We start from the raw sequence: 56814 nt of genomic DNA, 5'->3' as shown, positions 1-56814 counted from the left end.
CGGCCGGTGTGGCCTCCAGCCAGTGGCGCTCCCGCTGGAAGGCGTACGTGGGCAGGTCGACGGCGGGGTGCACGGCGGCGCCGGGGTAGAGGGCCCGCCAGTCGAGTTCGGCGCCGTTGACGTGTGCTTCGGCGAAGGACGCGGCGAGGCGGGTCGCGCCGCCCTCGTCGCGGCGCAGCGAACCGAGGGCGGCCGCCGTGTCCTCGCGGCCGGTCTCCTCGATGGCAGCCTGCACGGGGACGGTCAGCACGGGGTGCGGGCTCATCTCCAGGAACAGGTCGTGGCCTTCGGCGAGGAGCCCGTGGACGGCCTGCTTGAAGAGGACCGTCCGGCGCAGGTTGCGGTACCAGTAGGCCCCGTCCATCGGGGAGCCGTCGTCCAGCCAGTCGCCGGTGAGCGTCGAGTACACCGGCACGTCGGGCGTCCTGGGCGCGACGGGGGCCAGAACCCTCTCCAGGTGTTCCTCGACGGCCTCGACCTGCACGGAGTGAGAGGCGTAGTCCACGGGGATGGTGCGGGCCCGGATGTCCTGGGCGGCGCACTGCGCCACGAGTTCCTCCAGGGCCGTCGTCTCACCCGAGACCACCACGTGGGACGGTCCGTTGACGGCGGCCACGGAGATGCGGTCGCCCCACGCGGTGAGCAGCTCCCGCACGCGTTCCTCGGCCAGGGGTACGGACACCATGCCGCCCCTGCCGGAGAGTTCCAGGATGGCCTGGCTGCGCAGCGCCACGACCCACGCCGCGTCCTCGAGGGACAGGGCGCCCGCCACGCACGCGGCGGCTATCTCGCCCTGGCTGTGCCCGACGACCGCGGCGGGCTCGACCCCTGCCGCACGCCACACGGCGGCGAGGGACACCATCACCGCGAAGAGGACCGGCTGGACCACGTCGACGCGGTCGAAGTTGTCGCCGGACAGTTCCTCGAACAGGTCCCAGTCCACGAACGGTCCGAGCGCGTCGGCGCACTCCTCCATGCTCGCGGCGAACACCGGTGAGGAGTCGAGGAGTTCCACGGCCATCCCGGCCCACTGCGAACCCTGCCCGGGGAAGACGAACACGGGGCGTGCGGCATCCGCGCCGGCCGCCGTACCCGCGTCCGACCGGCCCACGATCACGCCGGGACCCGTCACGCCCTCCCGGGCGAGGTGGGCGAGTCCGTCGAGGAGTTCGGCACGGTCCTGTCCGACCACGACACCCCGGTGCTCGAACCGCGACCGCGCCACGGCCAGGGACCAGCCGAACTCTGCGGCGCCCGTCCCGGGCTCGGAAAGCAGCCGTTCGTGCAGCCGGGCAGCCTGGCCGCGCAGCGCCTCCGGGGTCCGGCCCGACAGCGCGAGCGGCACCACGCCCGGCACCACCTGCGGGGGCCCGGCGGGCACGTCGTCCACCGTCGGAACGTCGAGCGGCGCCTGCTCGATGATCACGTGCGCGTTGGTCCCGCTCATGCCGAACGAGGACACACCGGCCCGGCGGGGCGCCCCGTCCTGCCGCTGTGGCCAGGCGCGCGCCTCGGTCAGCAGCTCGACGGCCCCGGCGGACCAGTCGACGTGCGAGCTGGGCTCGTCGACGTGCAGCGTCTTGGGCAGGATGCCCTCGCGCATCGCCATGACCATCTTGATGACTCCGGCGACACCGGCGGCGGCCTGCGTGTGGCCGACGTTCGACTTCAGCGACCCGAGCCACAGCGGGTCCTGGCCCTCCGGCCGGTCCTTGCCGTAGGTGGCGAGCAGCGCCTGCGCCTCGATCGGGTCGCCCAAGGTGGTACCCGTACCGTGGGCCTCGACCGCGTCCACGTCACCGGCCGTGAGCCCCGCACTTGCCAGAGCTGTGCGGATCACGCGCCGCTGCGAGGGACCGTTGGGCGCCGTGAGGCCGTTGCTCGCACCGTCCTGGTTCACCGCGGAACCCCGTACGACCGCGAGGACCTGGTGGCCGTTACGGCGCGCGTCCGACAGCCGCTCGAGGACCAGAATGCCGACGCCCTCGCCCCATGCCGTGCCGTCCGCGGCCTCGGCGAAGGGCTTGCAGCGGCCGTCGGGGGCCAGGCCGCGCTGGCGGCTGAAGGCCAGGAACGAACCGGGCGAGGCCATGACGACGACGCCTCCGGCCAGGGCGAGCGCGCACTCGCCCTGGCGCAGTGCCTGTACCGCGAGGTGCAGGGCGACCAGGGAGGACGAGCAGGCCGTGTCGACGGTCATGGCGGGGCCCTGCAGGCCGAGGGTGTAGGCGATGCGGCCCGACGCGACGCTGGCGGCGGTACCGGTGACGAGGTAGCCCTCCATGCCGTCGGCGGCGTCGCCCAGGCGCGGCCCGTACTCCTGGGTCTCGGCGCCGACGAAGACGCCGGTGCCGGAGTCGCGCAGTGAGTCGGGCGTGATGCCCGCGCGCTCGAGTGCCTCCCAGGACGATTCGAGGAGGAGCCGCTGCTGCGGGTCCATGGCGAGGGCCTCGCGCGGTGAGAGGCCGAAGAAGGCTGCGTCGAAGTCGGTCGCCTCGTGCAGGAATCCGCCCTCGCGGACGTAGCTGGTGCCGGGACGGTCGGCGTCGGGGGCGTAGAGGGCGTCGAGGTCCCAGCCACGCTCGGTGGGGAAGCCGCTGATGGCGTCGGTGCCTTCGGCGACCAACTGCCAGAGCCCTTCGGGGGTTTCGACTCCGCCCGGCAGTCGGCAGCTCATCGCGACGATGGCGATCGGCTCGTCGTCGTCGCGGCGCGCCGTCACGAGGGGGGTGCTGTCGTCGGCGCTGTCGAAGAGTTCGGCGCGCAGGTGACGGGCGAGCGCGTCGGCGCTGGGGTAGTCGAAGACGACGGTGACGGGCAGGGAGAGGCCGGTGGCCTGCTTGAGGCGGCGGTGGAGCTCCACCGCCGTCAGGGAGTCGAGGCCGAGGTCGAGGAAAGGACGTGTCATGTCCGGTGCGGGGCGCGGCGCTTCGCCGCCGTCGGTGCCACCCGCGCCGAGCACCGCTGCGACCTGCTCGCCCACCAGTTCGCGGAGCCGACGCCGCTGTTCCGCCTCGGGCTTGTCCTTGAGGGCCGCGTACAAGGGGGCTGCGAATTCCGCGAAGTCGCTCAATGTTCCACTCCGTAGCACCGGCCGAATCATGGCTCACCGATAATGCGCCGACAACGCCCCGAAAAGGCATTGGGCAAACTTGTCCAGAATACGTTCGCAGGCTAACAGGGCTGCTTTTGCTTCCGTACCCCTAGAAGTCCCCTATGCAACCCGAAGGGCCTTCAGAGATAGGGGTTCTGCCTGGCCAGGCCCACCTCTAGGGTGAGGATCGTGGAAAATGCTGTCCGGGTTGAAGACCTAGTGAAACAGTACTCGTCGAATTCGAGGCGCGTAGTCGATGGACTGAACTTTGAAGTGCGCCGGGGCGAGGTGTTCGGCCTGCTCGGCCCCAATGGCGCCGGAAAGAGCACGACGGTGGGCATGATGACCACACGCGTGCGGCCGACTTCGGGCAGCGTCCTGATCGACGGCGTGGACGTCGTGGCGGAGCCCCGGCGGGCGAAGCGTGTTCTTGCCGTCGTGCCGCAGCGCAACAATCTCGACCGGTCCCTGACGGTCCGGCAGAACCTGCTGTTCCATGCGACGTATCACGGGGTGCCGCGGGCCGAGCGGCGGCAGCGCGCCGACGATCTGCTCGACCAGATGGGTCTCACCTCGTACCGGAAGTCGAAGGTCGACGACATGTCGGGCGGCCAGGTGCAGCGGGTGATGATCGCGCGCGCCCTGATCCACCGGCCGAGCGTGCTCTTCCTCGACGAGCCCGCCACCGGGCTCGACCCGCAGGCACGGCTCTTCGTGCACGAGCGGGTCGCCCAACTCACCGAGCAGGGCGTGACGGTCGTCCTCACCACGCACGACATGGACGAGGCAGCGAAGCTCTGCGACCGCGTCGGGATCGTCGACCAGGGCACCATGCTGGCGCTCGACACGCCTGACGGACTCGGCGCACTGCTGCCCGCACACTCCACGCTTTCGGTGACGGTGCGGGCCCCCGACGGCCCCGACCAGGTGATCAAGCTGCTCACGGAGCTGGCGGGGGTACGGCAGGTAGACGAAGTGGACACCCAGGCGCAGTCGGCGCCCGGTGACGCCTGCGAGCTGCGGATCTACACGGATTCGGAGCCGGTCGAGGCGCTGCCGCGGGCGCTCGCGGCGCTGACAGGGCGGGGCTACCGGGTGACCGACGTGGGCATCGGGCGGGTTTCCCTGGAAGACGTTTTCCTTCATCTCACCGGAAAGAACCTGCGATGAGTGCGACGACCGCGGCGCCCGCGAAGAGCGCGCCGACTCCGCCGGCCCACGGGCAGCTGCATACGTTTCGCGCCATCATATGGCGGGACATCTTCGTGGCCCTGCGGCAGTTCCCCACCTTTATCGGCCAGGCCATCATCCAGCCGTTCTTCACGCTTTTCGTCTTCGGCGTGCTCCTGAGCGACGCGGGTTATGTGGACGGCGACTACAGCGCGGTACTGCTGCCTGGCGTGCTGGCCCTGAACGGTTTTCTGGGCGGCATGCAGAACACGGCGCTTCCGCTGGTCGTCGACTTCTCGTACACACGGGAGATCGAGGACCGGCTGCTCTCGCCGATCTCGCTGCGCCTTGTCGCCGTCGAGAAGATCATCTTCGGCGGCCTGTACGGCTTTGTGGCGTCGCTGATGATGACGCCGGTCGGCATGGTGCTGCTCGATCTGTCCTGGCCGGTCAGCCGTACGGTGCCCGCGCTCGGCATCGCTCTGCTCGGCGCCATAGCCGGGGCGTCGATCGGGCTCTGCCTGGGCACGTCGGTCTCCAGCGACAAGGTGGACGTCATGTTCACGCTGGTCCTGATGCCGCTGCTGTTCACGGGGTCGACACAGTTCCCGTTGAGCGCCCTCGACGAGGTCCGCTGGTTCCAGGTGATCTGCGGCGCCAATCCGCTCTCGTACGCCAGTGAGGGCATGCGCGCGGTCACGTCGCCGCACGTGGAGCACATCCCGCTGCCCATCACCCTGGTGGTGCTCGTCGGTGCGATCTCGCTCTTCGCCACGCTTGGCATACGGGGCTTCCTGCGGCGTGCGCAGACCTGACCGGCCTGGCCGGACCGCTACAGATCACAACGCACGGCAGGGGCCCCGGAGTCCAACTCCGGGGCCCCTGCCGTGCGCGTGCTCGTCTCAGTCGTCGGGCAGATCGATCGGGGCGAGCGCGGAGAACAGGTCGCCGGGCCCCGGGTTGCCCGGCCGGGTGGCGCCGCCGAGATGGCGCACGACGCCCCACACGGCGTTGAGCCCCGTCGTCACGGCGCCCTCGGCGAAGCCCGCCGTCCAGGAGACGTCGTCACCGGCGAGGAAGAACCCCTTTTGCGCCGCGGGGAGTTGGTCCTGCATGAAGTGGGTGAACAGGCGTCGCTGGTAGCGGTAGTGGCCGGGCAGGTTCGCCTTGAAGGCACCCATGAAGTGGGGCTCGGTCTCCCAGGTGACGGTGCGCGGGGGCGCGATGATGCGGGAGCGGATGTCGACGTCGGGGTAGATGTCCGCGAGAGCCTCCAGGACGCTGTCGAGGCGCTCCTCCGCGCTGAGCGGCGCCATCTTCAGGGAGTCGTCGTTCCAGGTGTACGAGAGGCACATGACGCCGGGGCGGTCCGGCCCCTCATCGAAGAGGTAGACGCCGCGGGGCAGCCGGTCGGTGAGGGTGGTGCTCATGATCTCGCGGCCGGTCTCCGGGTCGCGTTCGCGCCAGAACGGCCGGTCGACGAGGACGAACAGCTTGGATGAGCCCATGTAGTGGCTGCGCTCCACGGCCGTCCACGTGGGCTGTGGGAGGAGCCCGCGGTCACAGCGGACGTTGGTGACGAGGGTCCGCTTCTGGGGCGTGAAGACGGCCGCCGGGTAGGTGTGCGAGGCGCCGCTCTCGTCGTGGACGGTGATGCCGCGCGCGGTGCGCGTGATGCGCCGGGCCGCGCCCCGGGGCCCGCCGCGGTGCAGGGACTCCAGGGTGGTGCCCGCGGGCCAGTGGGCGAGGTCGTCGGGCGCCGACGACCAGAGGCGCAGCGGGAGTTGCTGGGAACCACCGACGACGAGCCGGTGGTCGTTCTCGGCGCCGGTGTAGACGACGCGCAGGATCTCCAGCATGGAGTTGGGGAAATCGGTGTCCCAACCGCCCGCGCCGAAGCCGACCTGGCCGAAGATCTCCCGGTGCCTGAACGAATCGAAAGCCGGCGACGAGGCGACGAAGGCGTAGAAGGACTGGTCGTCGAGGCGGCGCACCAGGGGGTTCCAGATGGCCTTGATGGCTTCGGTGTCACGGCGCCTGATCGCATCGTCCATCGCGAAGAACTCGGCATCCTCCTGCAATGCCTTGTCCCATGTAGTGCCTACTTCTTGATATATATCCGGCAATTCAGCTGCATGGCGCGCGTAATGCCGGTCGTTGCCGAGTGCCACGACGGTGCTGCCGCTGGCCGCGGTGAGCGGGTTGGGGAATGGACGGGTCCGCAGGCCCGTCAGGTCGAGATAGTGCTGAAGTGCGGCCGCCGAAGCGGGGAACCGCATGGCACCGAGTTCGGCCACCGCATCCGGGCGGCTATCAAAACCGGCCGATCGCATTCGGCCACCCATGTGACCCGCCTCGTAGACTACGGGGCGCATTCCGAGCCGCATGAGCTCATACGCGGCAACAAGGCCGGACAATCCCGCGCCGATGACCGCGACCGGCGTACCGAACTCGCCCACCGGAATTTGTCCGAGACCCTCCGGGCTCGCCAGCCATTCGTCGTACGCGAAGGGGAAGTCCGGGCCGAGCATGGTGATGGATTCTGTTGTTCCGGCGTGCAATGTGCCGTTGAGGGCAACCAACGGAAACTCCTCTGTCCGTGGTGGGGCCGGCCCGGCGATACGTTCTCGGACGGCCGCGAGGGCCGGGCTCCGGCAGCAGCGGGAGGGGGTCCGCGATCGGTGCGGCCCGCACCCCACCAGGGACCGGCGGGCCCGCGAACCGCTTCCGACGCACGGCACGTCCGAAGGTGCACTGTGATTATCCCGGGATGTGCGGGTCAGCGGTAAACCCCTGAGCACCCCCTTGCGTCTCCTAGATTTGCAGGGGTAACACCGCCGCCCCCAGGCGGCCATCGGACATAAAGACATGGGAACATGAGCGGCACAAGGCGGCGACACGCCATAGATACATGAAGGCTTGCATCCGCGAGTTCAGAAGAGTCAGTTTGCAGATACAACCCGCAGCCTGGTCCCGAACGTTGATCTGCGAGGCCCCGAACTCACGACAACAGCAAAGACGTACGAGGAACCAAATGGTGTTCGGGGCGCAGTGACTACTTTAGTAGTGTGAACTTGCTCCTGAAGACCGTACGAAATCCAGGCGAAACCTTGAAATAATCCGTTGTGTCCACACGCTTGCCCGGCACGGAGCCTACGTGCGCCGAACTACGAACCGTTCGCTTCGAGAGGGAGATTTCATGCATCCAGGGCCGGACAGGCGAAAGTTTCCCGTGCATGACCACCGCCCCGGCGGCATGCTCGGTCGAAACCGGCCGGAACGGTTGGCCCTGGAGGTACGACACACGGCAGACGGCGCGGCGGACACGGCGGGCGAGCAGGGCTGCGAGCTCCGGGTCCCCCGGCACACCTGCGTGGCCGCCGTCTCGGACGACATCGCCGCGGACCGGTTCCTGACCGGTCTGCTCGCCGAGAGCAGACCGGGCCTTTCCGTCTCGGTGTACGGCGTGGACGCGCACGACGAACCGGAGGCCGTCGAACGGCTCGTCGGCCTCGCCCCCTCGACGATACCCAGACCCGACCTCCCGGTGCACGACGCTCTGGTGGAGTCCGGGACGGAGAAGGGTCTGTCCCCGGAGCGGGCCGAGCAGCGCACCTCGGAACTGGCGGACGCCCTCGACCTGCACGCCGTCCGGAACACCCCGTGTAGGGGACTCTCCCCCGGCCTGCTCTCCCGCGTGTCACTCGGCTGTGCCCTGTTACACACTCCGCCGCTGCTGCTTCTCGTCCAGCCACTCGACGACGTGGATGTCGCCTCGGAGAAGATCATCTGCCGTGTGCTCGACCAATACACGGCGTCGACCGGGGCCGTGGTGTTCTCCACCCGCTCCGCCGAGATCGCGCGACGCGTTGCCGACCGGCTGCTTCACGTCGGCGGCGTTGACACACACCGCTGTGAGGGGGACACGGACTGCTGACTCCGCCCTCCGGGCAACGCTGCCCGGAGGAGCCGACGGCTACGCCTCGACCCGAGCCCCCGTCAGCACGCGGTGTCCGCGAGCAGGTAGTGCGGTAGATCCTTGCGGCGGGTGACATTCAGCTTCCGGTAGACCCGGGTCAGATGCTGCTCGACGGTACTCACCGTGATGAAGAGCTTCCGCGCGATCTCACGGTTGCTGTGCCCGAACGACGCCAGCGTCGCCACGCGCCGCTCCGCGTCGGTCAGTTCGTCGGGGGCAGCGCCCTCGACCTCCGCAGGCCGTTCGGTGGTCGCGGTCACCTCGCTGTCGCTGTAGGGCACGACACGCGCGCAGAGTGCCTCCGCCCGCGCACCCTTGGCGATGCGCCAGGCGCGCCGCGCCATCATCCGCGCCTGTCCCAGCTCGCCCAGGGCGTGGTGCGAGCGGCTCAACGCGCCCAGCACCCGCACCAGTTCGTGCCGGTCCTCGCAGGACTCCAGCTCCTCCACCGCCTCGCGCAGCAGATGATGGTGGCGCGGCCCGCCGGCCTCGGCAAGTACGCGCAGGGACAGGGCCCTGGTGCGGGACTGCCCGGGACCGCACTTGGCCAGCTGTTCCTTGGCGAGCCGCTCGGCCTCGGCGCCGCCGCCGGTGCGCAGGTGGACCTCCGCGGCCGCGGACCGCCACGGCACGAACGCCGGCTGGTCGATGCCGTAGCGGGTCATGAGCTCCCCGCACAGCAGAAAGTCGTCGAGCGCCGGGTGGCTGCGCCCCATCGCCGCGTACAACTGACCGCGCGCATACAGCAGTTCGATGCCGTAGCGGGTCTCGTGGTGCCGGTCGGGGACGTACTGATCGAGGTGGGCCATGGCCTCCTCGTACTGCCCCATCACGGTGTGCGCGGAGACGAGGGTGGCCAGCGGAGAGCCGATGGCAACGCCCCAACTGCCGGGCGTCATCCACGACAGGGCGTTCTCCGCATAGCGGACGGCCTCCTCGGTACTGCCCTGCCGCAGCGCGATCTGAGCCCGGGTAGCGGACAGCGGCGCCTGCCACCCGGGGCCGCCGAGCTTGGTGGCATCGCGCAGCAGCGCGTCACACCAGTGTGCGGCCCGTTCAAGGCGGTCGGAGTAGATCAGCACGGAGAGCGAGGAGGTCAGCGCGTCCAGGGTGCACTCACCGAGACGGGCACCCTGCAGGACGGCCTCGGCGAGGTCGGTGACATGCGGCTCGCAGCCACGGCTCAGGGTCAGGTGCAGGGCCGCGCCCGCCTTGTGCGCGGGATCACCACCGCGGGCGCTCATGCCGTCCGCTGCGCCTTGTGCGGGCATCCAGTTGTCGGGGGCGAGCCGTTCGCTCAGCCCGGGGTAGGTGGCGCGTACGGAGCCGGTCATCAGGTAGAGCGCGGCGACGGACGTACCCTCGTAGGCGCCCTGGCACTTGCGGGCGACCTCCACGGCTTCCTCGAACCTGCCCTGCCACAGCAGCCCGGAGAGCAGCACGGGAACGGCCTGTTCGCCGAGCCAGCCCTCGTCGAAGGCCGAGCGCAGCGCGCGCAAGTGGGCCCCGAGGGTGGCCGGGCGCAACCGCCATACGAGGCGCGTCAGTTCGGCGAGCATCTCGCCGCGCCGCGCCCCTTCGTGGCAGGCCTCCTCGGCGAGCTGAAGGCAGTCGATGGCGAAGGAGGCGTCCTCGTCGCGCCGGGCGCGGGTGGCCGTGTCCCACAGCACGTCGAGGGACTCCGCGTCCCCGGCTTCGCCGGCGGCCACGAGGTGTCGGGCGACGACGGGTGGTTCGGCGCCGAGGTGGCGCAGGAGTTCGGCGGCCCTGCGGTGCAGGGCAAGGCGCTCCACGGCAGCCATGTCGTCGAGAACGGCGGTGCGCGCCACGTCGTGCCGGAAGGATCCTGCGCCGATGAGCCCGGCCGACTCAAGTTCGCGCAGGGCCGACGATACGGCATCCGGGCTGCGTCGGAGCAGGTCTGCGAGGAGACCGGGGGTCGCGTCGTCACCGAGGACCGCGAGGCCCCGGGCGACGGCCGGCAGCTCGGGCTCGCCGCGGTGGAGGCAGCTGAGCACGGACTGCCGGTAGGCGGCGCCGACGACGGGCCCCGCGGGCGCGGGATGGGGGTCGCCGGTGGTCACGGCGTCTTCTATGAGGTCGTGTATCAGAGCCCGTATGAGCAGCGGGCTGCCGCCGCTGACGCGGTGCACGGCCGGGGCGAGGCGGCGGGCAGCTGCCTCGTCGACGTGCTGGTGCAGCAGGTCGACGGTGGCCCGCTCGCCGAGCGGCGTCAGGCGCAGCTGGGTGAGGCGGGGGTGGCGCAGGAGTTCGGCGCCGAACAGCGGCCGGGCGGGATGCGGTCCGGTGCGCAGGGCGAGCACGATCGTCAGGGGCTTCGCGCGCAGCTCGCGCATCGCGTACTGCAGGCACTGCAGGGAGGGGATGTCGGCGTACTGGACGTCGTCCACGAGAACGGCGAGCGGGCCGCCTCCGGCCGGGCCGAGCAGGGCACCGCTCAGCGACCTCATGACCTGGGCCCGTACGTGTTCCTCCCGCTCGGAGTCGGGGTCGCGCAGCATCGCGGTGAACCGCGCGTCATCGAGGAGCTGTTCCGCACAGGCCGCCGCCGCGCCCCGCGCCGGGTCGGTCGTGTCCATCTGTGCGTCGCCGAGCAGGAGTTGGCCGAGTACCGCCATGGGAGTGCGGCGTTCCGTCCTTAGGCCGGTGGCCTTGAGAACCGTGACGCCCCGTGCCTCAGCCAGCTCGGCGACCCCGTTGAGGAGCTCGCTCTTGCCGGTGGCCACCGCGCCTCTCACCACCACCACATGGGAGGACCGCTCTGCACTTTTTGTCAGTATCTCCCCAATGACAGCGAATTCATCAACTCGCTCGACCAGACTCATAGCGTGGTTTCCTCCCCGTTAGGAAATTAGCTCACTCTGCATCGGCCCGCTTTTAGATACAGCGCCCATCCAGCGACCATCCGAGCCGTTTTGCAAGATACCAGGGCAGATCCAAACGCCTCCCCTCCGCTCTCGGCCGTCGCTCCAGAATCAACTCAACTATGACTCAATCTTGGCGACAAGGTAGCCCCGAAAGAAGCGTGGTCACCCCCTCAAATCCACGGGGACTCGCAACGTTCAGCCCTCCCCACTCCGGCCGTGAATGTGATAGATGGACCTCCGCTACCCCGGCCGTATGTTGAATTTGTAATTCCATTTGTGAGGATGCCAGAAAGTGAACTGGTCACCGCGTGCCGCACGCCCGCTCACCTGAGGCGATCCGGACACCGCGGAGCCAGGCACGCGTCCGCCGACGCCTTCGCGATCTTCATCTGCCTCCCCGGCGAGACCCGACTTACACCTCACGGTCCGGCCGATGGCGGGTAAGCACCCCCTCCTTCGACCCGTCCGCACAGATTCCATTAAGACGAACCCCTCACCGGAACCGGTCACGAAGGCGCCTACTACTCATCGAATTGAAGTCAATGTGACGGGCCGTTATCCACTCGCAGAACAAGCTGTTTGCATGACCAAGATCACGACGCTGCGCTATGAACGCGTCAATGCGATGCAGCGACTCTGGGCTGCAAACTCCGCCCACCTGACCCACCTTGTGAGATGCGCCATATTGTTACGGCACGGTTTCGTGCGGCCGACGCGTTAAACCAAACACATGTTCACATTCATCGACTGCTCGCCAGAACGGCCGGATCCCGCCCCTCCGGATCCGGAAAGCAGCGACCGCGGCGCGCTAAGGGGACGGATAGGGGTGGAGACCACACCCCGTCGCGGCTAGCGTCTCGACGTCTCCGCACCGCAGCCGGCTCCCGGCCCGGCTGCCGGACTCCCCTTACAAGTTGCCCCGTTCCCGTGCAAGCAGGCATGCAAGCAGACAGGTGGCGAGAATGAGCGAGCCGCGATGAGCACCTCCCCCACCGGCGCCGAGGAAGCCGGAGCCGACGGCGAGATCCTCGCCGACGGTCAGCCGGCCGACGGTCCCGTGCGCACCTCCGTGACGGTGATCGTGCCGACCTTCAACGAGGCCGAGAACGTCGGGGAACTGCTCGACCGGCTCGCCGCCGGCCTGCCCCCGCACCTGGACTGCACGGCCGTCTTCGTCGACGACAGCACCGACGACACCCCGGCAGCGATCGAGCGGGCCGCCCTCACCTGCCCGTTCCCTGTCTCGGTCATCCATCGCAGCGTGCCCGTGGGCGGCCTGAGCGGTGCCGTCGTCGAGGGCCTCAAGGCCGCCACGTCCAGCTGGATCGTCGTCATGGACGCCGATCTGCAACACCCCCCGTCGCTCGTTCCCGAGCTCATCGAGACCGGCCGCCGCACGGACGCGGAACTCGTCGTCGCCAGCCGGTACGCGGGCGGCGGCAGCCACGCCGGACTCTCCGGCCGCTACCGGGTGGCGGTCTCGCGCACCTCGACGCTGGTCACCAAGGGCCTCTTCCCCTCCGCCCTCAAGGGCATCAGCGACCCCATGAGCGGCTTCTTCGCGATCCGCCGCAGCACGGTCCACGCCCAAGCCGGGATCCTCAAGCCCCTCGGCTACAAGATCCTCCTCGAACTGGCCATCCGCTGCCGCCCGCGCACCGTCGCCGAGGTGCCGTTCTCCTTCCAGGAGCGGTACGCGGGCGAGTCCAAGTCGACCGTGCGCGAGGGCCTCAGATTCCTCGCGCACCTGGTGTCCCTGCGCACCGCGACCCCGGCCGCACGCATGGTCACGTTCGGCCTGATCGGCCTGACCGGTTTCCTGCCGAACCTGTGCGGCCTCGCCCTGCTGACAGCGCTCGGCCTGCACTACATGGCGGCGGAGGTGGTGGCCAACCAGTTCGGGGTGCTGTGGAACTTCGTCCTCATCGACCTGCTGCTCTTCCGCAACCGCCGCGAACACCGCCACTGGGCGGACCGCCTGGGCCGGTTCGCGCTGCTCGCCAACGCCGACCTGGTGCTGCGCATCCCCCTGATCGCCCTGCTCGTGCACCGCGCCGACATGGCGGTCCTGCCCGCCACCGCGCTCGCCCTCCTGCTCACGTTCGTCGTCCGCTTCATCGCCACGGAGCTGCTCGTCTATCTGCCCCGGCGCGACGGCAGGGCCCGCACCCGGCCCGCCTCCGAATCGGACGGGCAGAAGCCGGAGCAGGAAAAGCCGGAACAGGAAAAGGAAGAAGAGCGGGAGGGCACGCCATGACCTCCCGCACCGCGGCGCCGCTGCTGGCCCGCATCGTCCCGGACGACGTCGTCATCGAGGAGTCCCGCACCGATCCCGACGGCATCGTGCTGCACCCCGACGAGCAAGCCCTCATCGCGCAGTCCGTTCCCGCGAGGTGCCGCGAGTTCACCACAGGCCGCCACTGCGCGCACCGCGCCCTGGAGCGCCTGGGGCGGCCGACTCCCGCGATCCTCTCCGATCCGAAGGGCAGCCCTCGCTGGCCCGCGGCCGTCGTCGGCAGCATCACGCACTGCGCGGGATATCGCGCCGCCGCCGTGGCCGGCACCACCCGGGTCCGCTCGCTCGGCATCGACGCCACCCCGAACGAACCGCTCCCCGAAGGGGTCTTGGAGGCGATCAGCCTGTCGGCCGAACGTCGCCGCGTCCAGGAACATCTCACCGCGCACCCCTCTGTCCGCTGGGACCGCGTCCTGTTCAGCGCCAAGGAGAGCATCTACAAGACCTGGTACCCCCTCGTCCGCCGTTCCCTCGGCTTCGAGGAGGCGGATGTGGACTTCCGGCCGGACACCGATTTCCGACCGGGCCCGGACGCGGCGGGCGAAGGGTCTTTCACGGCCCGGATTCTGCCTCCCGTACGAGAACTCGGCTTCCCCAAGGACCTGTCGGGCCGCTACGCCGTCAGGGACGGCCTCGTACTGACCGCGATCACACTCCGCCCATGAATCAGGGCATGGGCGGGGCCGGCCGACCGCATGGATCGGAATAGGGCCCGATCGCCGATTCCGAAAGTTCCCAAGAAGCAAACCACAAGCTGCTCGGCGATCACTTCATCGGCACGGATCAAGCCTTCCTCCCGGAACGGGCTCCCAGTCAAGGCATTCTCCGGAGTAGAGAGAAGTCTGGCACCCAGGACTCTCTCCATTCCTGGGGCGAACGGGGAGGGAACCCGCGCGAACCTCTCTCGGTACGAAGGGGTCACCCCTCAACGAGGGTTACAGATGAATGACCGCTCATTGGACAGCACTTCATCGAGCGGCCCGCGCCGCACGCAGCGCCCACCGTCGAAAAGTGCGGCATCCTCGGTGAGCGCCCGCACCGCGGGCATATCGTGGCTGATGAACAGCAGGGCGGTTCCGGCCGGGGCGAGAAGACCAGGAAGTGCGTCGAGCACCCGCTCCCGGGAAACGGTGTCCAGTGCCGACGTCACCTCGTCGCATATCAGAAGTGCCGGACGTGCCGTCAGGGCTCGCACCAGCGCACAGCGCTGAAGCTGGCCGCCAGAGAGCCGGGACGGGGTGCGGCGCAGGAGTGATGCGTCAAGGCCCAGCCTTTCGGCGGTCTCCCACGCCTCGGTCGTCGCTTCCTCGCGGCGCAGACCGCGCAGAAGCCGTGCGGTGTCCGCCAGTTGCTCGATGAGCGGACGGCGTTCCTCGAAGGAACTGGCGCTGTCCTGGTGCACGTACTGGACGACGCGGCGCTGTGCGGTCGTGCGGCGGTCGACGCGGCCAGGGAGCGATCGGCCGTCGACGCTCGTCTCGCCCTGGGTCGGCGTCGTCAGTCCGGCAAGGACGCGGGCGAAGGTCGTCTTGCCCGAGCCGGAGGGCCCGAGCAGTGCGGTCCTGCTGCCGGGCGGGAACGTCATCGACACCGGCCCGGCGAGAGGATCGGCTGATCTGCGGCGTACGACGATCCCCCTGGCCACGACTCCGGCCGGGCCCGGCCGGGCCGCGGCGGTCGTGCTGGGAGCGGTCTTCTCGCCCGACCCGGTGCGATGTTCCGCGGCGAGCAGTTCCCGGGTGGCCGGATGGGGGACGGTGGTCGGCTCTGCGGCTGATGGCCCGGGGCCTGGTACGGGGCTGCCGGTGCCGAGGATGCCCGTCGTCGGTCCGTTGTCCACGGCCCGGCCGTGCTCGAGGACGATGACCCTCTCTGCCGTCCTGCGCACCATCGGCAGGTCGTGGCTAAGCAGCAGTACGCCGACGCCGTCGTCCGCGAGACGGCGGACCGTCCGGCCCAGGGCGTGTGCGAGCGCCGGATCCAGGCCGCTCGTCGGTTCGTCGAGTACGAGCAGCCGCGCCCCCGTCACCAGAGCGGAGGCGAGCGCCAGGCGCTGCTGTTGGCCCCCGGAGAGCTGGTGCGGGAAGCGGCGGCGGACCGCGTCCCACTCCAGTCCGGCCAAGACCAGTGCCCGGCGTGCGGCGGCCTTTTGCGCGGTCCGTCCCGGCTGCCCCAGGGCCGCCAGCTCCGTCAGCGCGCCGCCGACCCGGCGGACCGGATCCAGTACCGATTCCGGATGCTGCGGCAGATGGGCCGCACGGCCCGCCCGGGCCGCGGGACGTCCGTCCGGCGCGAGGGCCATGAGATCGGTCCCGGCAAGCAGGACACGTCCGGCAAGCCGCACGCCGCCGCGTGAGGCGCCGAGTGCCGCAAGACCGAGTGTGGTCTTGCCGCTGCCCGACGGGCCGACGACAGCGACCACGGTGCCTGCCGAAACGGTCACTTCGACCCGGTCCAGGAGCGGGCGCGCGCTCCCGTCGGCATGGGCGGAGATCTCCGGGATCTCCAAGAGCGGCAGGTCGGTGGAACCGGTCACGGTCTTCTTCTCCTCCGGGCGAGGGCGCGGTCCACGAGCAGGTTTCCGCCGACGCACAGGGCCGTCAGCAGCCCTGCGGGTACGAGGACGGCGGCGGGCTGGGTGAACAGCGCGTCGCTGTTGCGCTCGATGAGCACGGCCCAGTCCGGCGAGGAAGCGGGCAGTCCAAGACCGAGGAAGTTGGCGGACGCCAGCAGGTACAGCACGACGGAGAACCTGCCGCCCGCATCAGTGGCCAGCGGAGCAGCCAACTCCCGCGCCAGATGCCGGAGATGGATGTACGCCCAGCCGTGCCCCTGCATCCGCAGCGCCTCGACGACCGTGCGGGAACCCGGCGCGAGCGCGGCGCCGCGTACCAGGCGCGCGACGGCGGGGACTTGAAGCATCCCGGCGACCGTCACCAGCCAGAACCACTCCCGGTGTCCCGTCGCGGCCAGGGTCATGAGGACCAGCAGGCCGGGGAAGGCGAGCAGCAGGTCCAGGGCACGCATCACCGTCTCGTCGAGACCACGCCGCGGCCCCGCGGCCAGCAGACCCAGCGGAACCCCGACGGCCGTACCGACCAGAAGCGCGGCCAGGGCGCTGCCCACCACCGAGGCACCTCCCTCCAACACGAGCGCGAGCACATCGCGTCCAAGGACGTCCGTGCCGAGCAGGTGCCCCGCGCCGGGCGGCTGTGACGGCAGCGCGCTCTCGTCCGGCGACGTCTCCCCCGCCACCGACGGACCCAGCAGGGCCGCGAGCACCGGCACGCCCAGCAGAGCGAAGGCGATCCACGGCATGCGCCCTCGTACCGCTCCTGTCGAACGGCACTTCTCCGGCGGCATCACGCCGTCACCTCCCGTCGCGGTGCGAGCCGGTGTGCGGCCAGATCGGCGACGAGGTTCACGGCGACGGCGGTGCCCGCGAACAGGAGCGCGTACGTCTGCACTTGGGGCAGGTCCCGGTTCTGCACCGCCTCGACGAAGCCACTGCCGAGTCCGCGGAATCCGAACACCGCCTCCACGAGCACGGCGCCGCCGAGCAGCCCCTCCACGCACCGGGCGTACTGCTGCGCGGCGGGGCCCAGAGCGTTGGGCAGCACGTGGCGCAGCACCACCGTGCGTTCCCGCATGCCGAGCAGCCGTAGATGCTCGGCGACTGGCCCATGCCGCTCGGCCGCTACGCCGACGCGGATCTGGCGTGCCAGATCGCACAAGTGCCGGGCCGTCAGTACGGTGACGGGAAGCACGAGGACATTCGGCTCCGCCAGCAACGCGGCCGTGTCCATGCCGACGGCGGTGGCGGGCAGCAGTCCGGCCGCCAGGGACACCGATGCGACGAGCAGCAGCCCGAGCACGAACTCCGGGACGGCGTGCAGCAGCACGGCGGCCGCGTTCAGCGTGCGGTCGGTGCGGCTGCCCTCACGCAACCCGGACAGGGTGCCGAGCAGCGGCGCCACCACGGTGACGAGGAGCAACGCGGGTACACCAAGGAGCAGCGTCACACCCGTGCGGCGCGCGATGTCGTCGCCCACCGGCAGCCCGGTGGTCAGGGAATTTCCGAGGTCGCCGGTGAGCAGCCGCCCGAGCCAGTGCCAGAAGCGGGTCCAGGCCGACTCGTCGAGGCCCAACTGCTGCCGTAGCGCTGCCACTTGTTCGGGGGTGCCGAGTTCACCGCGGAGCACGTCGGCGGTGTCGCCGGGTAGGAGTGATCCGACGGCGAACACAGCCACCAGTACGAACAGGCATTGGACCAGCGCCAGGAGCGAACGCCGGAGAATGTAGGCGCGCACCTCAGCCGATGCGGACCCGGTCGAAGCGGGCCCAGTCGTGAGAGTTCGGCGGTGCCGCACGCAGGCCGCGGACGGAACGGTCGATGGCATCGGTGGCATCCGAGAACGCCCACACCAGCAGTCCGGATTCGTCGCGGGCGATCTTCTGGGCGCGGGCCAGCAGGCTCAGCCGGTCCCGCTCGTCGCGGGTGGTCCGGGCTCGCTCAAGGAGCGCGTCGAACTTCTTCGAGGCGTACTGCGTCTGGTTGCGGGCCGCTCCACCACGCACCCGCTGCTGCAGGAAGTCGGAGACGGGCAGCGTGGAGGTGGTGTTGAAGGCGGCGACGCCCTCCGTCTTGATCTCCGAGAAGTAGGTGCTGGAAGCCCGGGTGTTGGCCGTCAGCTTCAGTCCGACCTCGCGCAGTTGCCGCGCCATCAGATCCGCGGCAGGCTCCCACGCGGCGTCGACGGAACTCGTCTCCACCGTGATGTGCAGACCCTCGGCACCGGCCTCCTTCACCAGTGCGCGCGCCTCGTCGACATCCCGTGCACGCTGCTCGATGCCGTCCGGATAGCCGCGCAGGCCCATCCCGAACAGGTCGTCGCCGATCTCACCGTGCCCGGACAGCGCGATACGCACCAGCGCCGCCCGGTCGATGCCGAGCTGCACGGCCCGTACCAGGCGCGGATCGTTGAACGGCTCACGGCCGGTACGCAGGAGGAGTTGCTGCGCGGTCGCCCGCTCGGCCGTCAGCAACCGGGTCGAGCTCTCCTTCTTGAGCCGTTCCACGGAGGACCCGGCCATGTCGGCGGCGTAGTGCACCTGTCCGGACAGCAGCGCGTTGAGCCGCGCCGACTCGTCGTTCGCCGGGACGATCTCCAGCTCGGCGATGTGCGGAGCACCGTCCCAGTGATCGGCCCAGCGCCGGTAGCGGGCGATGCCGCCGGGAGTGAACGACACATGAGTGAAGGGGCCGGAGCCGACGGGCTTGCGGAAATCCTCCGTCCCGTCGGGGATGATCTCGGTGCCGGGCCCTGCCAGGACGGTGGGGAACTCGAAGTTCGGCGCCTTCAGTTTGATGACCACGGACCGTTCGCCGTCGGCCTTGCTCGCGGCGAAGTCGATCGAGGAGAGCAGTACTTGCGAGGGCGAGCCGGTGTCGGGGTCGGCAGCGCGGCGGTAGCTGTAGAGGACGTCTTTCGCGGTGACGGGCTTCCCGTCGTGGAATTCCGCCGCGCGCAGACGGATGCGCCACCGGGTGCCGGAGGCGTCGCTCTCCCATGACTCCGCGAGCCGCGGCCGGACGGACATGTCGTCCGCGTACGTACCGAGCGTGTCGTAGAGGGCCTTGGCGCGGGCCTGGTCGACGAAGTTCGGGGCGACGTGGGGGTCGAGGGTTTCCTGGGAGCCGCCCGACGTGAAGGCGGCGCGGAACCGGTCGCTCCCTCCCCCGTCCTTCCCGTCCCCGCCACAGCCGGAGAGCAGGCCGGTGGCGGTGAGGGCCAGGGCGCCTCCGGCGGCCAGCACCCCTCTTCTGCCGGGTTCCGGGCGCTGCTTCGGCTCCGTCCGGGCATACGTGATCACAGTCGATCCTCTCCGGGGTGTCCTCGCCCCTGCTATCAGATCGGCGACGGATCAGTCTCCTGACTCCCGGATCGTCGCTCGCCTCCGCCTTCCCGTCCGCGTGCGCGAACAGTGGCGTGCGGGAGGATCGCTCCCCGGTCACAGTGGCGGGACCGCGCCGGATTCACACCGGCTTCCTGGTTCCCGTCGCCTCGTGTGCTCATTGTGGCCTACGAGTTGTCGTCTACGAGGTGACGGGTGCGGGCAGGGCGGTAAGGGTGAGCGGTGAGGGTGAGCGGTGACTTCAAGCAGCCCGCACCGAGGGCCTCGGCAGCGGTGTGAGGGACGCGTGCTCCAGGGGTGCGGACGGGTCGATCGACACGTCGAGCGGGGCGGGTTGGGCGCCGGAGCGGACCAACAGGTCACCGACGGCGGCGATCATGGCTCCGTTGTCGGTGCAGAGCGTCATCGGCGGCACCCGCAGCTCGATGCCCGCGGCCTGGCAGCGCTGCTCGGCCAGGCCCCGCACACGGGAGTTCGCGGCCACCCCGCCGACCACGATCAGTGTCTTCACGTCGTGGTCGCGGCACGCCCGCACGGCCTTGCGGGTGAGGACGTCGGCGACAGCTTCCTGCAAGGCGGCCGCCCCATCGGCGACCGACAGCTCCGCGCCGCGCTGCCGGTGCTGCTCCACCCAGCGTGCGGCGGCCGTCTTCAGTCCGGAGAAGGAGAACGCGTACGGGTCGTCCCCGGCCCGGGTCAGTGGGCGCGGGAAGGTGACCGCCCCAGGGTCGCCGTCACGCGCGGCGCGGTCGATGGCGGGCCCGCCCGGATAGGGCAGCCCGAGGATGCGGGCGACCTTGTCGAAGCATTCGCCGGCCGCGTCGTCGAGCGTGTCGCCCAGGTGCAGGATCGGCTCGCGCACCAGGTCCGGCACCAGGAGCAGGGACGTGTGGCCGCCGGAAACGATCAGGACCACGCACGGCTCGGGCAGCGGCCCGTGCTCGAGGGTGTCGGCGGCGACATGTCCGGCCAGGTGGTGCACTCCGTACAGCGGTACGTCCGCCGCGTAGGCCAGGGACTTCGCACCGGCAAGGCCGACCTGGAGGGCGCCGGAGAGGCCGGGTCCCGTGGTGACGGCGACTGCGTCGATCTGCCCCAGCCGCAGACCGGCGTCCGCCAGGGCCTGTCGCACGACCGGGGTGAAGGCGTGCAGATGGGCGCGGGCGGCGATCTCGGGCACCACGCCGCCGAAGCGAGCGTGTTCGTCCATGCTCGACGCCACCACGTGGGCGAGGAGTTCTCCGCCCCGCACGATGCCCGCGCCGGTTTCGTCGCACGACGACTCGATCCCCAACACCACCGGTTCGCTCACTGCGCCCCTCCTTGTTGCACACATTCTCTACTTGCAATATATGTGCAACAAGAGGGTGCTCATTCCCCCGCGGACTCCGTCACCGGCTCCAAGGGGAAGTGGCACAGAGCCGTATGGGAGTCGGCCGCGCCCGTCGTCCCGCGGACAACGAGCGGCGGCGCCTGGGTGGCGCACAGGTCCTCGGCTCGCCAGCACCGGGTACGGAAGCGGCAGCCTGAGGGGATGTCGAAGGGCGAGGGGATCTCCCCCTGGAGCTGGATCTCCCGGTCACCGGTGGCCCGGGAGGCGTCAAGGACCGGTGCGGCCGACATCAGCGCGGAGGTGTAGGGGTGCTGGGGCCGGTCGAAGACCTCCTCGGTGTTCCCGTGCTCGATGACCTTGCCCAGGTACATCACCGTCACCCGGTCGGCGATGTAGCGCACCACGGACAGGTCGTGGGAGATGAACACGTACGCGACACCGAGGCGTGAGCGGAGTTCCGACAGGACGTTCAGGACCTGCGCCTGCACGGACAGGTCAAGGGCGGAGACGGGCTCGTCACACACGATGACGTCGGGGTCGAGGGCCAGCGCGCGGGCGATGCCGATGCGCTGACGCTGTCCGCCGGAGAACTCGCCCGGATAGCGGCGGGCGTCGCTCTCCCGCAGGCCGACCAGGGCGAGGAGTTCGCGGACGCGTTTCTCCCTGGCCTTCGGGCCCGGTACGACGTCCCGGTGGGTGCGCCAGGGTTCGCCGATCAGGTCGGCCGCCGACATGCGCGCGTTGAGGGAGGCGAAGGGGTCCTGGAAGACCATCTGGACGCGGCGGCGCCAGGCGAGGAGTTCCTTGCCGCGCAGGGCGAACGGGTCGGTGCCGTCGAACCGCACCGTGCCCGCGTCGGGCCGTTCGAGCCCGAGCAGCACCCGGGCCAGGGTGGACTTGCCGCAGCCGGACTCGCCGACGAGCCCGAGGATCTCTCCCCTGCCGAGTTGTACGTCGACGCCGTCGAGGGCGGTCAGTCGGCGACGGCCGCTGCCGAAACTCTTGCTGACGCCACTGACCTCGAACAGCGGCCTGGCTTCGGCTGCCTGCGGTGCGACGGGTGCTGCGGCGGCAGCTCGGGGCTCAGACATCGGCCAGCTCCTCTGAGAAGTGGCAGGCGGTCGTACGGCCCTCACCCGACGGACGCAGCACCGGCCGTTCCCGGACACAGCGTTCGCGTACCAGCGGGCAGCGGTCCTGGAAGACGCATCCGGGCGGCACCGCGCTCAACTCGGGCGGGCTGCCGGGCACGGCGGGCAACGGGCGCCCGCGTACCGCGTGTTCGGGGACCGAGTCGAGCAGTCCCCGGGTGTAGGGGTGGCGGGGAGCGGCGAAGACGTCCCGCACCGCTCCGTTCTCCACGACCGTGCCCGCGTACATCACGACCACGTCGTCCGCGCGTTGGGCGACCACGGCCAGGTCGTGGGTGATCAGGACGAGAGCCATGTCGCGTTCGTTCTGGATGTCCCGCAGTAGCCGCATGATCTGCGCCTGCACGGTCACGTCGAGCGCGGTGGTGGGTTCGTCGGCGATGAGCACGTCGGGATCGAGGGCGACGGCCATCGCGATGAGGAGCCGCTGCCGCATACCGCCGGAGAACTGGTGCGGGTAGGAGCGGGCCCGTTGCCTCGGCTCGGGGATGCCCACGCGCGTCATCAGCTCGATCGCCTTCTCCTTGGCCTGGCGCCGGGAGAGTCCGCGGTGGATGCGGAACGGCTCGCCGATCTGCCGGCCCACCGGCTGCACCGGGTTGAGGGCGGTCAGGGCGTCCTGGAAGACGATCGACAGGACAGGTCCGGCCAGCTTGCGGCGTTCCGCCGGACTCAGCCGCAGAGTGTCGCTGCCCCTGACGCGGACCGCGCCGCCGGTGACATCGGCCGCGGGATCAAGGAGTCCCACGACCGACAGAGCGGTCATGGACTTGCCGCAGCCCGACTCGCCGAGGAGAGCCAGGGTGCGGCCGCGCCGGACGCTGAAGCTGACGCCGTCCACGGCACGCACTGTCCCCGTGGGCGTGCTCAGATCGACGCAGAGTCCTTCGACGTCGAGGGCGAGGGCGGGGACATCGGTGTCGGACGGTGCGGGGATGGCGGTCGTCGTCACGGGATCAACTCCGGAGGAACGGCGGCGGAGGCGCCGCGGCGTTTCGTCGGCAGCGTCAGGCGCCAGCGCTGTGCGGGGTCGGTGGCGATGCGGGCCCAGGCGGCGAGGACCGTGGCGGAGACCGTGGTGAGCACGATGGCGAGCCCCGGAAGGACGGTGATCCACCAGGCGGTCTGGAGGTACTGCCGCCCCTGAGCGACCATCAGGCCCCAGCTGACGTCCGGCGGCTGGATGCCGATGCCGAGGAAGCTCAGCGATGACTCGGTGAGCATGACGAAACAGAAGTCGAGGGTGGCGACCGTCAGGAGCGTCGGCAGGGCGATCGGCAGGATGTGCCAGTAGATGATCTTCCTGCTCGGCGTGCCGAAGGTACGGGCCGCGTCGACGAACAGGCGGCTGCGCAGTTCGGCGGCCTCCGCCCGCGCGGTACGCAGGTACACGGGAACGCGGGTGACGGCGAGGATCAGCACGATGTTCAGGGCGCTGGGCGAGAAGACGTACAGCACGACCACCGCGATAAGGAGCGAGGGGAAGCTGAGGATCACGTCGGCGACGCGCATGGCGAGACTCTCGCGCCGGCCCCCGTGGTAACCGGCCCACAGTCCGAGGGCCGAGCCGATGGCCAGCGAACACAGCACGGCAGGGACGGCCACGGACAGGGTCGTCGCGGCGGCCTCGACAAGGCGGGCCAGCACGCTGCGGCCCAGGACGTCTGTACCGAGCAGTCCGTACACCCCGTCGCCCAGGGACGGTGGCCGCAGGGAGGCGTCCAGGTTCTGACGCTGTGCGCGGTCTTTGATGATCAGCGGGCCGAGGAGCGCCACGAGGGCGACCAGGGTGAGGATGACCGCCCCGACGGCCGCGGCGCGATCGCGGCCCAGCATCCGCCACCAGCGCGACGCGCGGGCGCGGGTGGGGGCGGATCCGGGAGCGGGAACGGTCTCGGGGGCTGCGGATGACACTTCTCCGGGCATGGTGCTTCCTTCGCTCACGCGGGCACCGCCTGACGCACGCGGGGGTCGGTCAGCGCGTGACAGACGTCGACGAGGATGTTGAGCGCGAAGATCGTCACCGCGGTCAGAAGCACCGCTGCCTGCAATACCGCGAAGTCGCGCTGGAGGATGGAGTCGATCATGAGTTTCCCGATGCCGGGCCAGCCGAAGATCGTCTCGACGATCACCGCGCCGTTGACGAGGCCCACCGTCAGGTCGCCCGCCACGGTGAGGACGGGCGTCACCGCGTTGCGCAGGGCGTGGCCGAAGATCACCCGCCGGGGCGCTGCGCCCTTGCTCCGGGCGATCTTGACGTACGGCGCGGACAGCGCGGCGACCATGCTGCCGCGCACCACCTGGACGAGGACCCCGAACGGGCGGATCAGCAGGGTGGCGATGGGCAGTACCCAGATCTCGGGTCCGCCCAACGTGCCGGAGGTGGGCAGGAGTCCGAGGCTCACACCGAAGACCAGTACGCCCATGATGGCGAACCAGAAGTCGGGGATGCTGGCGGCCGTCATCGAAAGCAGGCTGGCGATCCGGTCGACCAGGGAGTTGGGGCGGTAGGCGGCAAGGCTGCCGACGAGGACCGCTCCGGTGATGGCGAGCAGCATGGTCACGCCGGCGAGCTGCAGGGTGACGGGGAAGGCGTCGAGCACCATCCCGCCCGCCGACTCCCCGGTCCGCAGGGAGGTGCCGAAGTCCAGCTGGACGGCGTCGACGAGGTAGTTCCACAGCTGGGCCGGGATCGACAGATCGAAGCCCTGGGCTGCGGAGAACTCGGCGCGCTGCTCGGCGGTGGCGCTCAGAGGGAGATAGAGGTCGACCGGGTTGCCGGTCATCCGGGCCAGGAAGAACACGCCGAGGACCACGAACACCAGCGGGATGGCACTGGAGACCATGCGTTTGCGCAGGAAGGGGAACATGTCAGCGCCTCGCCGCCTTTGCCTGGCCGACCTCGGCGAGACGGAGTTCGTCCCCGGTGGCGGAGTTCGGCTTGTACCGGATCGACCGTGAAAGGCCGAGCAGTCCGTTCATGTGGGCGACATGGGAGTACTGCGCGACGGTCTTGTTCTGGCGGACGAGCAGGTCGGCGAAGGCCTTCTGCCGCTTCTCGCCGGACAGTGCGCCCGCGTCGGTGACGAGCTTGTCGAGATCCTTGCTGCCGAAGGTGGACTGCGGTCCATCGCTCAGCAGGTACTGGCTGGTGGTGAAGGCCGTGTCACCGGCCTGGTTGCCGTGCATCATGAGCAGGGCGACGGGTCCGACGTTCTTGGGCAACGGCCGCAGCTGGTACTGGAGATGGGTGGCGGTGTCGGCCATCCGGACTCTCACGTCCAGCCCTATTCGTTCCATCTGGTACTGCAGCGCCTCCGCGGTCTCCGACACTCCGGAGAACATGCCGTTGCGGGCGACCAGGGTGATCGTCCGGCCGGTGGGTACGCCGTCGGCCTTCGCCTCTCTGACCAGGGCCTGGGCCCCGGTCACGTCCTGCCGGGTCGGTTTGATCCTGTCGTTGTGCCCCACCACTCCCGGTGGCACCAACTGGGCGGCCGGTTCGGCGAGTCCGCCGAGCAGGGCGTCGATGATGCCCTCGCGGTCGACGGCCATGTCGATCGCCCGGCGCACCCGCAGGTCGTCGAGTGGCGCCTCGCGGCCGTCGAGCCGTAGCGCGGTCGTCTCGTTGTTGGGATAGGCGACGGTCGTGTCCTTCTCCGCCTCCGTGGGATCGAGTGCCACGGCGATCTCCGCCTCCCCCTTGTCGATCATGGCGGCCCGGACACTGGCGTCGCTGCGCCAGACGTAGCGGGCCCGGGGGAAGTCGGGAGCCTTGCCCCAGTAGTCGTCGTAGCGGCTGAGGGAGATCGCGGCTCCGGGCTGCCAGTCGTGGACGGCGTACGGCCCTGTGCCGATCGGTATGCGCACCTTCGACTTGGTGTCGGTCGTACGCGGCACGATCTCCACGAAGCTCAGGCGCAGCGGAAGGATGGGGTCGGGCTCCGCGGTGGTGACGGTCAGCCGGTTCTCCCCGGACGTCTTCACCTTGAGGTCGTCATTGCCGAAGACGTAGCCCTCGACGTTGCAGGCGAGGTCGGAGTTGACGGCCCGCTCGATGGAGAAGGCGGCGTCCTCGGCGGTGAACGGCGCGCCGTTCTGGAAGGTCACCCCGCTGCGGGTGTCGAAGGTCCAGGTGCGGGGCGCGGTCTGCTTCCAGCCGGTCGCGAGCAGGGGGTCCAGATCGCCGGAGACGGGATCGCGCTCGACGAGGGGTTCGGTGATGTTGGACCGGACGACGACGCCGGTACTGGTCAGTGAGGCTTCGCAGGGTTCCAGCGTCGGCGGTTCCTGGGTGAGCACCACCCGCAGGGTGCGGCCGTCGGCGCGACCGGCGTCGCCGCCCGCGCTGTTGGCCACGGCACAGCCGCTGGACACGAGGACCGTGCCCGCAAGGAGCAGCGCGCTCATCGTGCGGGGCCGCCTTCGTCCGGGCGGGAGGGAAGAAACGGAAGACTTCATCGTCGGCGTATCTCCGGGGTATCTCCGGGGGGAGTGCTGTTGTCTGGCGATCCGAGTGCGGGACAACCTCCTGATGCTGTTTACACTTGCGTACCCAGTCCGCATCCGTGAACGCTGAAGCTAAGCCGACGCCGGAGCAGCGTCAAGGCATGCGGAGGGTCGGATCTTGTGTCCGCGGCGCACCGCACGCCGTCACGAACCCCTCGACGACGGGAGTACCACCATGTCCAACTCCGCTGCCGCACCCGGCACCGTGCTCCAGGTCTCTCCCCTGCTCCCCGACCTGGAGAAGGCACTGGCCGAGCGCTACCGCACCGTGCGTCTCCACGAACTGCCCGACCCCGCCGCCGGCTTGCGCGAGCACGCCGACGACGTGGTGGCCGCGGTGACCAGCGCGCGGTTCGGCGTCGGCAACTCCCTGATGGACGCGCTGCCGCGGCTGGGGGCGATCGTCCACTTCGGCGTCGGTTACGAGACCACCGACGTGGCGCACGCCCGGGCGCGGGGCGTCGACGTCAGCAACACTCCTGACGTGCTCACCGACTGCGTGGCCGACCTCGCCGTCGGCGCCCTGATCGACGTCATGCGCGGCCTGTCGGCCGGTGACAGGTACGTACGCGGTGGAAGGTGGAGCTCCGCACCCTTCCCGCTGGCCTCCCGGGTGAGCGGCAAGCGGATCGGCATCCTCGGCCTCGGCCGCATCGGCCGGGCCGTCGCGCGACGGTTCGAGGGGTTCGGCACGAGCATCGCGTACTGCTCGCGCGTCCCGGTCGCCGATGTCCCCTACCGTCATCTGCCCACCGCACGGGAGCTCGCCGCGGAGTGCGACGCGCTCGTCGTCACGGTCGCGGGCGGCACGGCCACCCGGGGCCTGGTCTCGGCGGAGGTCCTCGACGCGCTGGGACCCCGGGGCTACCTGGTCAACGTCGCACGCGGCAGCGTCGTAGACGAACCGGCCCTGGTCGCGGCGGTGCGGGACGGGCGCATCGCCGGTGCGGCGCTCGACGTCTTCGCAGACGAGCCGAACGTGCCGCGGGAACTGGTGGAGTCGGACCGGGTGGTCCTGCTCCCCCACATCGCGAGCGCCACGCACGAGACGCGCCAGGCGATGGGCGATCTGGTCCTTGACAACCTTCAGAAGTTCATGACGGAGGGCTCCCTGCTCACCCCTGTGCCGTAGTAGGGCCATTGTGTCGCAGTGGGGCCATTGACAGCCCACACACCGCTGTCTACAAATGAGAACGCCTACTACATATGAGGGTGGCTTCATGGCAGGGAACGCCGCACGTATCGCCGACGTCACCGTGGCTCCCGTGACTCCCGTGGCCTTCCGGGACTGTCCGCGCTGGCGGGTCGCATGATCCCCCCGTTCGAGACCAAGCGCCCCCCCCGGTGGTGACCCGCCCATGCACATCATGCTCAACCACCGCATCCTGAGCCGGTTCCACGAACCGCTCAAGGCAGGCACCGAAGGCCGGCACACCTGGCTGGAGTCCTGCGACTGGACCGCCACGCGGATCTCCGAGCGCATCCCCGACGTCGAGGTCTACGTCGGCTCACAGCTGCGCGCCGAGGACGCCCGGCGCGCCGAACGGCTCCGGCTCGTCCACGTGGTCGGCGCCGGTTACGACGGCATCCCGCTGGACGCGCTCGGCCCGGGAGTGACGGTCACCACCACCCACCACCACGGCCGCTCCATCGCCGAGCACGTGCTCATGTCCGTCATGATGCTGTCCCGTGACGTCCTGGGCGCCGACCGCGCGCTGCGTTCGGGGCGCTGGCGCAATGTGGCCGTCGACCCGGAGCTGCCGTTCGGGACCACGCTGCGGGGCCGCCGGGTGGGGATCATCGGGTTCGGTGAGACCGGCACCGAGGTCGCCCGGCTGTGCCAGGCGGTCGGCCTACGGGTACGTGCCGTGCGGCGCGACCCCTCCGCGCCGGTCCCCGCCGACCTGCGCACCGACTGGATCGGCGGCAACGACCGGCTGCCCGACCTCCTTTCCGAGTCCGACATCGTGGTGGTCACGGTCCCCCTGGGCCCCGCGACCCACGGCCTGATCGGCCCCGCCGAACTGGCCGCCATGGGAACGGGCGCCCTCCTGGTCAACGTGGCCCGCGGCCCCGTCGTACAGGAGGAAGCGCTGTACGAGGCACTCAGCTCCGGCGTCATCAGGGGCGCCGCGCTCGACGTGTGGTGGTCCGGTCCGCCGCAGGCACCGAGCCGCCTCCCCTTCCACCGGCTGCCCAACGTCCTGATGACCCCGCATCACTCGGGCCACACCACCGACACCTTCGCCGCCCGCGCGACGGAGATCGCCGAGAACATCAACCGCCTGGAGCAGGGCCGGCCACTCGCCAACGTGGTGCGCGCCGGCGCCGCCGAAGCCGCCTGATCCTCTTCTCTCCGCCTCTTCTCTCCGCCTCTTCTCTCCGTATCAGCGGCGGGCCTCGACCGTCATGTCCCCGCGGGTCAGTGCGCGGATCGTGTCGCGGGCGAGCATGTCGTGCGGGAAGCCGAGTCCGATCGTGCTCGCCTCGTCGAGGCGGGCCAGTTGGGCGGCGGTGAAGTCGACCCCGAGGGCGCCCAGGTTGTCCTCCAGCTGTGCGGGGGTGCGGGCGCCGATGATCGGTGCCGTCACGCCCGGGTTCCGCAGGGTCCAGGCAAGACCGACCTGGGCGGGTGTGCGTCCCAGCTCCGTGGCGACCTGCTTCACGACGTCCACGATGGCGAGGTTGCGTTCGGTGATCGCGCCGTTCGCGATGGTGAGGCTCTTGCGGGTGCCGTCGTCGGACGCGACGTCCTTCGCGGTCAGTTCGTCGCGGCTGTACTTGCCGGTGAGCACCCCGCCGGCCAGCGGTGACCACGGGATCACACCCAACCCCATCTCGCGTGCCATGGGGATCAGGTCGCGTTCCCCGGTGCGCTCGATCAGGTTGTACTCGATCTGCAGCGCGACCAGCGGCGACCAGCCCCGCAGATCGGCGATCGCCTGCATGCGTGACACCTGCCAGGCAGGGGCGTTGGAGATCGCCACGTACAAGACCTTGCCCTGCCGGACCAGATCGTCCATGCCGCGCAGGATCTCCTCGACCGGCGTCGTGAAGTCCCACACGTGCAGGTAGAGCAGGTCGATGTAGTCCGTGTTCAGCTGTCGCAGACTGGTTTCCACCGACGCGAACAGGCTCTTTCGTTGAGGGCCCCCGGAGTTCGGATCGCCGGGTCGGCGCAGCGTCGTGTATTTCGTCGCGAGGACCAGGCTTTCGCGGTTGTCGCGGGTGAATTCGCCAAGGAGGCGCTCGGAGCTGCCGTTGGTGTACGTACTGGCGGTGTCGATGAAGTTGCCGCCGCGCTCGACGTAGAGGTCGAACAACTTGCGGGCCTCGTCCCGTTCGGCACCCCAGCCCCATTCGGTGCCGAAGGTCGCCGCGCCCAGGGCCAACGGTGAGACCCGTAGCCCGGAGCGGCCGAGGAGCCGGTAGGTATCGAGGGTGAGCGACATGTGTCCTCCTGCACTTGTTGCGCTTGATGCGCTTGATGCGGTTCACGCGGTTGTTGCGCCTCTTGCGCTGGTGATCCGCTGCCGAGAACAAGCATGTGACCGCCGCGAGCAGGGGTTAAGGGAAGGAAGTTCCTGGGAACACCGGTCCTACCCTGGCTGTTGGATCGAGCATGACGACCCGCACGGTGGACACGACACATGAGTTGGCCGCGTTCCTGCGGGCCCGGCGCGAGGGCCTTGACCCGCACGATTTCGGCCTGCCGTCCCGTCGGCAGGCACGGCGGACCCCGGGTCTGCGCCGCGAAGAGGTCGCCGAGCTTGCCGGGGTCAGCACCGACTACGTCGTACGTCTTGAACAGGCCCGCGGGCTGCGGCCATCGGCGGACGTGGTGGAAGCTCTGGCCGGGGCGCTGCGCCTGGCCCCCGACGAACGCGCCTACCTCTTCAACCTGGCCCAGCAGCGCCCCCGTAACGCCGACAAGCCTGCCACCACGGCGACGCCGCCCCTGGCCCGCCTTGTGGCCGACCTCTCGCCACTGCCGACCATGCTGATGAACCACCGCTACGACATCCTGGCCTGGAACAGCGAGATGGCGAGCCTGCTACTGGATTTCGACACTCTGCCGCCGCGGCAGCGCAATGCGATGTGGCTCTGTCTGATGCATCCGGGGATACGCGAGCTCTACGTCGACCGCCAACGCGTCGTGCGGGAGGGGGTCGCCCATTTGCGCGCCGCGTGGGCCGCGCATCCGGACGATCAGGCGTTGACCGACCTCATCGCCGAATTCACGGCTGGTGACGAGGAATTCGCGCGCTTGTGGGCCGATCGGGAGATCGCGGTCAACGGCCGTGGGAGCAAGGTGTTGCGGCACCCTGACGTCGGTGTGTTCGCGGTGGATTTCGACGTGCTGATGCCACTTCAAGATCCGGACCAGCGGTTGGTGGTCTACCGCGCCGCGGACGACGCGAGCCAGTCGGCGTTGGACCGCTTGTGCGCGCGGTGACGGCGAAGCTCATGCCGGATCCGGCAGGTCCATCAGCGCGAGCTTGGCCGGGTCGATCACGACGTTGATGTCGGTGATCCGGCCGTCGACGACGGCGAACGCGACGACCGAGAGCGGGGTGCCGTCCTCGTGCCAGGAAATGACCCCCGGGAGGCCGTTGACGAGCGCGGGCCGACCCCGCGTGGCCGCACGGGCCGACAGTTGCGCGCCGGCTGCGATCTTGGTGGCGCCGAGGGTGACGACCACGCCGGACGGGGTGTCGACGGACACTTTCACCTCGGGGTCGAGTACTCGCAGCAACCCCTCGAAGTCGCCGCCGCGCGCTGCCGCCAGGAAGGCCTGGACGACCTCTCGCTGCTCCCGCCCGACGCCGGCCGGCCGCTCGACCGCCTGCACCTTCCTGCGGGCGCGGCTGGCGAGCAGCATCCTGCGGTTCGGCTGAGACGGGCGGCCGCGGGAACGCAGGCCGCGCGCGGTCCACGCGCGCGCCGGGATCGGCGGGCTGATCGAGGCCGGGCGCTTCTCGCTTCCGGTCGCGCGGGCCTAACCGCTCGCCGAGGTCGCGGAGGTCGCGGAGGCACACCGCGTCGGCGAGCGCGGCCGTGTACGCGGGAAGCTCGTGCTGCTGGTCGGCTGACGCGACCGCGGCGACCGTTCCCCGCGTGGGCCGCCGCCCCCGCGGGCCGGGCGATGCCGGCCCGCGGAAGCAGCATGGGCTCAGCTGTTGTTCGAGCCGTTGCCCGAGAGCGCCGGGATGTCGCTGAGGATGTGCGACAGCGGCTCGTCGCCCTTGTCCTGCGTGGAGTTCTCCGCGCACTGCTGGTTCTGCGGTGCCGAGAGGACCGGGATGTCCTGGACCGCGATCGGCACGAGGCCGACGAGGGATCCCACGTTCGCCTTGACGGGCACACCGAGGCAGAGCTTGTTCAAGGAGCCCTGGACCAGGCTCCCCTGCGGGCTCATGTTCCCGTCGGTGCTGCTGTTGGCGAACGCCGTCTCGGCACCGTTGCCACTCAGCGATGTGGTGCCGTTGTCGTCGCCGGTGGCGGCCGCGCTCCCGGCACTGCCGGCCAGTGCTACGGCGGCAAGACTCAGGGCGAGGGGGAGATTACGGGTACGCATGTCACTCCAGAGCTGAACGTCAATTACCAGAAAGGCCAGTACATCCGGCTATGACCCGGACAGGGCCCTATTCGCCCGTTAGCGGAGTGTCGGCGTAGCGAAGCTGACGCCGGTCATTCAGTTGGATCCGTACCGTTGGGCGGCGAGACGGATCTCGTGCACGGCGTCCGGCCGCTCCAGCAGCATCGTCCCGGCCTCGCGCTCCCCGTGATGGACGCGCAGCCGCGGACCGTCGATGATCACGCGCAACTCCGGCAAGGGGTGCCGCCACAACAAGGCCGAACGTTGCCTCCCTGACGGCCGATCCGAGCCCCGGTCCAACCGGCGAGCCCAGCGGTCGGCAGGGAAGCCGCCACGACAGCCCACCACGGCAGATCGGCCTTCACCCCGAACCCGACGACCGCCACGACAGCGAGGAACGCTGTCACGACCGCGACGGGCAGCCCCGCACGGCAGAGAGGGTCGATCGGCGGACGGCGACCGGATCACCGCCTCTGCTGGTCCTGGGTTCTTTGATCGTGCAAGGGTGGCTCATATGACGACAGAGCGATTCGAAGTGCAGCGTCAGATTGCGGCGTCCCCGGAGAAAATCTTCACGTTGTTGTGCGACCCCGCCGGACATGTGGCGATCGACAGTTCAGGAATGCTGCAGTCCGCCGAGGGAAAGCCCGCGCGCGGGGCCGGCGATGAATTCGTCGTCCATATGGACCGCGAGTCGTTGAACGACTACCCAATGGGCAAGTACGACGTCACCGTGATCATCACGAAATTCGAGCAGGACGCCCTGATCGAATGGACCATCTCCGGCCAAGTACAGCCTCCCATCCGGCACCTCTACGGTTACCGGCTCAAGGCGGGCGAGGGCAAGGACGAGGGCGGCACCCTGGTCACCTCGTACTACGACTGGAGCGAGATCGAGGAACGGTACCGGGACGCGGGCATCTTCCCGGTCATCCCTGAGGCAGGCCTGCGCGCGACACTCGGGATCCTGGCGCGGAACGTGGAGTAGCGGAGTAGCGGAGTAGCGGAGTAGCTAGCTGTATCGGTGTCCGGTCCGGCCGCGTCTGGTTGCGGTATCAGGACAGCCCGGGTGCGTCCGGACCTACACATGTTCCGCACGGTCATGCCCGGGAGCAGGTTCCGTCTCGTGAACGTCGCCGGGTGGGAGTCGTTCGCCCACTGGGAAGAGGCGATGAACATGTGCCGATGCTGGGCCAACAGCTGGCCGTCGCGCACGCCTCGGGGTACGAGGCGATCCGGACCGTCGTCCCGGCCGCGGCCCCGGGCAGGGTGGTGACCACGCCGATGAGGTGGCCGAACTGTCACCGACGGAGGCTCGGCGCCGTCCGGCCGACGGCGAACTGATTCTGGTCGATGTCCGGCGGGACGACGGGTGGGCGGCCGTCCGTCCCGCCGGCGCCGTGCATGCCGCGCTCGACGCGGCACCGGCCTCTCTTTCCGAACTGCCCGACGGGCCAGTGGCGTTCATCTGCCGTACCGGCCGACGCAGTACGCGAGCCGCGGCGCAGGCGGTGAGCGCCGGCCGTTCCGCGGTCTTCAGCGTCACCGGCGGGCTCGAAGTCTGGAAGCGGCCGGACTGCCGGTCATCTCCCGTCTTACGGGGAAGTAGTCAGACGTGAGGCATTGGACGAGGCCACCACTCGTTCCCGCGTCTGGCACCGCATCCAGCGCCTGCATCCAGCACCCGCGTCGCGCCCCCGCGTCCGCCGAGCGGTCGGCAAGCAGCGCCCGCCCGGCGACGAGCCGGCCGTTCTTCCCCACCCCTCATGAAGGGAATCAAAGCCATGTTCTTCGTCGACACTCTGGTGTTCGAGGGTCTGGGAAACCGCAGTTATCTGTCCGGCGGCACACGTGCCGCGGTCGCCGTCGACCCGCCGCGCGACATCGACCAGGTGATCGCGGCCGCCACGAGGCGCGGGGTGCGCATCGCGTACGTGGCGGAGACCCACGTGCACAACGACTACGTCACCGGCGGCCTTGAGCTGGCGCGCGTCACCGGCGCCGTCTACCTGGTGCCGTCGGCGGCCCAGGTGTCCTTCGCCCGCACTCCGGTCGCCGATGGTGACACGGTCGTGGTGGACGAGGGACTTGAGCTGCGTGCCATCGCCACCCCCGGGCACACGCCCCACCACACCTCCTACGTCCTGGAGGAGAGGGGCCGCGGTGTGGCGGCGTTCACCGGTGGCTCCCTGCTGATCGGCACGGTGGGGCGCCCTGACCTGGTGGAGCCGCGGCTGACCGAGCAACTGGCCCGGGCCCAGCACGCCTCCGCGCGGCGCCTCGCCGACGAGTTGGACGACGCCGTGCCGGTGCTCCCCACCCACGGCTTCGGCAGTTTCTGCTCGTCCTCCCAGGCAACGGGCGACGCGACCACGATCGGCGACGAGCGCAGGGCCAACGACGCGCTCACCCTCGATGTGGACACGTTCGTCGCCCGGACGCTATCGGGCCTGGAGGAAGTACCCGCCTACTACACGCACATGGGCCCGGCCAACGCCGCAGGGCCCGCCCCCGTCGATCTCACCCCGCCCGAGCCCGCCGACGCCCGACAGATCGCCGAGCGGCTGGCCGCCGGCGAGTGGGTGGTGGACCTGCGTAACCGCGTCGCCTTCGCCGAGGGGCACGTGGCCGGGTCGTTCAACTTCGAGGGCGAGGGCAAGCTCGCCACGTATCTCGCCTGGCTGATCCCGTGGGGCAAGCCCGTCACCCTGCTCGCCGAGACGGCCGGACAGATCGCAGCCGCGCAGCGCGAGCTGGTCCGGGTGGGCATCGACCGTCCGGCCGCCGCCGCCACCGGTGGCCCGGCGAGCTGGCTCCGCGAAGGGGAACGGCCGGCGTCGTTCCCACGCGCCACCTTCACCGACCTCGCCGAGGCCCGTCGGCGGGGCGGGGAATTACTGGTGCTCGACGTACGCCGCGATTCCGAACGCGCCGCCGGGCACATCGCGGACTCGGTGCACATCCCGGTCCACGAACTGCGCCTGCGGATCGACGAGATACCGGACGGCACGGTGTGGGTCCACTGCGCCGGGGGGATGCGCGCCGCGATCGCCGCTTCTCTCCTGGACGCGAGCGGGCGGCAAGTCGTCGCGGTCGACGACGGTTTCGACGCCGCGCGCGACGCGGGTCTGCCCCTCGCCGGTGCGGAACGAACACCCGGGGAGAGCGGCCGAGCAGCGTGAGCACGCTCGTCCTGGCTCTGATCGCGGGGGCCGTGGTCGGCCTGGCGCTCGGCGCGCTCGGCGGCGGGGGCAGCGTCCTCGCCGTGCCCGCGTTGATCTACCTGCTCGGCTTCACCCCCGCGGCGGCCACCACCGCGAGCCTGGTCATCGTCACCGCCACCTCGCTGACCGCACTGTACGGCCATGCCCGTGCCGGACTCGTACGGTGGAAAGCCGGATCCGTGTTCGCCGCCTCCGGCCTCCTGCCCGCCGCGCTCGCCGGAGCCGTCGCCTGCCGCCTGCCCCAGGCCACCCTCACCATCGCTTTCGGCGCCGTCGCCGGTCTCGCCGCGCTCAGGATGCTGCGTCCCACACCGGCGGCCGGTGCCGGGAGCGGCCAGGTGCGGCCTGCGAAGGCGGCGGGCACCGGGGCCGGTCTGGGCGCACTGACCGGCCTGCTGGGAGTAGGGGGAGGCTTCCTCGCGGTCCCGGCGCTGGTCACCGTGCTCGCATTCGAGATGCAGGCCGCGATCGGTACCAGTCTGCTGGTCATCTCTGCCAACTCATTGGCTTCCCTGGCCACTCGAGGGGCTACCGTCGCGGGCCTCGACTGGTCGGTCATCGGCCCGTTCGCCGCCGCCGCACTCCTGGGCGCGTGGGACGGCAAACGCCTGGCCCTCAAGATGTCGGGACCCCTGCTGCAGCGCTCCTTCGCGTCCGTGCTCCTGGCGGTGGCGGCGTTCATGCTCCTCGACGCCGTTCTCTGATCCGGCGCCGACCACTCCGCGCAATAGGCCCCCGCTCGCCCGTGGTCAGGGCGAGCGGGGGCCTACTGTGCGGCACATGAAAAATCCGGGGGCCGTCCGGTCAGTGGGCGAAGCCCCAGTCGAGCATCTTGGCGGCGTCCTCGAAGCGGGTCTTGTCGGTCGCGAGGATCGCGCCGACGAGGGTGCGGTTGTCCCGCTCGGCGGCGAAGACGACGGCGTAGCCGGCTTCCGTGCCGCTGCCGGTCTTGATGCCCAGAGCGCCGTCGTAGGTGCTCAGCAGAGTGTTGGTGTTCTCCCAGGTGTAGTACCGGGTGTTGCCATTGGCTGCCGGAGCCTCGGCCTTGTACTGCTTGTTCTTCACGACGTCGGCGAACACCGGCTGCAACATCGCGCGCTGGCCGAGCTTCGCCAGATCGCGGGCGGTGCTGCGGTTGTCACCGTGCGAGATGCCGTCGAAGGAGTCGAAGTGCGTTCCGGTCAGGTTCAGCTGCTGCGCTTCGGTGTTCATCTGGTTCTCGAAGTCGGCGATCCGTGCGTCCACGGTGTCTCCGGCGCCGTAGTTGTCAGCCAGGGCCATCGCCGCGTCCGCCCCGGAGGGGAGCAGCATGGCGTGCAGCAACTGCTTGACGGTCAGCTTGTCGCCGACCTGGAGATCAGCCGTACTGGAGCCGTTCTCCGACACGTAGTCCCGGTATTCCTGCTTCACCGTGATCTGCCGGTCAAGCCACTCCGGGTGCTTGAGCACGACCAGGGCGGTCATGATCTTGGTGGTGCTGGCCATCGACACGCTCTCGTCGGCCTTGGCCCCGGCCCACATCTCCCGCTCCTGGCTGCCGTCGCGGGCGTCCAGGAGGAAAGCGTGGTCAGCCTTGGTGTTGGGGACGTCCGCACTTCTCGTGTCCGGCGTGCTCCGACTCTGGTCGGCGGGAGCGGCGGCCTCGCCACTCTGCTGGTCGTTCACCTCGGCGGAGTGTGTCGCAGGGGTGGCGGCCTGGGCGAGGCCACCGGCGGTGATCGGCAGGGCGGCGCCGAACAGTGCGACCGTCGCGATCCGGGCCCCCGTCCGGTGGATCCGGTTGGGGCGGGCGTGGGAACCCATGAGGCATCCCTTTCTCCCGGCGCGGGGGCGCCGGCTTGTAACGAAAAGATCAGTGCATATCGAACCTACTTAGGCCTTGACAGCCATTTCAAGATCGCTTTGTCATAGCCGGGTAACAGGACTCACCGACATGAAGATGTCGTGGAGACAACTGGTAGATCCCATGAGGTGAGTTGCTGACCGTGCCCGGCCGACTCCCCTGCGCCTTCACGATTCGGTCGTACTGTCGGCGGTCTATGTCAGCTCGGTGGGCAGTTGGGTGGCCTCATGCGTACCGGCGCTGATCAGCCCGGTCTCGTAGGCGACGATGACGGCCTGGACACGGTCACGGAGTCCGAGTTTGGCGAGGATGCGGGCGACGTGGGTTTTGACGGTGGTCTCGGCGAGGTGGAGGCGGGTGGCGAGTTCCGCGTTGCTCAGCCCGCGGGCCAGCAGACCGAGGACTTCCAGCTCGCGCGGGGTGAGCGCGGCGAGGTCGCGGTGGAGAGCCGCGGTGTCGCTGCCGTGCTGGGCGAACCGCTGAACGAGACGGCGGGTGATGGCGGGCGCGAGGAGAGCGTCGCCGGCGCGGACCGTGCGGACGGCCGAGGCCAGGTGTTCGGGAGTGACGTCCTTGAGGAGGAAGCCGCTGGCCCCGGCGGACAGGGCCGCGTAGACGTACCGGTCGAGGTCGAAGGTGGTCAGGATGATGACGCGGGGTTCACCGTGGGCGCCGGTGAGAATGCGGCGGGTTGCCTCGAGGCCGTCCATCTCCGGCATCCGGATGTCCATCAGGATCACGTCGGGACGTGTGCGGCGGGCGGCTTCGACCGCTTCGGCTCCGTTGGTCGCCTCGGCGACGACATCGATGCCGTCGGCACCGAGGATCAACCGGAATCCGGTGCGGACCAGGGTCTGGTCGTCGGCCAGCAGTACACGCAGCGGCTCGGTCACGGTGTCTCCAAGGGGATGAGGGCCTCCACGCGGTAGCCACCGGTCAGGCGCCGACCGGCGTCCAGGGTCCCTTCGTAGACGGCGAGGCGCTCGCGCAGGCCGATCAGTCCCCGGCCGTTTCCGGTCGCCGCGCCCGCACCCGGGCGCCCACCGGTGTCGGCGATCTCCACCCGGAGCCATTCCGGGCGGCGTTCGAGAGTCACGGATGCGGTGGCGCCGTACGCGTGCTTCACGGTGTTGGTCAGGGCTTCCTGGACCACGCGATAGACGGCGAGCTCGATGCCGGGCGGGATCTCGCGGGGTGGGCCGGTCACGGTCAGGTCGACCGGCAGGCCCGCGTCCCGTACGCGTCCGACGAGTTTGTCCAACTGGTCAAGGCCGGGCTGCGGGGCCAAGTCCTCGGCTGTGTCGGCCGGGTCGTCGGCCCCGCCCGTCGGCTCGCCCTCGCCGTCCATGGTGAGCAGGCCCATGACGTGCCGCAGTTCGGTCATGGCTGCCCGACCGCCCGCCTCGACGGCGAGCAGTGCCTCGCCGGCCTGCTCGGGAGAAGTCTTCATGATCTTCCGGGCGGCCCCCGCCTGAATGACCATCACGCTGACGTTGTGCGTGACGACGTCGTGCAACTCGCGGGCGATCCTCGCGCGTTCGCGCTCGACAGCCCGGTGCAGCGCCTCGGCCTGTTCGCGTTCCAGGGTGGTGAGCCTGGTTCGTCCTTCGTCGGTGCGGAGTTTCCAGGTGCGGAGCCCGAGGGCGGCTCCGGCCATCGGGACCAGGATCAGCAGGGCGATGTACTCATTGGGGACGATCGGTGTCACCGAGTTCCCCGAGGTGCCGACCAGGAGGACCGACACCGGGAGCGCCGCCAGGGTCGCCGTCCGGTAGGGGCTGTACACGGCGGCGCTGTAGACGGCGACGACGAACGCGTAGAAAGTCAGTCGCAGGACGCTCTGCGGTGTCGCCAGTGTCGCGGCGGTCACGAGGCACAGCACGGTGAGCGGGTAGCGGCGGCGCAGCGCGAGGGCGCCGGAGGCGATGGCCGCGAGGGCCACCATGAAGGCCATGCCGTCGGGCCCTGACGGGCGCGGCACGACGTACTCCACGCCGGGTGCGATCTCACGCACCACCACGTTGTTGGCGTTGTCGATGCCGTAGTAGACGGTGGTGACGGCGAGTGCCAGCGCCACCAGCGCGTCGAACTGCCAGGCGCGCCGAGTGAGCCGCAGCGGCGAACCGCTCGGGCGCCTGGCGTCGTCGACCGTCCGGCGGACGGCTTCCGCCAGTCCCTCCAACGTCGTACGTGCGTTCATCACCGGGTCATTGTCGCCGCCGCGCGGGCTCACGGAGTCCGCCGTGGTGGTCATTCCGCTCGCACCGGATACATCACCCGCCTACATCGCAGGGATGACGTTTCGCGGGATCATCCCGGCGCGGTACCGCAATGGGTCCGGGCGGGCGACGCGCGCGAGCCGGGCCCGCTCCTAGCGTTCACGCAGCCAACTGCCCTTACGCGAGGAGCCCTTCATGACCGTGCCGGTGATCGAACTGCGCGAGGTGAGCCGCCGATACGACGGCGGTCCGCCCGCTCTGCACGAGGCGTCGCTGACTGTGCGCAGCGGCGAGGCCGTCGCCGTCCTCGGCCCCTCCGGCAGCGGTAAGTCCACCCTGCTCAACCTGATCGCGGGCCTGGACCGTCCGGACACGGGGACCGTGACCGTGGACGGCGTGCGGGTGGATCGGCTGGGCGAAGCCGGATCTGCCCTGTACCGGCGGACGAAGATCGGCATGGTCTTCCAGTTCTTCAATCTGCTCGACGATCTGACCGTCGCCGACAATGTCGTACTGCCCGCGCGGCTCGCGGGCATGGCACGCGGGGAGGCGGACCGCCGGGCGGCTCAGCTCCTTGAGAACCTCGGCGTCGACCGGCACGCCGGCGCCTATCCGGGACGCCTTTCGGGCGGCGAGAGGCAACGCGTCGCAGTGGCACGGGCGTTGATGAACCGGCCGCCCCTGCTCCTGGCCGACGAGCCGACCGGAGCCCTTGACACGGCCGCCGGACAGGACGTCAGCAGGCTGCTCACCGACCTCAACGCCGAGGGCCAGACCCTCGTCGTCGTCACTCACGACCTGGCCCTTGCCCGCTCCTGCACCACGCGCACGCTCCGGATCGGCGACGGCCGGATCACCGAGGACACCGGAGGCACCGGGGACACCGGCGCGCAGCAGAACCTCGCCCCGAAGGCCGTGCGATGAGCGTGCTCAGCAAGGTGGTGCGCTCGGGTGTGGGCCGACGCCGGGTGCAGACACTGGTGATCGCCCTCGCCACGATGATGGCAGTGGCCGCATCCGTCCTCGGCGGATCGCTCCTTGCGATCTCCAGCGCGCCCTTCGACGACGCGTTCGCCAAGCACCAAGGTACGCATCTTTCCGTCCAGTTCGACGCGGGCAAGGTGAGTGCCGGACAGCTGACGAAGTCCAAGGACGCCGAAGGGGTCAGCGACGCAGCCGGGCCGTTCCGTACGGCCACGGTCACCCCGCGGGCGGACGAGGCGGGACCCGGGTGGCCGATGACCGTGGCCGGCCGGGGCGATCCCGGCCGGGACGTGGACGAGGTGACGCTCCTCGACGGACGGTGGCCAACCCGTTCCGGCGAGATCGTCCTGTCGACCGACTCCTCCCTCATCCCGACCCTGGGCAGGAAGCTCGCCTTCTCCCATCTGCCCGACAGTCCGACACTGACGGTGGTCGGCGTCGCCCGCTCGGTCACACGGACCGCCGACGCCTGGGTGGTTCCGTCCCAGATGCCGACGCTCACCGCACCCGGCAACGGCGGCTACCAAATGCTCTACCGCTTCAGCTCAGCAGGCACCGCCGCGCAGATCACCGCGGGCGGCAAGGCCGTGACGGCACCCCTGGCACATGGAGCAGCCCTCGGCGAACAGTCCTGGCTCACCGTCAGGAAGACCGCCGAGCGCGACACCGCTCTCTACGTCCCCTTCCTCGTCGCGTTCGGCGCCCTGGGCCTGATCATGTCGGTGCTCATCGTCGGCAACGTCGTCGCATCGGCGGTCGGTACGGGGACGCGCCGCATCGGCATCCTCAAGGCCGTCGGCTTCACTCCGGCCCAGGTCGTACGGGCCTACGTGGGCCAGGCGCTGATACCGGCCGCCGCCGGTACGGTCCTCGGTGTCCTCGCGGGCCACCTGCTCGCCGTCCCCGTACTGGCCGAGACGGAGGAGGTCTACGGCACCTCGTCCCTGGCCATCGCACCCGGTGTCGACCTGGCGGTGATCGCCGGTGTACTCGGCCTGGTGGCGGCGACCGCGTGGGCGAGTGCCTGGCGGGCCGGTCGGCTGCGTACGGTCGACGCGCTCGCCGTCGGGCGTAGCGCTTCGGCGGGGCACGGCCGGTGGGCGGCGCGCCTGGCCGGACGGCTGCCCTTGCCGCGGCCGGTCGCCCTGGGCCTGACCAGGCCCTTCGCGCGGCCCGCCCGCGCGCTGGCCATGGGCACCGCGATCCTGTTCGGTGCCGTCGCCGTCACCTTCACCGTGGGGATGGGAGCGACGCTCGGCCAGGTGATGAAGGCCAAGGCCCACGACGTGGCCGATGTCGTCGTGCCCGCGCCCATGCCGGACTTCGGCCCCCAAGGCCCCGATCCCGATCCTCATACCCAGAAGCGGCAGCCCAAGGCGGATCCCGCCGCGGTCGCCGCGGCCATCAGGGCCGACGCCGGAACCGGGAAGTACTACAGCGCCGCGACGGTACGCACGACGGTGTCCGGCCTGCCCGGCACCATCGACGCGGTCGCCCTTTCCGGCGACGCTTCCTGGGGCGGTTACACGATGGTCGCGGGCCGCTGGATCGACAGGCCCGGCGAGGCGGTTGTCCCCACCCCCTTCCTGACCGCGACCGGCACCCGCATCGGTGACACCGTCACTCTCGACGGCATGTCCGAGCCGGTGACGGTCCGGATCGTCGGCGAGGTTCTCGACCCGCGCAACGACGGCATGCAGGTCTTCACCGACGTCTCGACCCTCACGGCAGCGCATCCCGACCTGACGGAGACGAGCCATCACATCGCGGTCACGCCGGGCACCGACGCCTCCGCCTACGTCGCGACGCTGAACAAGGACTTGTCACCGCTGGGGGTGACCGCTCGGGTCGGCGGGCTCAACGCCGGCGGCGACATGGTCGTCACTCTCAACGCGCTGTCGGCGATCCTCACACTGATGCTGGTCGCCGTCGCCGCGCTCGGCGTGCTCAACGGCGTACTGCTCGACACCCGCGAGCGCGTCCGGGAGATCGGTGTGCACAAGGCGCTCGGCATGACGCCGCGGCAGACCATCGCGATGGTCCTCACCTCGGTCTTCGTGACCGGCCTTGTCGCGGGTGCCGTGGGCGTGCCACTCGGCGTGGCCCTGCACGGCTGGGTCATGCCCGCGATGGGCGACAGCGTGGGACTCCGCCTCCCCGACTCGGTCATGGCCGTCTATCACGGGGCCGAATTGCTCCCGCTCGCACTGGGCGGCCTGCTGATCGCCACCCTGGGGGCGCTCCTGCCCGCGGGCTGGGCCGCCAGGGCCCGAACCGCCACGGCCCTGCGCACCGAATAGGCAGGTCGATCAGGTTGGTGTGACGTCGACAACTCTCCGGCTGCTTCGGGGCGGGCGTGCACGATCATGACCGGCATGGACACTCGTTTCGTCGGCATCACCGAGCTGGTCGAGGCGCCGTCCGTGGCGGTCGTGGTCGACGTCATGCGCGCCTTCACCGTGGCCGCCTGGGCCTTTGCCCAGGGGGCGGAGAAGATCGTTCTCGCTGAGTCGCTGGAAGACGCTCTGGCGCTCAAGTCTCGCCACCCGGACCGGGTGGCCCTCAAAGACGGACCCCCCGCGCCCGGGTTCGACCTGGTCAACTCGCCCGGCCTGCTGCGGTCCGTCGACCTCGGCGGACGGACCGTCGTGCAGAAGACCACCGCGGGGACGGTCGGCGCCCTCGCGGTCAAGGACGCGTCGCTGGTGCTGTGCGCCGGCTTCGTGGTGGCGGAGGCGACGGCTCGGCTCCTGCGGACACGCAGCGGTGACGGTGTCACGTTCGTCGTCACCGGCGAAGACGGACAGGCCGACGAGGATCTGGCGTGCGCTCAGTACATCGCTCGGAGAGCCACCGGGGATGCGACGGATGCTGCCGGGTTCCTTCGCCGCGCCGCCGAGTCGCGTGCCGCCGCCGAGCTGACGGAGGGTGTGCGTCAAGGAGTTCACCCTGATGACGTCGCACTCTGTATTGAGCTCGACCGGTTTCCCTTCGCCATGGTGGCGGCGTCGGAAGGCTCGCTCATGGTCCTGCGCCCGTGCGCCGCGCCTTCACCGGGTGACGGCGCCTCGATCTGACAGGACCTCTAGGCGGCGGTGCAGCCGCCGTCGGCGGCGAGCGTTGCGGCTGGTGAGCGAGTTGATCTCTGTTTGGCGACGGCACCTACGAAAGTCATTGCAAAGTGCATAGGGTCGCCCGCATGGCACTGCGACCCGTAAATGTGAACGTGAAGGCTCTTGACGACTCGCTGGTCGGTCAGTTCTGGGCGGAGGCGCTCGGCTGGGGTGTTTCCAGCGAGGCCCCCGGCGTGACCAACGTCGAACCCGGAGGCGGCTTCGTCTGGCCGGACGCGGTCGCCGTCTGCGTCGACGTCGTCACCGTCCCGGAGCCCAAGACGGCGACCAAGAACCGTGCGCACCTCGATCTCGCCACCACCTCCACGGCCCATCAGGTGGAGCTGGTCACGCGCCTCCAGGCGCTTGGTGCGACGCCCGTCGACGTGGGCCAGGGCGACGTGCCGTGGACGGTCCTCGCCGACCCGGAGGGCAACGAGTTCTGTGTGCTCGAACCCCGGGAGATCTACCGGGACACCGGGCCGATCGCCGCGGTGGTGATCGACTGCGTGGATCCGCGGGCGATGGCGCGGTTCTGGGGCGAGGCGATGGACTGGACCCTGCACGAGGTGACCGACGATCGTGCGGTGCTGCGCTCCGCCAAGGGCGTTGGCCCGTATCTCGAGTTCCTCCGCACACCCGACGAGAAGACAGTGCCGGACCGCGTTCATATCGACCTGCTGCCGTACCCCGGTGATGATCAGGAGGCGGAGGTGTCCCGGCTGCGGGCCCTGGGCGCCACCGATCTCGACCTCGGCCAGGGCGAGGTCCCGTGGAAGTGCCTGACCGACCCGGAGGACCACGAGTTCTGTGTCCTTGGCCGCGCCTGACACGGGGCCCTGGCGGCAAGGAAGCCGATCCTGATGCTCTCCGCCGTTGAATGCCTTACCGTGCTGGTTCCCTCTACCGGCCCCCGCCGCTCACGAGATTGGGCCGCCGTGGAGCAGCAACTCGGCACCGCTCTGCCTCAGGACTACTGGGCATACCACCCCCACTCATGTACCTCCTCCTGCTCTCCGTTCTCGCCGGAGAAGCGGAGACGATCTACTTCCCCGACTTTCCCTTGGATGAGCATCTGTTCGACTCGAATGACTGTCCCGCGCCGTCGAGATGGCTGTCGTCCGGAAGCGATGTGCCACCACGGCGCCAACGCACCGGTATGTGATCCGACGTCACGCTTCGTTCGACTCCAGCCGCCCCAGTGGGTGGGAACCCTCCGCCAGGGCGGTTCGGGCCGCCGCCCAGTCGGTGTCGGCGATGTCGGTGACGTGGCGCAGGTAGGCGAGGGTGACCTGCTGGATCAGGGCCACGCGCTCGGGGCTCTCGTCGGTGGTCTCCGCCGCCTCGTAGCCGGAGATGCCGCCGAGGAAGTGTTGGCCGCCGAAGACGGTGAGCAGATGCTTGTCGCCTGAGCTCAGGGTGTACGGGTCGGTCGTCCAGGCAGCTCCCCGGGTGGAGAGCGGGAGTTCATCCTTGTCCCCGGCGACCACCAGAGTCGGCGCGGTGATGTGGGAGAAGTCCTGGTCCCGCAGCCAGGGCAGGTTGTCGTGGGCGAAGGGGGTCAGGCCGTCGCCTCCTCTGCCTGCTGTGGCCAGCAAGATGCTCGCCCGGACCCGGGGGTCGGACATGTCTTCCGCGATCCCGGTCCGCGGGTCGACCACGCGCAGACCCACGAGGATGCCTGCCGTCTGCCCGCCGAAGGAATGCCCGGCCGCGACGATCCGACGGCGGTCCACTCGCCCGGTCAGGCCGGGAACGGCGGCCTCCAGCGTGTCGAGCTCGTCGAGGATGCGCTTCATGTCCTGCACGCGGTGGCGCCACGACTGAGGCTTGCGGGGGTCGTCCGCGGCGAGGTGCAGCCTCTTGGAGTCGAGATGGGTCGCCTGAATCACCACGAAGCCGTGAGCGGCCCAGTGCTCCACCAGCGGCGCGTAGCCGTCCAGGTTCGAGCCGAACCCGTGCGCGAAGAGAACGATCGGCAGGTCGTGCCCGGTGGCCGGGGCGGATACGCGTACGTGCAGGTCCTCGCCGCGTTCCGGGGCGGACAGCACGATCGGCTTCACCGAGACGATCGGGGCGGGGGCGGGAGCGGGGGCGGGGGCAGAGACGGGAGCGGAGACGGATGCGGTGGCGCCGGTGGCGCCGGTCCTCGCAGGTGCTGGATTGATCATGGGATGCGCTTCTTTCACGTGATGCGGGCCATGGATGGTGCGATCGGCGGGACGGGACGGGGCGAGCGGCCCCGCACGCGAGTTACGCTAAAACCTGACGTCGACGTCAGAGGCAAGTCATGGGCGTGCGTCATGTACGTCATGTACGTCGTGTGCGTCATGAAGGAGGGCACGTGCGCATCGGAGAACTCGCCGCCCGGACCGGCGTCAGCGTCAGAGCCCTGCGTTACTACGAGGAACAGCACCTGCTGACGTCCGAGCGCAGCCCCAGCGGTCAGCGCCACTATCCACAGAGCGCGGTCGACCAGGTCGAACTGGTCCAGCAGCTCTACGCCGCCGGGCTCTCCAGCAAGACGATCGTGGAGCTGATGCCGTGCGTCGTCGACGGCAACGCCACTCCGGGGCTGCTCGAGCGGCTGGCCACCGAGCGCGACCACATCGACCAGCGCATCACCGACCTGACACACGCCCGGAATCGGCTCGATTCCGTCGTCTCCGCCGCCACCGACAACCTGGTCACGGGCCGGTCATGCCGACCTGAGGCCAGCACGTAGACCGGACGGGACCGCTCAGCAGGCAGTACTCAGCAGGCAATGCTCAGCAGGCACAAACCGCCTTTCCGCGAGCATGGTGGGGAGGTGAGAAGAACGGTGCACGCAGTGGGCGCGGCAAGCATGGAGACGGTCTGGCAGCGATACGTACGGACGGCGGCCTGGCCCACGTGGGCCCCGCAGATCCGGGCCGTGGAGGCGGAGGCCGAGCTGCGGGCGGGCATGCGCGGCCGGGTGGTGCCCGTGGTGGGACCCGGCGTCGCCTTCGTCATCGAGGCCGTCGACCATCAGGCCCACACCTGGCGGTGGCGGGTCCAGGCGGGCCCGGTACGGATGCGCCTGTGGCACGCCGTCCGAGCCCGCACTCCGTCCGGCACGGAGACCGAGCTGCACATCGACGGCCCCGCGCTGGTCGTGGTGGCGTATGCGCCACTGGCGCAGCGCGCATTGCGCCGTCTGGTCCAGAAATGAAGTGCTGGCGGCGCGGGTGACCGACGCCGGGCGGCCGACACGGGGTGACCGACGCCAGGCGGTCGACGCCGGGTGACGACGTCTCTCCACCCCCTTGCGCCGGACGCTGCCCGTGTAGTCCGCTGATCCGCATGGGGAAGAGGAGCATTGCCGCAATGACCGCCGCCCTTGTCGCGGGGTCCCTTCTGACAGGCGTACCGAGTACTGGTGCGCAAGCCGCTACTGGCGCGCGATCCGCAACTGGCGCGCAAGCCGCCGAGCATGGCGCCGACAGCTCAGCACCGCCGATCGGATCACCTCTCGCACCCGGGATCGACCTGGACACCGTGACGATTCCGGAGTTGCAGGCGCGCATGGCAGGCGGTTCACTCACCTCGTCGAAGCTGACCCGGGCCTACTTGCGGCGGATCGAGGACGTCGATCCCAAGATTCACTCGGTGCTGCGTACCAGCCCGACGGCCCTGCGCCAGGCGGCCGCCAGCGACGCCAGGCACCGGCGTGGCAAGACACTCGGACCGCTGGACGGCATCCCCGTTCTGCTCAAGGACAACGTGAACACCCGCGACATGCCGACGACGGCCGGATCGCTGGCCCTCGCCGGGAGTCCGCCCGACACCGATGCAGCGTTGGTGACCCGGCTGCGGAAGGCGGGGGCGGTGATCCTCGGCAAGACCAATCTGTCCGAGTGGGCCAACTTCCGTGCGGCGAAGCCGACTTCAGGGTGGTCGGCAGTGGGCGGGCAGACCGACAACCCCTACGTCCTCGACCGGAATCCGTGCGGTTCCTCCGCCGGCTCGGCCGCCGCGCTCGCCGCGTCGTTGTCTCAGGTGGCGATCGGCACCGAGACGGACGGCTCCATCGTGTGCCCGGCCGGGATGAACGGCATCGTCGGCCACAAGCCCAGCCTCGGCCTGGTCAGCCAGTCGGGTGTGGTGCCGATCTCCGCCGAGCAGGACACGGCCGGACCCATGGCGCGCAACGTGATCGACACCGCGCTCACGCTTTCGGTGCTGAGCGGTGGCAAGGACGCGCGTGGCAAGGGCGCACAAGGCGAGAACGCACGTGGCGTGAACGCACGTGGCGACGGTGCCAGCCTCCGCGGGAAGCGGATCGGACTGTGGCGCCTTCCCTCGCTCGGGTCCGACGTGGACGCGGTGATGTCCCGTACGGCGAAGAAGCTGCGCAAGGCCGGAGCCGAGGTCGTCGAGGTGACACCCCCGTACCAGGCGCGGCTCGCCGAACTCGAATTCCCGGCGCTGCTCAGCGAGTTCCACCGAGACATCGACGCCTACCTCGGTACACGCGACGGACCCCGAAACCTTGCCGAGCTGATCAAGTTCAACCGCGACCACGCCGAGGAACAGACCTGTTTCGCCGGCCAGGAGCTGTTCGAGCAGGCCCTTGCCGCGCCGCCCACCACCGACCCCAAGTACCGGGCCATGCGAGCCGAGTTGAAGGACCTCTCCCGGCGCTCCATCGACGAGACCATGGCCGCCCATCACCTGGACGCCATCGCCGCACCCACGAACCCGCCCGCCTGGACGACCGACTGCGCGCGCGGCGACAACGACGTCATCCCCTCATCCACCCCGGCAGCCGTCGCCGGATATCCGTCCCTCTCGGTGCCCGCCGGGTCCGTGGACGAACTGCCGGTCGGCCTGCTCCTGATGGCCGGTGACCACCAGGACGCCGATCTCCTGTCCTTGGGCGCCGCGGTGGAGCACCACCTGAAGGCCTGGCGAGCACCGCGCTATCTGCCGACGGCCGGGTCCGGCACGCCACGGTGAACACGCGGTTCAGTCACTCGGCGGCGAGCTTCTTCCACTGGGCCCGCGCCACGTCGACAGGGAAGGACATCGCCGTCGGCGAGGTGTCCGCGGCGGGATACGTTCGGCTGAAGAAGCCGAGCGTGTGCCCGGAGCGCACGATCAGCACCTTGCGGACGGGGGCGTCAGCGCCCTGCCGACCGGTGAGCGTGAACCACGCGAATTCGTCGGCGAAATCGAGATGCTGAGGGTCGCCCCCCTGCGGGGGCGACTGCATCGGGGTCTGTTCACCGCGGACCGTCGAGGTGAAGCCGGAGGGGCACGCCGTACTGGCACTGCCCACGTCGTACAGGACCTTCTCCTCCCCCTTGCCCTTGTACGACGCCAAGGTCACCGTCGTCTTGACGAGGTCACCCGCCGCGGGCTTCGCTCCCCGCGGGTGACCCATCGCGGTGCGCTGCGCCGTGGACGCGGGGTCACCCAGGCTCATGCCGAGCGCCGCCTTGACCTGCACCGCGCACTCCGGCCTGCTCGTGCTCACCTCGGAGTCCTCGTACCGGTCGGCCGCTTCCCTGGCGCCCACCTGATGATCCGGCACATCGCTGCCGTCGACCGCGGCGGTCTCGATCTCCCCGGCGGTCAATGTCCTGGCCGGAGCACTGGCGCTCGGTTCCGGAGCGCTGCCGTCCGATTCAGTGCCGCCGCACGCCGCCAGTGCGCTCAAGGCCACGGTGACGATCATGACGCGCGCCGGTCGGCGCACGACGGTCGTGGTCCTGCTCATGTGCTGTTCGCTCCCCCGTAGTTCCTGCCCGCGAGACCGGGCTCTGCGACAGTCTCCCTGTCACATCGGAAGGGAGAACAGGCGGACTGGCTCTGGAGGCCAGTACGCGTTGTCGCGCAGGGGCGTCACCATGGTCCGCAGCGGCATGCTCACCAGGCGGTTTTCGGGTTGTTCGACGCGTACGTCCTGGTCGAGCAGATGCCACCCGAGGCGCTGGTACAGCGGCACGAGAAGAGGCCTGCAGAACAGGAGCGCGTGCTGGGGACCCATCGTGCGCGCGTGGTCAAGTGCCCCTGTGAGGACGAGCCGAGCCAGCCCCCGGCCTTGCATGTCGGGGGTGACGGCCACGCCGCCGACGCCGATCACCTCTGTATCGGTGTCGCCGATCGCGACAGGCAGCCGCAGCAGACCGGCGTGTGCCACCAGCCGGTCGCCGTGTCTGATGCCGAAGTGTTCTTCTTTGGGCAGCCAGGCCAAGCCTGCCGCGGCAACACCGAAGGGGTCGTCGCCGTCGCCGAGGATCTCGTTCTGGTCCGTCTTCGTGTAGCGAGGGAGCCGCACCACGGTCGGTGCCGCGGAGGATGGGTTCTCGGACATGGACCTCAGACTTCGGTGGCACGGGGCGTTCAGCAGGGCACGGCGAGCGCGGCCAGGGCGATGGTACCCAGCGGCAGCAGGCCCCGCGGCGCGGGATCCTCGCCGACACCGGCGCGGTGCTCCACCAGGCGTCGCCCCGTACGCGGACGGACTCCCTCAAAGAGACCGACCCCGAGGAGAGATACTCCAAGGAGACGTGCCCCAAGGAGAAAGGCGGGTGACAACGACCGCCCCGCCCACGCGCGGCGGCCCGACGCAGAGCTGTGTCGTGTCGGCCGCCGCGCGAAGGCACCGCTCAGCCGCTCACTCGCGCACGAAGTGGAAGATGCCCCACGTCAGGTGCCCGCTGCGGCCCCCGTCGATCCAGTGGCCGAGGCCCTTCTTCATCTGGGTCAGATAGTCGTGGCTGATCTGCCGGGCCAGACCGTCCGCCTCCTGTCGCGCCGTCTCCTCGAGCACGCGTGCGTAGTGCGTGGTCAACTGATCGGCGTGCTCCTCGAAACCGCGGTCCGTGTCGTCGGCAGGAGCGAAGCCGAGCCTGGTCAACTCCCGGCGGTAGAAGCCGGGTGAGCCCATGTCGTCCAGGTGGATACGGTCGAGGATCGGCTGGAGCACGCCCGCAGGGCAGTCGTCCGCGGCCATCGGGTCGGTGAAGATCAGGTGGCCGCCGGGCCTGAGCACCCGGGCTATCTCCTCCAGGACCTTGACGCGGTTTCCGCTGTGCAGGAAGGCGTCCTGGGACCAGACGACGTCGACCTGACCGTCGCCGTACGGGATGTCCTCGAAGGAGCCGTCCACGACGTCGATGCGGTCGGTCAGGCCGCGGCCCGCGTTCAGCTCCTTGTGGCGCTGGTTCTCGACCTCGCTCAGGTTGAGCGCGATCACCCGGCAGCCCTGCACCCCGGCCAACTGGCGGGCGGAGCCGCCGAAGCCCGAGCCGAGGTCGAGGACGACCGACTCCGAGGTCAGCGGCAGCTTGCCCGCCATCCGCTGGACCGTACGGCGGCTGGCGTCGGCGATCGGTTCGCCCGGGTCTTCGTAGAGGCCGATGTGGATGTCCTCGCCGCCCCACACCTTGGCGTAGAAGGTGTCCGCGTCGGGCGAGTTGTAGTAGCTGCGGGCAGTGCCGACCGCGCCGGTGTAGGGACCGCTCTGCTCGTCCTCCGTGCGGTACTCCTTCTCCGCCACATGCACGAAGAAGTCCGGCTGCTCGCCGCGGTACGTGTGCTGGAAGTCTCCGTACGTCTCCACCCGCTGGAAACCTACGTCCGTCATGAGTTTCCTGGTGTAGTCCTTGCGCAGCGGGAACATGTTGAGGTGGTACACGGAGTCGTCCGGGAACCGGTACCGCATGCGGCACAGTCCCTCGTCGACGTATTCCGGCTCTACGGCGACATCCTCGCCGCAGTAGTAGTACCTGTGCTTGCTGGTGTAGCCGTCGTCCAGCATCGCGTCGTAGTTCCGCTGGTCGAGGACCAGAATGCCGTCGTGCTTGAGCATCGCGTAGAACTCGGCGAGCGCCTTGCGGCGGTCGCGCTCCGAGAACAGATGCGTGAAGGAGTTGCCGAGGCAGACGATGGCGTCGTATTCGCCGTGCACATCGCGGTTGAGCCAGCGCCAGTCGGCCTGGACGACCCGCATGATGTGGCCGCCCCGCTGCATACCGTTCGCGAAGGCCATGGACAGCATCTCGGCACTGCCGTCGGCGCTGACGGTCTCGAATCCCGAGGCGAGCAGGCGCACCGAGTGGAATCCGGTGCCCGTCGCGACGTCGAGGACGCTCCGTACACCCCGCTTGCGCAGCAGGTCGACGAAGAACGTCCCCTCACTCTCCGCCCGTTTCTCCCAATCTATGAGTGAGTCCCACTTCTCGACGAAGCTGGGTACGTATTCCTCCGTGTAGTGCCCGGTTTCTCGTACTTCGACAGGGTTGTCGCCGAACTCTTGGGCCGGTTGCACGATGATGGAGAACCCTTCAATTGTGGGGATTCTTCTCTTATGTAGCTCTCTTGCGTCGCTCTCATTCAGGATATGACTGGTTCGCCCGGTTGTGTCCGGGCGACGTGGGTCGAGGTGTTGAGGGCATCGCTATCCACCCTCGGAGGCTTCATTCCTGCAAACGCCGTATACATGGCGGAGGTTGACGTAAAACCGACGTGGTAGATCGTTAAACCCGTCCGCCTACGCCTAGAGGATCATGTTCGGCCGCCCCGTACCTCCCAGGACGGAGAGGAGTTGGGTCCGCGCGGCGGATGTTCCCGACGCACGCCACCTGAATGATCGTTCCTGTCCGAACACGCGACTTACACGCGGCTTACACGCGACTTAAAGGAACGATCACGTGCGTAGACGATGCCTGGGGCCCCTGTTGGCCGTCAGCGTCACGGCAACGCTGGCTCCCGCGCTCGCCGCCTCGGCGGCCACCGCCGCTCCGGCCACAGCTCCGGCCGCCACCCCGTCGACCGCCACCCCGTCCGCCGCCAAGGGCGCGCTGGACCGTTACACGAAGCAGAAGCCGCAGTGGAAGCGGTGCGACGCCGACTCTCCGGCGGAGTTCAAGTGCGCCACGATCAAAGTCCCGCTGGACTACCGGAACCCCGGGGGCAAGCGAATCGACCTGGCCATATCCCGGATCAAGAGCACCGCGCCCGACAAGCGGCACGGTGTCCTGTTCTCCAACCCCGGCGGCCCGGGAATGCCGGGGCGCTACATGCCGATGAGCATGGGCGACAGGCTTCCCGAGTCCGCGCGGCAGAAGTACGACCTCATCGGCTTCGACCCTCGCGGGGTGGGAGAGAGCAGCCCGGTCTCCTGCGACCTGAAGCCGGAGGAGGAGAACTGGCTGCGGCCGTACAAGGAGGAGACGTTCGACAAGGACGTCGCCTGGGCGCGCGGCGTCGCGAAGAAGTGCAAGGAGCAGAGCGGCGGCACGCTCCGGCACATCACCACGCGCAACACCGCGCGCGACATGGATCTGCTCCGGGTGATCCTCGGCGAGAAGAAGATCTCGTACGTGGGCACTTCGTACGGCACCTACCTGGGCTCCGTCTACACCCAGCTCTTCCCGCGCCGGGCCGACCGCTTCGTACTGGACAGCGCGGTCGATCCGACGCACGCCTGGCGAGGGATGATGCGATCGTGGGCGACGGGCGCCGAGCCCGCGTTCGACCGGTGGACCGAGTGGGCCGCCGAGCGCTCGCAGAAGTACGACCTCGGTGACACCCCGAAGAAGGTCGAACGGACCTTGTGGGACCTGGTCGCGCAGGCCGACGAGAAACCCATCGAGGTGGACGGACAGCCGACCACCGGTGATGACATCCGCAGCGGTATACGTGAGGCGGTGTTCACCCCTGAGGCCGCCACCGAGGGGGTCGTGGAGCTGAAGAAGGCCGCGGCCGGCAAGCCGACCTCCGCGAAGAAGCTCGCAGCGCTCGTCGGCTCCGAGGGGAGCGGGGCTCAAGGCACTGCCGGCTCCGAGGGGAGCGGGGCTCAAGGCACTGCCGCCGACCCCGCCGAGGCGCCGTCCGACAACGCGATGGCGAGCCTCTGGGCCGTGGTGTGCGGCGACAACTCTGCCGCATGGTCCCGCGATCCCGAGAGCTACCGCCGGGACGCCATCGAGGACAAGGGCCGTTACCCGCTCTTCGGTGACTTCGTGTCCAGCGTCAAGCCCTGCGCGTTCTGGGACAAGTCCGTGGAACCGGCGACCAAGGTGAAGAACAAGGTCGGCTCCCTGATCGTCCAGAACGAATGGGATCCGCAGACCCCGCTGCCCAGCGGTCAGGCCCTGCACGCCGACCTGAAGGGATCGAGAATGGTCACCGTCCTCGGCGGCGAGGGCCATGGCGTCTATCCGAACGGCAACGCGTGCACGGACGGCGCGGTCAACGGCTACCTGCTCACCGGCAAGCTCCCGGCGAAGGACGTGACCTGCGAGGCGACGGCCGACTCGAACACGGAGGCACGGAAGAACCAACTCGGATGACCCACACTCCCAAACTACATGGATTTTCCCATGATTGGATTATCCATGTAGTTTGGGAGCATGGATGATCGGCAACTGACCGAAGAGCTTCACGACTACCTGTTCGCGATCCGCACCCAGGTGCACACCGAGCTCAAGGAACTGGCCCGGGAAGCGGGGCTGACCGACACGCAGACCGATGCGTTGTGGAGGTTGAGCCGCGGGCACGAGATGACCGCGCGCCGCCTGGCCGACCTCCTGCAGTGCGACGCCTCGACCGCCACGGCGATGATCGACCGGCTGGAGAAGCGCGGCCTGGTCCGCCGTGTGCCCCACCCCGTCGACCGCCGCGCCAAAGTCATCCAGCTCACCCCCGAGGGATGCGCGCTGCGCGATCGCGTCATCGGGCACACCACCGAGCACTCCCCCTTCGCCCGCCTCGACCACGAGAACAGGCTGCGCCTGCACACGCTTCTCCGCGAAGTGATCGACGGCCCCCCGCCCGCCGTCGGCGTCGAGGACACCGCGAAAGGGGAACAGCGATGAGCGGCAGCGCGACGGCGGTCATCACGGGCGGATCCTCCGGCCTGGGCCTGGTGACGGCACGTCACCTGGTCGAGGCCGGCCGGAGCGTCGTCCTCGTCGGCCGGGACGCCAAGCGCACCCGTGCCGCCGCCGACAGCCTGCGCGTCCTCGCTCCTGCGGGCGGTGACGCGGCACCGCCGAGGACGTACACCGCAGACCTGGAACAGTGGTCCCAGGTACGGGCGCTGGCAGCGGAACTGGCCGCCGACGGCCGCCCGGTGGACGTCCTCATCAACAACGCGGGGGCGGCGTTCCCCCGGTACGAGCAGACGCCGGACGGCGTGGAACGCACCTACGCGCTCAATCACCACGCCCCGTTCCTGCTCACCCACGCCCTGCTTACCGAAGGGGCGCTCGCGCCCGAAGCCCGGATCATCAACATGTCCTCGTTCGTGGAGAAGCGCGGCAAGCTGGACGCCTCCGATCCGGATGTCGCGGGAACAACGTGGTGCAGCAAGCGCTTCTACCACCAGCTCGACGTCTACGCGACGAGCAAGCTCGTCGGCCTCCTGGCCGCACGAGAACTCGCGCACCGCCTGCCCGACGGCATGAGCCTCTACAACGCCAATCCCGGCATGGTCAAGGGCACCGCGATGAACAGCAACGCGGGCGGTCTGATGCGGCTGACCGCCCCGCTGTTCCGTCCGTTCTCCCTCACCCCGGACGAAGGCGTGCGGACCCCTGTCTGGCTCGCCGGCGCCTCGCCCGCACCGCGCCCCAGCGGCGGCTTCTTCAGCGAGTCCCGGCCGGACACCCCTTCGCGCCTGGCCCTGAACGACGCTCTCGCCGGCACCGTCTACACCAGAACCGCGGCCCTCCTCGGGCTCACCCCTCTCGCGAGGCGGCCGTCGGGTCGATGATCCGGAGGGCGAGAGCTGGTACTTCACCGATCTGCGCTCCCGGGGCCGGGCGCCGCTCACGCTGTTCCTTTTCAGCGAGGTCGGTGAGGAGGACGCCCCGGCCCTGCCCGGCTCGGCCGGTCCCCGGCGCGCGGTCCTGTGCGGGCAGAGCCTGGGCGGGCAAGGTCTGGGCGGGCGCGACATCGTCAGACGGTGCTGAGCGGATGAGCCGCCGTCGCTGAACGCGGGGGCCAGGCGCGGGGGGCGAGGATGCCGAGGACATAGGCGCGGGCGACGAGCGCTGGACGGGTCGCGGCGCCCAGGAGTTGCCGCAGTCGGCTGAGGTGGTAGTCGACCGTCTGCCGGGACAGTTGCAGCGAGGTGGCGATCTCGCCGTTGCTGCTGCCTTCCGCCAGGAGGGAGAGGATGCGGATCTGCGCGGCGGTCAGCGACGGATGGGCCTCGTGGGCGAGGCTCTGGTGGGTGACGACGGCCCAGACGTGCCGGGCACGGGCGGCGGAATGGCCGATCGTCGTCAGGTGGAGCTGCGCGCGGCGCTGCAACCCCTGGGCGTCGACGAGCACTGCGGAGGTCTCGACCCTTCTGACACGGCGGGCTATCAGGCCTTTCCACCTGCGGTGCAACCGGTCGAGGTCGGGCTCGGGGGCGAGCAGGGTGTGTGCGCGGCGGCCGACCAGGTCGGGCAGGCTGAGGCGGAACAGTTCGGCGGCCGCCGCGCTCGCCTCGACCACCCGTCCGTTCGCCGAGAGCAGCGCGCAGGGCAGGCCGCTGTGGTCGCGCAGGGCCTGCAGGTTCTCCTCGGCCTCCTGGCGCTGGACCATGGCGCGCAGATGGTCGGTGACGTCCACGTAGATCCCCGCGACGCAGGTCTGCGCGTTCTCCCGTACGGGGAAGCGGTGGCCGACCGCCCGGCCCGCGCTGCCGTCCTGGCGCCGGTAGCCGAGGGTGTGGCGCACCGCCGTCCCCCGCGTGAGGATCTCTTGGTCGAGGGCGCGGAACTGGTCGGCGTCGGCGGGCGCGTCGAAATCCTCGATGCACTTGCCGACGACTTGCTCCGGAACGGTGCCGTAGAGGTGTGCGTAGGCGTGATTGGCCCACAGGTAGCGTCCGTCGCAGTCCCGGATGAAGGCGGCGGCCGGGGCGAGGTCCACGAGTTCCGCGAAGGCCGCGTACCGGCGCGGGGCCGCCGCTCGGGCATCGACCTCCACCGCGAGGCCGCGCGTACGCTCCACCGCGAGGCCGCGCGTACGGCTATGGACACCCTCCTCGTCCAGGGGCCAACTGACGTCGAAAGTACGGCCGTCGAACCGGGCCTGCCAGCGGCCCTCCTCCGGCGGATGCCCCGGTGCCGAGAGTTCCTGGCGCATCCGGTCCAGGAAGCGCTGCGCCGTGCCCGTGTCGGCGAAGGCACCGCCTCCCCGCTCAAGGACCTGCCACGGCTCCTCGACTTCCCACCAGAACACGGGAAGGTGCTCGAGCAGTGCCTTGAGGCTGGAATCGTCCACAGCGGTCTCCGTCCGTATACGACTGGCTGACGCACAGTCACAGCGCATTGGATATCCCGCCCGGTCCCGCGCATGCCCGATTCTCGGCCGATGTCCCGAACTGGAGGTGTGCCCCGGGGGCGCGACACGGCCTGGGGGGGGGGGGGGGGGGGGGGGCGTGGGGGTCCACAGGGGGGGTGTGGGGAGCTGATGGCGGGGGAACCCGAGGGGGGGGGTGGAGAAACCCCGACAAACCCCAACAC

At 69.8% G+C, this 56814-nt stretch carries 48 protein-coding genes, 3 pseudogenes and 1 riboswitch (1 of these 52 cut by a window edge); of the genes and pseudogenes, 26 read left to right on the top strand and 25 right to left on the bottom strand.

Annotated elements, in window-relative coordinates; genetic code table 11:
* The coding region annotated (locus ACZ5CR_RS05620; protein WP_468853851.1) for a type I polyketide synthase crosses the window boundary (this coding region is incomplete at its 3' end): on the bottom strand, window positions 1–3073 show 3073 of its 12185 nt. 9112 nt of the annotated region lie to the left of the window's left edge.
* A gap of 201 nt (window positions 3074–3274) precedes the next feature.
* On the opposite strand from ACZ5CR_RS05620, the gene ACZ5CR_RS05615 reads away from it, so the two are divergent.
* Both ACZ5CR_RS05615 and ACZ5CR_RS05610 read left to right on the top strand, forming a co-directional pair.
* On the top strand, window positions 3275–4264 hold the full coding sequence (locus tag ACZ5CR_RS05615; RefSeq protein ID WP_468853849.1) for an ABC transporter ATP-binding protein: 990 nt from the start codon (window positions 3275–3277) through the stop codon (window positions 4262–4264).
* The gene (locus ACZ5CR_RS05610) at window positions 4261–5079 is read left to right on the top strand and encodes an ABC transporter permease (protein WP_468853846.1); all 819 of its coding nucleotides are present in this window, start codon (window positions 4261–4263) and stop codon (window positions 5077–5079) included. The genes ACZ5CR_RS05615 and ACZ5CR_RS05610 overlap by 4 nt, the downstream gene beginning before the upstream one ends.
* An 87-nt stretch (window positions 5080–5166) precedes the next feature.
* On the opposite strand, the gene ACZ5CR_RS05605 is transcribed toward ACZ5CR_RS05610, so the two are convergent.
* A complete protein-coding gene (locus tag ACZ5CR_RS05605) occupies window positions 5167–6795 on the bottom strand; it encodes a flavin monoamine oxidase family protein (protein WP_468853913.1) in 1629 nt (542 codons plus the stop codon).
* Window positions 6796–7496: 701 nt separating this feature from the next.
* On the opposite strand from ACZ5CR_RS05605, the gene ACZ5CR_RS05600 reads away from it, so the two are divergent.
* On the top strand, window positions 7497–8201 hold the full coding sequence (locus tag ACZ5CR_RS05600; RefSeq protein ID WP_468853844.1) for a P-loop NTPase family protein: 705 nt from the start codon (window positions 7497–7499) through the stop codon (window positions 8199–8201).
* Window positions 8202–8263: 62 nt separating this feature from the next.
* Here the strand turns inward: ACZ5CR_RS05600 and ACZ5CR_RS05595 are convergent, their stop codons facing one another.
* Window positions 8264–11089: a helix-turn-helix transcriptional regulator gene (locus tag ACZ5CR_RS05595; RefSeq protein WP_468853841.1), complete on the bottom strand. Its 2826-nt coding sequence runs from the start codon at window positions 11087–11089 to the stop codon at window positions 8264–8266.
* A 1018-nt stretch (window positions 11090–12107) separates the two neighbouring features.
* Here ACZ5CR_RS05595 and ACZ5CR_RS05590 point away from each other — a divergent pair.
* Complete coding sequence (locus ACZ5CR_RS05590) at window positions 12108–13388, top strand: glycosyltransferase (protein ID WP_468853839.1); 1281 nt, start codon at window positions 12108–12110, stop codon at window positions 13386–13388.
* The gene (locus ACZ5CR_RS05585; protein WP_468853836.1) at window positions 13385–14092 is read left to right on the top strand and encodes a 4'-phosphopantetheinyl transferase family protein; all 708 of its coding nucleotides are present in this window, start codon (window positions 13385–13387) and stop codon (window positions 14090–14092) included. The genes ACZ5CR_RS05590 and ACZ5CR_RS05585 overlap by 4 nt, the downstream gene beginning before the upstream one ends.
* 260 nt (window positions 14093–14352) lie before the next feature.
* Here the strand turns inward: ACZ5CR_RS05585 and ACZ5CR_RS05580 are convergent, their stop codons facing one another.
* The 10 genes from ACZ5CR_RS05580 to ACZ5CR_RS05535 form a co-directional block, all read right to left on the bottom strand.
* Window positions 14353–15963: an ABC transporter ATP-binding protein gene (locus ACZ5CR_RS05580; RefSeq protein ID WP_468853834.1), complete on the bottom strand. Its 1611-nt coding sequence runs from the start codon at window positions 15961–15963 to the stop codon at window positions 14353–14355.
* Window positions 15960–16745, bottom strand: a complete 786-nt coding sequence (locus tag ACZ5CR_RS05575; protein ID WP_468853832.1) for an ABC transporter permease — start codon at window positions 16743–16745, stop codon at window positions 15960–15962. Before ACZ5CR_RS05575 ends, ACZ5CR_RS05580 begins: the two co-directional genes overlap by 4 nt.
* 44 nt (window positions 16746–16789) lie before the next feature.
* Entirely contained in the window at window positions 16790–17737 is a 948-nt protein-coding gene (locus ACZ5CR_RS05570) for an ABC transporter permease (RefSeq protein WP_468853830.1), read from the bottom strand.
* Window position 17738: 1 nt separating this feature from the next.
* Window positions 17739–19301 (bottom strand): ABC transporter substrate-binding protein, encoded by a 1563-nt coding sequence (locus tag ACZ5CR_RS05565; RefSeq protein WP_468853828.1) that lies wholly within the window; start codon window positions 19299–19301, stop codon window positions 17739–17741.
* A 32-nt stretch (window positions 19302–19333) separates the two neighbouring features.
* A riboswitch (cobalamin riboswitch) is annotated at window positions 19334–19533 on the bottom strand.
* Between the two features lie 51 nt (window positions 19534–19584).
* A complete protein-coding gene (gene tsaD, locus ACZ5CR_RS05560; protein WP_468853825.1) occupies window positions 19585–20679 on the bottom strand; it encodes a tRNA (adenosine(37)-N6)-threonylcarbamoyltransferase complex transferase subunit TsaD in 1095 nt (364 codons plus the stop codon).
* Window positions 20680–20714: 35 nt separating this feature from the next.
* On the bottom strand, window positions 20715–21767 hold the full coding sequence (locus tag ACZ5CR_RS05555) for an ABC transporter ATP-binding protein (RefSeq protein WP_468853822.1): 1053 nt from the start codon (window positions 21765–21767) through the stop codon (window positions 20715–20717).
* Window positions 21760–22779 (bottom strand): ABC transporter ATP-binding protein, encoded by a 1020-nt coding sequence (locus ACZ5CR_RS05550; RefSeq protein ID WP_468853819.1) that lies wholly within the window; start codon window positions 22777–22779, stop codon window positions 21760–21762. The genes ACZ5CR_RS05555 and ACZ5CR_RS05550 overlap by 8 nt, the downstream gene beginning before the upstream one ends.
* Window positions 22776–23753 carry an ABC transporter permease gene (locus ACZ5CR_RS05545; protein WP_468853815.1) on the bottom strand — a complete coding sequence of 326 codons (978 nt, stop codon included), beginning with the start codon at window positions 23751–23753 and terminating at the stop codon, window positions 22776–22778. Before ACZ5CR_RS05545 ends, ACZ5CR_RS05550 begins: the two co-directional genes overlap by 4 nt.
* Before the next feature lie 14 nt (window positions 23754–23767).
* Window positions 23768–24697, bottom strand: a complete 930-nt coding sequence (locus ACZ5CR_RS05540; protein ID WP_468853812.1) for an ABC transporter permease — start codon at window positions 24695–24697, stop codon at window positions 23768–23770.
* A gap of 1 nt (window position 24698) precedes the next feature.
* The gene (locus ACZ5CR_RS05535) at window positions 24699–26237 is read right to left on the bottom strand and encodes an ABC transporter substrate-binding protein (RefSeq protein WP_468853810.1); all 1539 of its coding nucleotides are present in this window, start codon (window positions 26235–26237) and stop codon (window positions 24699–24701) included.
* A 274-nt stretch (window positions 26238–26511) separates the two neighbouring features.
* Here ACZ5CR_RS05535 and ACZ5CR_RS05530 point away from each other — a divergent pair, with 274 nt between their 5' ends.
* Together ACZ5CR_RS05530 and ACZ5CR_RS05525 are read left to right on the top strand one after the other, a co-directional pair.
* The gene (locus ACZ5CR_RS05530; RefSeq protein WP_468853808.1) at window positions 26512–27468 is read left to right on the top strand and encodes a 2-hydroxyacid dehydrogenase; all 957 of its coding nucleotides are present in this window, start codon (window positions 26512–26514) and stop codon (window positions 27466–27468) included.
* A gap of 226 nt (window positions 27469–27694) precedes the next feature.
* Window positions 27695–28681 (top strand): 2-hydroxyacid dehydrogenase, encoded by a 987-nt coding sequence (locus ACZ5CR_RS05525; protein WP_468853806.1) that lies wholly within the window; start codon window positions 27695–27697, stop codon window positions 28679–28681.
* Window positions 28682–28723: 42 nt separating this feature from the next.
* Here ACZ5CR_RS05525 and ACZ5CR_RS05520 read toward each other — a convergent pair whose 3' ends face one another.
* Window positions 28724–29788 carry an aldo/keto reductase gene (locus tag ACZ5CR_RS05520; RefSeq protein WP_468853803.1) on the bottom strand — a complete coding sequence of 355 codons (1065 nt, stop codon included), beginning with the start codon at window positions 29786–29788 and terminating at the stop codon, window positions 28724–28726.
* 170 nt (window positions 29789–29958) lie between these two features.
* On the opposite strand from ACZ5CR_RS05520, the gene ACZ5CR_RS05515 reads away from it, so the two are divergent.
* Window positions 29959–30792: a helix-turn-helix transcriptional regulator gene (locus ACZ5CR_RS05515; RefSeq protein ID WP_468853800.1), complete on the top strand. Its 834-nt coding sequence runs from the start codon at window positions 29959–29961 to the stop codon at window positions 30790–30792.
* A 9-nt stretch (window positions 30793–30801) separates the two neighbouring features.
* On the opposite strand, the pseudogene ACZ5CR_RS05510 reads toward ACZ5CR_RS05515, so the two are convergent.
* A pseudogene (locus tag ACZ5CR_RS05510) lies at window positions 30802–31215 on the bottom strand (sigma-70 family RNA polymerase sigma factor family protein); the annotation flags it as partial.
* Between the two features lie 46 nt (window positions 31216–31261).
* Here ACZ5CR_RS05510 and ACZ5CR_RS05505 point away from each other — a divergent pair.
* Window positions 31262–31429, top strand: a pseudogene (locus tag ACZ5CR_RS05505) (zinc-binding dehydrogenase); the annotation flags it as partial.
* A gap of 80 nt (window positions 31430–31509) precedes the next feature.
* Here ACZ5CR_RS05505 and ACZ5CR_RS05500 read toward each other — a convergent pair.
* Together ACZ5CR_RS05500 and ACZ5CR_RS05495 are read right to left on the bottom strand one after the other, a co-directional pair.
* Window positions 31510–31914 carry a rodlin gene (locus ACZ5CR_RS05500; protein WP_389916528.1) on the bottom strand — a complete coding sequence of 135 codons (405 nt, stop codon included), beginning with the start codon at window positions 31912–31914 and terminating at the stop codon, window positions 31510–31512.
* A gap of 117 nt (window positions 31915–32031) precedes the next feature.
* Window positions 32032–32157: a hypothetical protein gene (locus tag ACZ5CR_RS05495; RefSeq protein WP_468853797.1), complete on the bottom strand. Its 126-nt coding sequence runs from the start codon at window positions 32155–32157 to the stop codon at window positions 32032–32034.
* A 292-nt stretch (window positions 32158–32449) separates the two neighbouring features.
* On the opposite strand from ACZ5CR_RS05495, the gene ACZ5CR_RS05490 reads away from it, so the two are divergent.
* From ACZ5CR_RS05490 to ACZ5CR_RS05470, 5 genes are all read left to right on the top strand, one after another.
* Window positions 32450–32923 (top strand): SRPBCC family protein, encoded by a 474-nt coding sequence (locus tag ACZ5CR_RS05490; RefSeq protein WP_468853796.1) that lies wholly within the window; start codon window positions 32450–32452, stop codon window positions 32921–32923.
* Between the two features lie 197 nt (window positions 32924–33120).
* Window positions 33121–33279, top strand: a complete 159-nt coding sequence (locus tag ACZ5CR_RS05485) for a hypothetical protein (protein ID WP_468853915.1) — start codon at window positions 33121–33123, stop codon at window positions 33277–33279.
* A complete protein-coding gene (locus ACZ5CR_RS05480; protein WP_468853793.1) occupies window positions 33225–33554 on the top strand; it encodes a rhodanese-like domain-containing protein in 330 nt (109 codons plus the stop codon). The genes ACZ5CR_RS05485 and ACZ5CR_RS05480 overlap by 55 nt, the downstream gene beginning before the upstream one ends.
* A 165-nt stretch (window positions 33555–33719) precedes the next feature.
* Window positions 33720–35117 carry an MBL fold metallo-hydrolase gene (locus ACZ5CR_RS05475; protein ID WP_468853912.1) on the top strand — a complete coding sequence of 466 codons (1398 nt, stop codon included), beginning with the start codon at window positions 33720–33722 and terminating at the stop codon, window positions 35115–35117.
* Window positions 35114–35863 (top strand): sulfite exporter TauE/SafE family protein, encoded by a 750-nt coding sequence (locus tag ACZ5CR_RS05470; RefSeq protein WP_468853791.1) that lies wholly within the window; start codon window positions 35114–35116, stop codon window positions 35861–35863. The genes ACZ5CR_RS05475 and ACZ5CR_RS05470 overlap by 4 nt, the downstream gene beginning before the upstream one ends.
* Before the next feature lie 100 nt (window positions 35864–35963).
* Here ACZ5CR_RS05470 and ACZ5CR_RS05465 read toward each other — a convergent pair whose 3' ends face one another.
* The 3 genes from ACZ5CR_RS05465 to ACZ5CR_RS05455 all read right to left on the bottom strand — a co-directional run bounded on the left by ACZ5CR_RS05465 (window position 35964) and on the right by ACZ5CR_RS05455 (window position 39202).
* The gene (locus tag ACZ5CR_RS05465) at window positions 35964–36962 is read right to left on the bottom strand and encodes a D-alanyl-D-alanine carboxypeptidase family protein (RefSeq protein ID WP_468853789.1); all 999 of its coding nucleotides are present in this window, start codon (window positions 36960–36962) and stop codon (window positions 35964–35966) included.
* A 234-nt stretch (window positions 36963–37196) separates the two neighbouring features.
* A complete protein-coding gene (locus ACZ5CR_RS05460; RefSeq protein ID WP_468853787.1) occupies window positions 37197–37895 on the bottom strand; it encodes a response regulator in 699 nt (232 codons plus the stop codon).
* On the bottom strand, window positions 37892–39202 hold the full coding sequence (locus ACZ5CR_RS05455; RefSeq protein ID WP_468853909.1) for a sensor histidine kinase: 1311 nt from the start codon (window positions 39200–39202) through the stop codon (window positions 37892–37894). The genes ACZ5CR_RS05460 and ACZ5CR_RS05455 overlap by 4 nt, the downstream gene beginning before the upstream one ends.
* A gap of 214 nt (window positions 39203–39416) precedes the next feature.
* Here ACZ5CR_RS05455 and ACZ5CR_RS05450 point away from each other — a divergent pair, with 214 nt between their 5' ends.
* The 4 genes from ACZ5CR_RS05450 to ACZ5CR_RS05435 all read left to right on the top strand — a co-directional run bounded on the left by ACZ5CR_RS05450 (window position 39417) and on the right by ACZ5CR_RS05435 (window position 44148).
* On the top strand, window positions 39417–40145 hold the full coding sequence (locus ACZ5CR_RS05450; RefSeq protein ID WP_468853785.1) for an ABC transporter ATP-binding protein: 729 nt from the start codon (window positions 39417–39419) through the stop codon (window positions 40143–40145).
* Window positions 40142–42505 carry an ABC transporter permease gene (locus ACZ5CR_RS05445; protein WP_468853783.1) on the top strand — a complete coding sequence of 788 codons (2364 nt, stop codon included), beginning with the start codon at window positions 40142–40144 and terminating at the stop codon, window positions 42503–42505. Before ACZ5CR_RS05450 ends, ACZ5CR_RS05445 begins: the two co-directional genes overlap by 4 nt.
* A gap of 75 nt (window positions 42506–42580) precedes the next feature.
* Window positions 42581–43282, top strand: a complete 702-nt coding sequence (locus ACZ5CR_RS05440) for a 2-phosphosulfolactate phosphatase (RefSeq protein WP_468853781.1) — start codon at window positions 42581–42583, stop codon at window positions 43280–43282.
* Between the two features lie 122 nt (window positions 43283–43404).
* Window positions 43405–44148: a VOC family protein gene (locus tag ACZ5CR_RS05435; protein WP_468853778.1), complete on the top strand. Its 744-nt coding sequence runs from the start codon at window positions 43405–43407 to the stop codon at window positions 44146–44148.
* A 342-nt stretch (window positions 44149–44490) separates the two neighbouring features.
* Here the strand turns inward: ACZ5CR_RS05435 and ACZ5CR_RS05430 are convergent, their stop codons facing one another.
* The gene (locus ACZ5CR_RS05430) at window positions 44491–45489 is read right to left on the bottom strand and encodes an alpha/beta hydrolase family protein (RefSeq protein ID WP_468853777.1); all 999 of its coding nucleotides are present in this window, start codon (window positions 45487–45489) and stop codon (window positions 44491–44493) included.
* A gap of 173 nt (window positions 45490–45662) precedes the next feature.
* Here ACZ5CR_RS05430 and ACZ5CR_RS05425 point away from each other — a divergent pair, with 173 nt between their 5' ends.
* From ACZ5CR_RS05425 to ACZ5CR_RS05415, 3 genes are all read left to right on the top strand, one after another.
* Window positions 45663–46043, top strand: a complete 381-nt coding sequence (locus ACZ5CR_RS05425) for a MerR family transcriptional regulator (protein WP_468853775.1) — start codon at window positions 45663–45665, stop codon at window positions 46041–46043.
* A gap of 96 nt (window positions 46044–46139) precedes the next feature.
* Entirely contained in the window at window positions 46140–46511 is a 372-nt protein-coding gene (locus ACZ5CR_RS05420; protein WP_468853774.1) for an SRPBCC family protein, read from the top strand.
* Window positions 46512–46642: 131 nt separating this feature from the next.
* A complete protein-coding gene (locus ACZ5CR_RS05415) occupies window positions 46643–48298 on the top strand; it encodes an amidase (protein WP_468853772.1) in 1656 nt (551 codons plus the stop codon).
* A gap of 13 nt (window positions 48299–48311) precedes the next feature.
* Here ACZ5CR_RS05415 and ACZ5CR_RS05410 read toward each other — a convergent pair whose 3' ends face one another.
* Entirely contained in the window at window positions 48312–49061 is a 750-nt protein-coding gene (locus ACZ5CR_RS05410; protein WP_468853770.1) for a hypothetical protein, read from the bottom strand.
* A 60-nt stretch (window positions 49062–49121) separates the two neighbouring features.
* Window positions 49122–49658, bottom strand: coding sequence for a GNAT family N-acetyltransferase (locus ACZ5CR_RS05405; RefSeq protein WP_468853768.1), 537 nt, complete (start codon window positions 49656–49658; stop codon window positions 49122–49124).
* On the opposite strand from ACZ5CR_RS05405, the gene ACZ5CR_RS05400 reads away from it, so the two are divergent.
* The gene (locus ACZ5CR_RS05400; protein ID WP_468853767.1) at window positions 49643–49879 is read left to right on the top strand and encodes a hypothetical protein; all 237 of its coding nucleotides are present in this window, start codon (window positions 49643–49645) and stop codon (window positions 49877–49879) included. The two genes, ACZ5CR_RS05405 and ACZ5CR_RS05400, sit on opposite strands and share 16 nt — an antisense overlap.
* Before the next feature lie 82 nt (window positions 49880–49961).
* Here the strand turns inward: ACZ5CR_RS05400 and ACZ5CR_RS05395 are convergent, their stop codons facing one another.
* Window positions 49962–51617 carry a glycine/sarcosine N-methyltransferase gene (locus tag ACZ5CR_RS05395; protein WP_468853766.1) on the bottom strand — a complete coding sequence of 552 codons (1656 nt, stop codon included), beginning with the start codon at window positions 51615–51617 and terminating at the stop codon, window positions 49962–49964.
* 382 nt (window positions 51618–51999) lie between these two features.
* Here ACZ5CR_RS05395 and ACZ5CR_RS05390 point away from each other — a divergent pair, with 382 nt between their 5' ends.
* From ACZ5CR_RS05390 to ACZ5CR_RS05375, 4 genes and pseudogenes are all read left to right on the top strand, one after another.
* Window positions 52000–53643: an alpha/beta hydrolase gene (locus ACZ5CR_RS05390; protein ID WP_468853763.1), complete on the top strand. Its 1644-nt coding sequence runs from the start codon at window positions 52000–52002 to the stop codon at window positions 53641–53643.
* Window positions 53644–53703: 60 nt separating this feature from the next.
* Window positions 53704–54168, top strand: coding sequence for a MarR family winged helix-turn-helix transcriptional regulator (locus ACZ5CR_RS05385; RefSeq protein ID WP_468853761.1), 465 nt, complete (start codon window positions 53704–53706; stop codon window positions 54166–54168).
* Window positions 54165–55067 carry an SDR family NAD(P)-dependent oxidoreductase gene (locus ACZ5CR_RS05380; RefSeq protein ID WP_468853759.1) on the top strand — a complete coding sequence of 301 codons (903 nt, stop codon included), beginning with the start codon at window positions 54165–54167 and terminating at the stop codon, window positions 55065–55067. The genes ACZ5CR_RS05385 and ACZ5CR_RS05380 overlap by 4 nt, the downstream gene beginning before the upstream one ends.
* Before the next feature lies 1 nt (window position 55068).
* Window positions 55069–55167: pseudogene (locus tag ACZ5CR_RS05375) on the top strand (phytanoyl-CoA dioxygenase); the annotation flags it as partial.
* Between the two features lie 85 nt (window positions 55168–55252).
* On the opposite strand, the gene ACZ5CR_RS05370 reads toward ACZ5CR_RS05375, so the two are convergent.
* Entirely contained in the window at window positions 55253–56572 is a 1320-nt protein-coding gene (locus tag ACZ5CR_RS05370) for a PAS domain S-box protein (protein WP_468853757.1), read from the bottom strand.
* Between the last annotated feature and the right edge of the window lie 242 nt (window positions 56573–56814).

This window comes from Streptomyces sp. NPDC031274 (assembly GCF_055570235.1).
The sequence above is the reverse complement of the archived record's forward strand: the minus strand, read 5'-3'. Positions and strand labels throughout refer to the sequence as shown.

Excerpts from the sequence above, each read along its gene's own strand:
- ACZ5CR_RS05500 (WP_389916528.1), bottom strand. The coding sequence starts at position 31,914 with ATGCGTACCCGTAATCTCCCCCTCGCCCTGAGTCTTGCCGCCGTAGCA.
- ACZ5CR_RS05610 (WP_468853846.1), top strand. The coding sequence starts at position 4,261 with ATGAGTGCGACGACCGCGGCGCCCGCGAAGAGCGCGCCGACTCCGCCG.
- ACZ5CR_RS05465 (WP_468853789.1), bottom strand. The coding sequence starts at position 36,962 with ATGGGTTCCCACGCCCGCCCCAACCGGATCCACCGGACGGGGGCCCGG.
- ACZ5CR_RS05445 (WP_468853783.1), top strand. The coding sequence starts at position 40,142 with ATGAGCGTGCTCAGCAAGGTGGTGCGCTCGGGTGTGGGCCGACGCCGG.
- ACZ5CR_RS05540 (WP_468853812.1), bottom strand. The coding sequence starts at position 24,697 with ATGTTCCCCTTCCTGCGCAAACGCATGGTCTCCAGTGCCATCCCGCTG.
- ACZ5CR_RS05455 (WP_468853909.1), bottom strand. The coding sequence starts at position 39,202 with ATGAACGCACGTACGACGTTGGAGGGACTGGCGGAAGCCGTCCGCCGG.
- ACZ5CR_RS05575 (WP_468853832.1), bottom strand. The coding sequence starts at position 16,745 with ATGCCGTGGATCGCCTTCGCTCTGCTGGGCGTGCCGGTGCTCGCGGCC.
- ACZ5CR_RS05485 (WP_468853915.1), top strand. The coding sequence starts at position 33,121 with ATGCTGGGCCAACAGCTGGCCGTCGCGCACGCCTCGGGGTACGAGGCG.
- ACZ5CR_RS05555 (WP_468853822.1), bottom strand. The coding sequence starts at position 21,767 with ATGTCTGAGCCCCGAGCTGCCGCCGCAGCACCCGTCGCACCGCAGGCA.
- ACZ5CR_RS05385 (WP_468853761.1), top strand. The coding sequence starts at position 53,704 with ATGGATGATCGGCAACTGACCGAAGAGCTTCACGACTACCTGTTCGCG.
- ACZ5CR_RS05440 (WP_468853781.1), top strand. The coding sequence starts at position 42,581 with ATGGACACTCGTTTCGTCGGCATCACCGAGCTGGTCGAGGCGCCGTCC.
- ACZ5CR_RS05405 (WP_468853768.1), bottom strand. The coding sequence starts at position 49,658 with ATGTCCGAGAACCCATCCTCCGCGGCACCGACCGTGGTGCGGCTCCCT.
- ACZ5CR_RS05380 (WP_468853759.1), top strand. The coding sequence starts at position 54,165 with ATGAGCGGCAGCGCGACGGCGGTCATCACGGGCGGATCCTCCGGCCTG.
- ACZ5CR_RS05475 (WP_468853912.1), top strand. The coding sequence starts at position 33,720 with ATGTTCTTCGTCGACACTCTGGTGTTCGAGGGTCTGGGAAACCGCAGT.
- ACZ5CR_RS05535 (WP_468853810.1), bottom strand. The coding sequence starts at position 26,237 with ATGAGCGCGCTGCTCCTTGCGGGCACGGTCCTCGTGTCCAGCGGCTGT.
- ACZ5CR_RS05415 (WP_468853772.1), top strand. The coding sequence starts at position 46,643 with ATGGGGAAGAGGAGCATTGCCGCAATGACCGCCGCCCTTGTCGCGGGG.
- tsaD (WP_468853825.1), bottom strand. The coding sequence starts at position 20,679 with ATGTGTGCAACAAGGAGGGGCGCAGTGAGCGAACCGGTGGTGTTGGGG.
- ACZ5CR_RS05595 (WP_468853841.1), bottom strand. The coding sequence starts at position 11,089 with ATGAGTCTGGTCGAGCGAGTTGATGAATTCGCTGTCATTGGGGAGATA.
- ACZ5CR_RS05450 (WP_468853785.1), top strand. The coding sequence starts at position 39,417 with ATGACCGTGCCGGTGATCGAACTGCGCGAGGTGAGCCGCCGATACGAC.
- ACZ5CR_RS05410 (WP_468853770.1), bottom strand. The coding sequence starts at position 49,061 with ATGAGCAGGACCACGACCGTCGTGCGCCGACCGGCGCGCGTCATGATC.
- ACZ5CR_RS05605 (WP_468853913.1), bottom strand. The coding sequence starts at position 6,795 with ATGCTCGGCCCGGACTTCCCCTTCGCGTACGACGAATGGCTGGCGAGC.
- ACZ5CR_RS05545 (WP_468853815.1), bottom strand. The coding sequence starts at position 23,753 with ATGCCCGGAGAAGTGTCATCCGCAGCCCCCGAGACCGTTCCCGCTCCC.
- ACZ5CR_RS05590 (WP_468853839.1), top strand. The coding sequence starts at position 12,108 with ATGAGCACCTCCCCCACCGGCGCCGAGGAAGCCGGAGCCGACGGCGAG.
- ACZ5CR_RS05490 (WP_468853796.1), top strand. The coding sequence starts at position 32,450 with ATGACGACAGAGCGATTCGAAGTGCAGCGTCAGATTGCGGCGTCCCCG.
- ACZ5CR_RS05525 (WP_468853806.1), top strand. The coding sequence starts at position 27,695 with ATGCACATCATGCTCAACCACCGCATCCTGAGCCGGTTCCACGAACCG.
- ACZ5CR_RS05435 (WP_468853778.1), top strand. The coding sequence starts at position 43,405 with ATGGCACTGCGACCCGTAAATGTGAACGTGAAGGCTCTTGACGACTCG.
- ACZ5CR_RS05520 (WP_468853803.1), bottom strand. The coding sequence starts at position 29,788 with ATGTCGCTCACCCTCGATACCTACCGGCTCCTCGGCCGCTCCGGGCTA.
- ACZ5CR_RS05585 (WP_468853836.1), top strand. The coding sequence starts at position 13,385 with ATGACCTCCCGCACCGCGGCGCCGCTGCTGGCCCGCATCGTCCCGGAC.
- ACZ5CR_RS05400 (WP_468853767.1), top strand. The coding sequence starts at position 49,643 with ATGGGTTCTCGGACATGGACCTCAGACTTCGGTGGCACGGGGCGTTCA.
- ACZ5CR_RS05515 (WP_468853800.1), top strand. The coding sequence starts at position 29,959 with ATGACGACCCGCACGGTGGACACGACACATGAGTTGGCCGCGTTCCTG.
- ACZ5CR_RS05530 (WP_468853808.1), top strand. The coding sequence starts at position 26,512 with ATGTCCAACTCCGCTGCCGCACCCGGCACCGTGCTCCAGGTCTCTCCC.
- ACZ5CR_RS05430 (WP_468853777.1), bottom strand. The coding sequence starts at position 45,489 with ATGATCAATCCAGCACCTGCGAGGACCGGCGCCACCGGCGCCACCGCA.